Source organism: Dyadobacter frigoris, assembly GCF_005280585.1.
Classification (GTDB): domain Bacteria; phylum Bacteroidota; class Bacteroidia; order Cytophagales; family Spirosomataceae; genus Dyadobacter; species Dyadobacter frigoris.
In genome coordinates this window covers 230,686-288,356 of the sequence record NZ_SZVO01000003.1, presented here as the reverse complement: position 1 = coordinate 288,356, position 57,671 = coordinate 230,686, and the positions used below count along the sequence as shown (strand labels likewise).

Here is a 57,671-nt window from a genome sequence, read left to right as displayed (position 1 = left end):
GGCTGGCGTCACAGTGACAAGCCGGTTCTGCTTTGGTCGCCGGATTCCAAAAAGATTTTTACCTATCAGCAGGATGAAAGAAAAGTAGGCGATATGTTTCTGGTAACCACCAATGTAGGTCATCCAAAACTGGAAGCATGGAAATATCCATTGCCTGGCGACAGCGTTGTGGCCATGCTACATCGTGTGATTATCAATATTGAAACACCCAAAGTAGTACGTTTACAAATTCCTGCGGACGTGCATAGGTCAACTTCCGGTGACGATATCAGTCGCGGAGGTGTGCTAAATGACGCTTCATGGAGCCAGGACGGTTCTCAGCTTGTATTTATTTCTACATCCCGTGATCACAAAGAGGAAAAAGTAAGAATTGCTGATGCCGCTACCGGTTCAGTAAAAGAAATTTTTGAAGAAACATCCCCAACGCAGTTTGAATCAGGACAAAGAGGAATCAGCTGGCGGTTTTTGTCTGCAAGCAATGAAATTATCTGGTACTCTGAAAAGGATAACTGGGGGCATTTGTATTTGTACGACGCGACTTCCGGAAAGCTGAAAAACCAGATTACCAAAGGTGAATGGCTGGTTACGCAGCTGATAAAAGTGGATGAAAAAAGTCGTGCAATTTACTTTATGGCCAATGGCAAAGAATCCGGTAATCCATATTTCAGCCATTTTTACAAAATCGATTTTGATGGTTCGGGATTGACGTTGTTAACACCAGAAGCAGGTTTTCATACGGTATCCTTATCAACGTCGGAAAAGTTTTTCGTTGATACTTACTCACAGCCTGACGTTGCGCCGGTCACGGTTTTACGTAATTTGAGTGGAAAATTAGTTGCTGAACTGGAAAAAACAGATGTGAGCCGGTTGAAAACCATTGGCTGGAAAGCACCAATTCCTTTTTCTGTAAAAGCACATGATGGAAAAACAGATGTGTACGGATTGATGTATACGCCGACAAAACTGGATTCGACAAAAAAATATCCACTTGTAGATTATATTTATCCGGGTCCGCAAGGCGGCAGTGTTGGGTCTTGGGCATTTTCTGCATCGAGAAGAGACAATCAGGCTTTGGCAGAACTTGGATTTGTTGTCATTGAACTGGAAGGTACAAGCAATCCATTGCGGTCGAAAAGCTTCCATGATATGAATTATGGACAAATGGCCGAAAATACTTTACCGGATCAGGTTTCAGGAATTAAACAACTTGCCTCGAAATACAACTGGATCGATACCAGCCGGGTAGGTATGCACGGACATTCCGGAGGCGGGTTTGCCACGGCTTGTGCCATGTTTACTTATCCTGATTTTTTCAAAGTTGGAATTTCTGAATCTGGGAACCAGGATAACCGGAATTACGAGGACGACTGGGGTGAGCGTTACATCGGTTTACTGAAAACGGATGCAAAAGGTGTATCCAATTACGAAACTCAGGCTAATCAGGTTTATGCCAAAAACTTAAAAGGAAAACTGATGCTTGCGCACGGAATGATGGATGATAATGTTCCTCCATACAATACAATGCTGGTTATTGAAGCATTAGAGAAAGCAAATAATGATTATGACCTGATCATTTTCCCGAACAGCCGCCACGGTTATGCGAACTTTGGTCCCTATATGATGAGACGCCGCTGGGATTATTTCGTTCAACACTTGTTAGGTGCCAAACCCCCGAAAGAATATCAATTGCATAGTGTTACAGATCCAAGAAATTCGGTGAAGTAATAGTGGGAATTGTATTAGCAAAAAGAGGGAACAATCATTTTAGCGATTGTTCCCTCTTTTGCTAATAATGGACATGGAATTGAACCGTTGCATTATCTGGAATTTTTGGAATAAGTGCGAAAAAAGGAACTTTTATTTGACTAGGAAGCATTCCCGATTTCATCTGAATATCGTAATAAAGTACATTGTACTCGCAAAAGCTTTTTATAGTTTGTTTTAAAATCGCGTCCTCATTGGCTGCCCTATATCTACCTGCCAGCACTGTGTTTTTTGAAAAGTCAAATTTACCTCTGGTGTTTAAAAAATATTTATCCAACTGCTCCTCGGATTGTATCACCAGCGTAGCCAGCGAATCGTTGAGGGTCAGATTTTCGATAAATTTTAGCGTTGTTATATTTTGAAATTCTATAAAGCCATCCTGACATTGATAGACGTAAGCAGGCTCATTTTGTTTGCAGGAAGAGTCTGCCAAATTCAGTAGAAACAGTAAAAACAGGCTGCTGTATTTAATCAACACACGTTTAAGTTTCTTTGTCATAGCGTCTCAAAACTTTATCGTTCAATATCACAAATTACTGAAAAACGAGAAGACTTGTTAAAGAAAAAAATCAGTTTAGTCTAAATCCTCTGGATAATTTCCATTCGGAAATGCTTCCAAATATTGCCGTATTTGATCGTCATTAAGTTTTCGGTCTACTATTTCCTGTAATTGCTGAGGTGTAGCTTTATAAAGACCGGACCATCCACTTGGTGGGTCAATTGCGACACGAAGAAGCTCATATTTTTTATTATAATTGGCAAGATAACAGGGGCCAAAATCTGTGAAAGCACTAACTTGGTAAAATTCCCGATTCAGGAAATTTCTTATTAGTTGTTTGTTCAGTTCCTGAATTGCCTCAATGCTGCCATCTTTGCAATCCGTCAGTTTCATACCAATCCTATTGCTTACTGTTATTTTCCAGTAAGCTAACAAAACTAAAAGAGGGAAAGCTACCCATATCAGGAATGATTTAAATTTCATTGGTAATAGAAATTGTGAATTCGTTCAGATTGAAAATGTTTACAAGGTAAAGAAATCATTTTGCTGATAATATTACAAATCCTCCTTCCCCAACACAAGCTGATATTCAGTAAGCCCATAGTCATATTCTTCCCGGCTAAGAATTGTAGAAATCCAACGATCGTTTTTTACAGGATTTAGCTCGAAAACCAAGGTTTTAACTCCATCGGTCATTTTGAAAAACTTTATATTCTTAAAGGTATGACTTGGCGTCGGATTTAATCCGAAGTTGCCAAGATCTTCAAAAAGTTTTGTAGTGGCAAGGTGTGGAATGGTAACGACGCTGTCTATATCGACCATTTTGTCAATAGTTCTGTCGTAAGTAGGCACCGGGAATTGTGCAGACAAATCCAGATCTGTCTGGTTTTTTACATAATAATAAGAACCTCCAACAGGTTCAATAATAGGTTCAATAATAAGTTCATTCGTAGCAGAATCAGGATTTTTACACCCTGAAAATAACAGCGAGATGAAAATGACGAATATTCCTGTTTGGATCCGTTTCATTTAGATAGATTGTTTAAAGAGGATATAACATGGACACGGTTTTCTGGAATTTGGTTGTTATGGGTATAAAATCGGGGCTCAGTTTTTTTATATCTGCTACCAAATCAACAAATCTAAAATGGCAGCTACGCTTAAAGAATCGGAAGATGCGAATGAAAATCCATCAAACGAAAATCAGGTAATCCGTGGCGACAATACCGTTAAAGATCCGGACGAGTGGACTACGGGAAGCGAACCAATGACAGGCGCCCAGCATTCTTATTTAAAAACACTTTCTGATGAAGCAGAGGAGGAATTTGATGAGAAGTTAAGTAAGGCGGAAGCGTCAAAAAGAATTGATGAACTTCAACATAACGGGTAGAGGTTTAAGTAATTAATATTCTCTGTCAAAAATAACATGCTGTTAATCTCAGACATATTGTCCTTGATTGACAGCATGTTATGTGTTATTTCCAGTGCACTTATTTGCTTATATTTAATCTTTAAATGTTAATAAATATGAATTTTTTAATTTTTAAAATAGAGTCATTAATTTGATTATTAACATTTTATATGAAATCGGACGGGTAGCTTCTGTTATGTATTCACTTTTTTTAAATAATAAGAAAGTGAATATTCCTAACACCTTTACAGCCCGTTATTATGTCCGCATTTCGTTTACTCATACTGCTGGTTTCAATCTTTTTTATTGTTCCAAAACCTTTTAGCAGCGCTCAAAAAACCAAAACTGCTGTTACAGTTGATACCACGCATTTCGACAGAGATTATACCCTGGAAGCAACCATGCTTGGGTTTTTCGCGCCGGATGGTTCCCGTAACCCAACTTTAAAAGCAAATAAAGGAGATCGCGTCAGAATCAAAATCACCAATGGTGAGCTGATGACGCATGATATTTCCCTGGAAAAAATGGGGTTGAAAAGTAAGGTGATCATTGAAAAAGGAACCAGTACGAGTCTTGTTTTCAAAGCTTTGGAAAGTGATACTTATTTCTGCTCGGTTCCGGGTCATCGCGCGGCGGGAATGGTGGGGAGTTTTGAAGTTGTGGAGGGGGTAATTTCGGATAAAACAGTTGCCGGAAAGTTGCCGGTAAAAGATGGGCGGCCTCTAAACCTGAATTTTGAAACAGGTACCTTAAAAGACTGGGCGGCCACCGGCGATGCATTTGCGAATCCGCTTTTTTCCGAAGATCCGTCCCCAGTGCACGAGAAAGATATGCATATCGGCTATGAGGGGAAATATTTCCTGAGCAGCGGCGGAACAACAAATTATAAACTTACCGGCACTTTAACTTCGGTTCCTTTCAGGGTTACGCAGCCATTTGCAGCTTTCAGAGTTTCGGGCGGAGCCTTGCAGGATACGCGCGTGGAACTTGTGCTTGCGGGAACAGATAGCGTCATTTTTCATATTACAGGCCAGGGAAGAGCCACTTTACAGCCAGCAGTGGTTGATCTTCAATCTTATCTTAACAAAGAAATATTTATCCGTATAATCGATAATGAAACCGGGATTTCTCAGATTCCTTATATCCCTAATGACAAATGGGCTCATATTAACTTTGATGAATTCCTGCTGTATCCAAGCCGACCGGATTTCCCTAACGAGCTGAAACAAAAAGATATCATCATTTTGCCGCCACTGGATCCGGTACTCCACGCAGGACTTTCCGGAATAGAAGCGGCCAAAGTGATGACACCGCCCAAAGGTTTTAAAATCACACTGGCTGCCGCGGAACCTGATATTATCCGCCCGATCAGTTTTACCATCGATTCCCGAGGGAGACTTTGGGTGGTGGAAGGACACACATATCCCGTTCCTGCACCGGAAGGACAGGGGAGAGATCGTATTCTGATCTTCGAAGATACCGACGGTGACGGGACGCTTGACAAACGGAAAGTTTTTACGGAGGGATTAAATCTTGTCAGTGGTATTGAAGTGGGAATGGGCGGGGTATGGCTTGGTGCTGCACCCTATTTATTATTTATTCCGATTGATTCCAAAAATGACAAACCAGCCGGTCCGCCGCAAAAATTACTGGACGGCTGGGGAGTTGATGATACCCATGAAGTACTTAATAATCTAAGATGGGGACCGGACGGCTGGCTTTATGGCACACACGGTGTTTTTACCCGTTCCAATGTGGGAAAACCGGGTGCCTCTGATGCAGAACGTACCAAAATTAATGCGGGTGTTTGGCGATTTCATCCAACGTCTCACGAGTTTGAGGTTTTTGCAGAAGGGTCAAGTAATCCCTGGGGAATCGATTTTAATGATTACGGACATCCGTTTATCACGGTTTGTGTGATCCCGCATATGTATCACATTATTCAGGGAGCGCGGTACCAGCGTCAGGCGGGGAAACATTTCAATCCGTATACTTATGATGATATCAAAACCATTGCAGATCACGTGCACTGGGTAGGGGAACGCGGTCCGCACGCGGGAAATTTCCGTTCGGGATCGGCTGGTGGCGGCCATGCACATGCCGGAGCGATGATTTATTTGGGTGGAGATACCTGGCCGCAGGAATATCGCAACGAGATTTTCATGAACAATATCAATGGTGCAAAACTTAATATTGATCATCTGGAACGTAAAGGATCAGGGTATCTGGCGACGCACCGAAATGATTTTCTGTCTATGAACGATTCCTGGTCGCAGTGGCTGAATTTTAAATATGACCCAAGTGGTTCCGTTTTTGCCATCGACTGGTATGATAAAAACCAATGCCACAGCCCCAATCCGGACGTTCATAACAAAACGATGGGCAGGATTTTTAAAATTACCCATGAAAATGACAAGTGGGTAAAAGTGGATTTATCCAAAGCTTCGGATATGGAACTTGTTAATTATCAGCTTAATAAAAACGAGTGGTATGTAAGACAAGCCCGGGTGATTTTGCAGGAACGCGGCCCGAATAAAAAAGTGCATAAAGCTTTGAAAGAAATACTGGCGAAAAATCCCGATCCGACAAGAAAACTTCGTGCCCTTTGGACGCTTCACGTAACCAAGGGATTAACTGAAAAAGATCTTACAGATTTGTTGGCCAACGACAATGAATATGTAAGAAGCTGGGCAATTCAACTTTTGACGGAAAGCAAAAATGTTTCTCCCGAAACCCTGAAACGTTTTGTTGCTTTGGCGCAAAATGATAATTCTTCACTAGTTAGATTATATCTGACTTCTGCCATGCTCCGATTGGAACCTGCCCAGCGATGGGATGTTGTCGAAGCGCTTTCTCAAAAAATTGAGGACAAAGACGATCATAATCTGCCGCTGATGGTTTGGTATGCAGCCGAACCTTTGGCAGCAATTGATATGAAACGCGCCTTACAAATTGCTGAGAAGTCAAAACTTCCCAATATTTTGCCATACACCATTCAACGTGTTGCAGCGATTGGAACGGACGATTCCAAAAAGGTTTTGAAAGATTTGAATGAAAAGTTAGGACAATCCGGTTCACATGAAAATCATGCAAGCCAGATGCTGATCAGTAAGGTTTTGGAGAAATAACTGGTTTTTAAGAAATAAAATAAGTCAGGAAATATGAAAATCAGATACAGCGGAAAGTACCAGAATACTTTTGTCATAATACTTGTTTTAAGTCTTTGCGCGAATATTTCGTATGCGCAATCCAAAGTACCCGACACTTCAAAAGATTTCAAAAAGACAAAACTGACCGGAGATTTTATTTCAGAAGGTGCAGCCGTGGCAGATGTGAACAAGGATGGGAAAATGGATATCATTGCCGGTTATTACTGGTTTGAAGCGCCGACGTGGACACGACATGAAATGGCGCCTTCCCGTATTTTCGATCCTTTGACTGAATATAGCAATTCCTTTTTGAATCTGGGAATGGATGTAAATCTGGATGGCTGGGATGACGCTGTCATTGTGGATTTTCCTGGAAAACCTGGTTTTTGGTTTGAAAACCCACAAAATAAACCGGGCGTCTGGAAAAAACATATCATTGCGGACAGCGTGGGAATTACCAACGAATCACCAAATTTTGTAGATATTGACGGCGACGGCAGGCTTGATATTCTGTGTGGTGATAAGGTTAAAAAACAAATGATATGGCTTCAGGCACCTTTGAAACCAGGTGAAACGGAATGGAAACGTTTTGCGATCAGTAAGGAAAATGCTCCGGGAACGGAACCGTTTTCGCACGGAATTGGCTTTGGAGATGTCAATAAAGATGGCATTAATGATGTCACGGTAGCAGAAGGCTGGTTTGAAGGGAAAAAGGATCCGAAGGAGGGAAACTGGGTTTTTCATAATGCAAATCTCGGCGAACCTTGTTCGCATATGCAGATTATGGATGTGAATGGCGATGGGAAAAATGATGTCGTCAGTGCTTCAGCCCATTCCATGGGTGTGTGGTGGCATGAACAAATTACGGATGTAAAAGGCCGTTTGTATTTCGTTTCACATTTAATGAGCAAAACAACAGCCCAAACGCATTCTTCAATAATGGCAGATTTGAATGGCGACGGGCGAAAAGATTATATTACCGGAAAAAGATTTCTCGCGCATCACGGTCACGATCCGGGTGACAGCGATCCTCCAATTTTGTTATGGTTTGAGTTTAATTCTGCCAGGCAGCCTTATTATACCGAACATATTATTGACGATGATTCCGGTTCCGGATTAAATATTACGGTAAAAGATATGAATGGAGATAGCAAACCGGATATTGTTGTAGCAAATAAACATGGTGTTTATTTGTTTGAAAACAGGATGAAAAAATAATTCAAATTTAGGCTTGGAGGTAATTTGTTAGCTATCAATAATTTGTGGAATAATCAAATGAGATTTAAATCGGAGAATCAATTTCTTGCACTAGCTGAAAAAGGGAAAAATGAGTGGTGGAGATTTCTAATCTTCAGTATAGTCCTGATAAGCTTATTGTTCATGTCATATGTTATTATTGAAGCGGATGATCCATTTTTTGTTAATCAGACTGTTCTGGCAGGAAGTGTTTATGAAATTATAATTAATGGGTTACAGGAGGGGCTAGCATTTTTTCTGGTGCTGGCAGGAATATATTTTGCAATAAAAATAATTCACAAGCGTAATTTTTCAACGTTGAATTATGTTGATTTTTTTTCTAAAAATGAAGTTTTGGAAGGAATAGTAGTTTGGGGGACACTGGTTTTACTAGGTTCTTTAATAAATCAAGAAGATGACTGGAAATACTTTTTAGACAATAGAATCGATACTACTTTGGTTTATTTAATTCCGGTATCAATCGTTACAGTAGCGATACAATCGTACGCGGAAGAAGTTATTTTTAGAGGTTATCTGTTGCAAAGCTTTTCTTTGAGAATTAAGAATTATTACGTCCTCCTATTTTTGTGTTCGGCAATATTTGGGATTTTACATGTGGATTACGGTTTGGAAGCTGTATTAGGAGTGGCACTATTTGGGGCAATTTTTTGCATTATTGTACTTGAAAGGAAAAGCCTTGCGTTTGTAAGCGGAGTACACTTTATAAATAATTTCCTTGTTAGTTTTCTTTTATCCGGGGACGAAAAAAAAGTTATTGAGAAGGATTTTATGGACTTTGATTTTGTACCGATTGGAATAACGATTGTCCAGTTTATTTTGCTCTTGGTCTATATTAAGAAGTCAACAAAAAGTACTTATTACAACACTGAGCAGACGTTATGTTCCTGATTTGAAAAGAAAATAACAAAGCAGGCTGCCTCAACGATTTTTGGAGCAGCCTGCTTTGTTTTACGAAGGTAGTTACGCCTCAACCGAATTAATTTCCTGCACAATTTGTGAGAAAAGCTGGTACGATCGGATTCTTGCCTGATGGTCAAAGATATGAGACGTTGCCATGACTTCATCAACCTGTGTTTTTTCAAAAAATGCGGTTAGTTTCTTTTTTAGCTTTTCCGGGCCGCCAATGAATGAATAGGCAAGCATTTGATTTACGGCATGTTCTTCCTGGATATTCCAGATATCATCCATGCTGTCAACCGGAGGCTGCAAAAGTTTACGACTTCCACTCACTACACCCAAAAAGAATTGAAGAACTGACGTCGATAATTTTTCTGCTTCTGCATCCGTTTCGGCGGCTATAACATTGACACAAGCCATGACATACGGTTTGTCAAGATAGATGGAAGGCCTGAAATTTTTCCTGTACAAATCAATGGCTTCCAGAAAATAGGCCGGTGCAAAATGACTGGCAAAAGCATAAGGCAAGCCCATCGCAGCTGCTACCCGGGCACTATCTGTACTTGATCCTAAAATCCAGATCGGAACCTCTAATCCATCACCAGGAATTGCACGGATTTTGCCATTTTTATTATTTTTTGAGAAAAGAGTCTGAAGTGTTTCAATGTCATTCGGGAAATTGTGAACAGCATTGAAGTTTTCACCTCTTATCGCCCTTGCCGTAAGCTGATCTGTTCCCGGCGCGCGGCCCAAACCCAGATCAATTCTTCCGGGATATAAGGAAGCCAATGTTCCAAACTGTTCTGCAACTACGAGCGGCGCATGATTAGGCAACATTATCCCTCCTGAACCAACCCGGATTGTGGAAGTTCCCCCGGCAATATAACCTATAAGTACCGCCGTTGCAGAACTGGCAACACTGATCATATTATGATGTTCGGCCAGCCAATAGCGTGTATAACCAAGTTTCTCCGCTTCTTTTGCTAATTCCAGACTTGCTTTGAAAGTATCGACAGGCGTTTTTCCTTCGACAACTGTCGCAAGATCAAGCACGGAATAAGCTATGTTTTTTGATTCTTTTGTATCCATTTTTAAGCCTTTTTTATTATTGAAAAGTCTTTGGAAGACATTCATAACCGTTGTTTAAACAAATAGGTAATTAATTATTACTTGTTATAAAATCATGTTACAAATTACAGTAACAACAGAAAAACCGGGATAGTTGAATAATCGTTCCAAAATTATTTATCAATTTGAAAAATGCATAAATGTATGTTTAGCAGAGATAAAAGCTCAGCGAAATGAGAATACAAGACGAATACCAGGAACGGGTTGTTTGACCAAAGGCTGACTCATTTTGGGTTCAATGTGAAAGCTGATATCATCTGAAATATCAAACGTTTTCAAATGTGCAGCGACGTTGGCTTCAATAATAGCAAGTACATAAATCGCAGCTGTGACCACAACGGATGTTTCAAAATAGCGACGATAATCATCTTTTACTTTTTTGACCTGATTGATATTATAAAGCCTTGCCTCATCACGTTCACCGTTCAAAATTCCCCCTCTGTAAAAAACGGGCAACTGAGAATCTGCGTTAAGCCCGTCTTTTAACTGACCATAGGTTTTACTATCCGGATCGCTTAAATCATAAAATGAACGATAACCGGCAAGGAAATCCTGGTAACGGACTCTCCAATAAACAGCCGTCCAGGTTCCTCCCGCCAACGCAGCCAATACCAACGGAACCTTCCAGTAATCACGATTATAAATTTGTCCGCCGGCGGGGGAAATCGCAGCAAAAAGTGCCGCTTTTTTAGGGATAGGAACGAATTTTGTTTTGTTCTTTTTGGAAGAATCCGATCCCGATAAAACTCCCGGATGTAGAGAATCTTTATTTTCGATCGAAGTTTTCTTTGAAATACTGTCTTTCTTCCATTCCTGTGCGAACAGATGATTTGATGATAAAAAAATCATCCATAGCAAAACACACTTTTTCATCCCGGTTATTAAATTTTATTTTTAACTACTTTTAACATTTGAAATATTCCGTGCTTTTGACTTGGGTATTTTTCAACGTTTTTGCTAAAAGTAGCTGTCGTAATAATTTAAAATAGCCTGTTTTGTGGTTTTTAACTTAATTTATGAGATAGTTTGTATTTTTCTGACAAATCAAAAATATCAGGTGGAAAGGAAAATAATATGATTTTTACAGGAATATATTTTTGTTATTATGTCTCGTTCGTTAGGAGAATCCAAGCTGTTTCAGGAAAATCTCTCTGTAATTTCCCCCGATCGGGATTTCTATATTATTGATAAAAACCCTGTTCCCTTCAATATGATCAATCCTGGATTTGTTAATAATGAACGAACGGTGCACCCGAAGGAAATGCGATTTTGGCAAAAGGTCTTCAATCGCCGAAAAAGTTATAGCAGGTACTAACGTGTTTTGCGTCGTGACGATTTTCGTATTATTACCTTTGGCTTCTGCAAATAACAGATCCGGATAAAGGATTTTAAATATCTTTCCATCTGTTTTGATAAAAACAAAATCCTCGGTTTTTACATCATTACTTTCTGAATTGGACGGAAACTGCATCTGTAATTTTTCAGTGGCTTTATCAACCGCGATAATGAAACGTTCCAGCGAAAATGGTTTCAGCAGATAATCACAGGCAGAAAGGTCAAAAGCATCTAATGCATATTCTTTATAAGCCGTTGTAAAAATAACCTGCGGCGGATTTTTTAGCGTTTTCAAAAAAGAAATGCCGTCCATAATCGGCATATTGATATCCAGAAATAATATATCAACTTTTTGCTGATGCAATATTGCCTTCGCTTCCAACGCATTTCCACTGGCCGCTATGATGTTCAGATAAGGCAAATGCCCGCAGTAATTTTTTATGATATCTCTTGCAATAGGCTCGTCATCAACGATCAGGCAGTTGTATATAGTCATTGGCTGTTAGACGTTAGTTGTTGGCTTTTCGACAGTTCGTACTTTCAGGGTTATTTTATTTTTAGTCGTAAGTTGACGTTATACGTTATTTCATCTTCTTCAATGTTCAGTTCAGCTTCGTTTGGATATAACAGTTCAAGTCTTTTTTTGACATTTGCCAGTCCGAATCCGCTGTTTTTATTAATCGTTATTCCTTCTTCAACTGCTGCTTTATTGTGGGAATTTTTAATTGAAAACAGAATATAATTGCTCCACGTTTTCAGTGAAATATCAATAAATATATTTTCTTCCGCCGTGTTTTTGGAATGTTTGAAAGCATTTTCAATAAAAACAATCAAAAGCATCGGAGCGATTTTGATGTTTGTGCTGTCAATTTTTTCTATATCAGTTTTCAATAGTAACCTGTCGCCAATACGGATTTTTTCGAATTCAATATAATTATCAATGTAGGCCAGTTCCTCTTTTAACGGCACAAAACTCTGGTTGGATTCATAGACCGAATATCGCAGTAAATCAGATAAACGAAGCAATAGAGGCGGTATTTTCTCATGCTGGGTTATGGACAAACCGTACAAATTGTTCAGTGTATTAAATAAAAAGTGCGGGCTTAATTGTGACTGCAAAAGATGTAATTCACTTTGGCTGTTTGCCGCAGAAGTCTGTGCTTCCTTCAATTCGTTTTGGGACATGAATCGAATAAATTTTATCAGGATTCCCGTTAGTACGCTTACGGCTATAAAAGGAACCCAGTACATAAGCAGATTGAGCGCCGGGTGATTCTCAAAGGGGAAGTCGGCATGGTAAAAGATCCAGATTATATTAACGACGATCAGTATGAAAAGTGCGGTCACATGCAGGTTTGAAACCTTTTTGATTTCTGCCATTAATATCTCTGCACAATACCGCCCAAGAAAAACGCCTCCCAGAAAACAACCCGTTGCCGCTGCTGAAATTGCCTCGTCTTCATTCAAATGCATGGCATTTATGAATGCGTCAATAGCCAGAAAAATGGGCACAGATACAATAGCAGAGAGCACAAAATAAGCTCCGTTTCTAATCAGATCATTGCCGTCATTAACTTTTATATTTTTCATAATAATAGTGTTTGCCTCGGTTTAAAACTTCCGGCAAAACTGTCTTCATATATTTAATTCTTTCAAAAAAACTGGTGAAACGCCCTGAATTCATGACAGAAAGCTGATCTGAAAGTTCAAAATGTTTTGACACGTAAAAACCACATTCTGTCAGTGATTTGGGAAGTTACAACACAAATATTTCATGTGGCCAGCGGTGTATTCAATATTTGCTCATCACCATTGAAAAACACAAATTACTTAGCCATGAAAACGATAAACATATTACTCCTGATTCTTTTTTTGACAAATTTGGTACTGGCGCAGGCGACCGATAAAACCATTTCCGGAACCATAAAAGATACAAAAAACGAGGTGCTGCCGGGAACCACAGTCCGGTTATTAAGAACAACTGATTCAAGTATGGTAAAAGGTGAAATTACGGACGGAAACGGGAAATTTCAGTTTACTAATCTGGAAAACAATAGTTATATGCTTGCGATAACTGCTGTTGGTCAAAAGTCTTTTATGAGTGTGACACTTACGATCGACAGCGTACATCCTATGATTTCTCTGCCTGTAATTATTTTGCTTCCGGCCAAAAGTGTTGCGTTAAATGAGGTGACAGTTAAAGCAAGAAAACCTTTGATGGTTCAGGAAATCGATAAAACAACGATTAATGTGGAAGCCATGATCAGTAGTGCCACCAGTAATACACTGGAAGTTTTGGAAAAAACACCTGGGGTTTCTGTGAGCAGTAACGGAGATATAAGTCTGAATGGGAGAGGTGGTGTGCTGGTTTTGATTGATGGTCGGAGCACGTATATGTCCGGACAGGATTTGGCCGCTTATTTGAAATCTTTGCCTGGCGGGATGCTGGATAAAATAGAACTCATGGACAATCCGCCTGCAAAGTACGATGCCTCCGGAAATGCGATTATCAATATTCGTCTAAAGAAAAACAGGGCAGGAGGTTTTACAGGAAATATTTCTGCCGGGATCAGTATAGGCAGATACGTGAGGAGTAATGATGCGCTTAACCTGAACTACAATTACAAAAAGGTGAATTTGTTTGCTAATCTGGGTTATGGTTTTGAAAAAAATTATAGTCTGGATACATATGACCGACGATTTTATGACGTCTCTAATCAGCTCACTTCGACTGTCAGTCTGGTAAATAACCTGGTCAATAAAAATAACTTGCTGAATGCGAATTTTGGGATGGATTTTGCTGCGACTGCAAAAACTACTTTGGGTGTAATAGTAAACCTGAACGGAGGTACACGAAACGGTGATTTTAATTATAACAGTACAAATTTCAATGCCGATAGCCAGTTGAATGGCACGGGTTCCGGAAATACAGAAAGCACAGATAAGAGAACGAACACGGGGATCAACCTGAATTTGCTTCACAAACTTAACACAACAGGCAGGGAATTTTCTGCCGATGTTAACTATTTGAAATACAAAACAAATGCCCATCAGGTTTTAGAAAACTTCACTTTTCTGCCTTATGGGTTACTGAATAACAAAACCAGTTTTTTATACGAAATACCTTCTGATATCAACATTTATACTGCCAAGGCTGATTATGTTCATCCTTTCAAAAACAAGGCGAAAATGGAAGCCGGTTTCAAATCCAGCGTTGTTGATAATGATTTTGTATTTGATTATTACGATGTCAATGGAAATTCTCAAACGATTGATAACGGTAAATCCAATCATTTTAAATATAACGAAAATGTGAATGCTGCGTATCTGAATGGACAAAAAGCGTGGAAGCGATTCGGTGCGCAGTTGGGAGTAAGGGTTGAAAATACGCACGCCCGTGGCAGACAATTGGGCAATGAAGTGGTGGATGAAATGACTTTTACGAAAAATTATACAGGATTGTTCCCAAGCATTTTTTTGAATTACAAACTGGATGATAAAGGATCCAATACGTTTGGGATTATGGCTGTCCGAAGGATAAATCGTCCTAATTATCAATTACTTAATCCTTTTGTTTTCTTTAAAGACCAATATTCGTACAGCTCGGGAAATCCACGTCTGACGCCTCAGTATCAGGACCGGATCGAGTTGAAATATCAGCATAAACAATTTTTGAACATGGGATTGAGTTACAATCGTTTCTCAGACCTTATATTCCAGACAACCCAGGTGGTAGACAGTATTTTTACCAGCCGACCGGAAAATATTGCCAAAGGTTATATGCTGCTGTTGAATACTACCGTGTCTGTTTCTCCTGCGAAATGGTGGTATATGAACACAACGCTGCGGCTTTCTCATATAACAACGCAAGGGGCGGTTTATAATGAAAATCTGGATATTGCATTGAATATCGCCAGATTTGAAATGAATAATTACCTGACTTTAGGCAAAAACTGGACCGCTGAACTGGGAGGTTATTATGCCAGTCGCGATATAACCGGCCAGGCGGTAACGGGCGGAATGTACCGTGTTAATGCCTCGGTTCAGAAAAAGATATGGAACGGAAAAGGCAGTATCCGTATTTCGGCCGAAGATATTTTTCATTCCTGGGTTTATCACAACCGATCAGTAAGCCTGAAACAATCGGACTTTTTTCAAACGAGCAAAACAGATACACAACGTATCGGATTTGCATTCACTTATCGTTTTGGAAAAGATACTTTTGCCAGAAAACGCAGGTATAATAATAACGGAACGGATGATGAAAAAGAGCGGGTGAGTAATTAATTTTGTTGATTGTTATCCCATCACTAACCTGCTTACAAATGATTTCAATTATATTTTGTAAGCAGGTTTTATTTCTGTATTTTTATAGAGTGATCAGTCAGTCTTTGGAATGGATAAGGAAAAAGAAATATTAGCAGCGGCATTAAAGCTCTTTGTAGAATTTGGGTTTCATGGTACACCAACGAGTAAAATTGCAAAAGAAGCAGGTGTCGCAAACGGTACTTTGTTTCATTATTTTAAAACAAAGGAAGATTTGATTGTAGGGTTATATATCAGGATTAAAGAAAATCTCAACGGTTATCTGTTGTCCAAAGTTGATGATCAGAGTACTTTGGAAACAAGAATGAAGACAATTTATGAAGAATCGCTTCAATGGGCCTTGATTCATCGGGATGAGTTTTATTTCATTCAGCAATTTCATTTTTCACCTCATTTGGCAAAAGTTTCTGCGGAAGATATAGAAAAACAAACGAGATTGCATGTCGGCCTTTTAGGTGAAGGTGTGAAGAGTAAAATATTTAAATCACTACCGGTCGGCTTGATCGGCACGATATTAGGAAGTCAGCTTTATGGAGTTTACCAATATCTGGTCAGCAACGATTTATCCGCTTCAAAACAGAAACAAGTCATCGATGAAACCTTTGTTTTGCTTTGGGAAATGATTACAAATATCAAACAATAATATGGATACGACGAATAGTAAGGCCATAAGGGCGGTCATCACGGGAACTACCGGAATGGTAGGAGAAGGCGTTTTACACGAATGTTTGCTCCATCCTCAGGTGGAGGCTGTTTTGATTATAAACAGAAAACCAAGCGGAATAACGCATCCGAAAATCAAAGAAATTATCCATCAGGATTTCTTTGATCTTTCAGCGATTGAAAGCCAGCTTTCCGGTTATAACGCCTGTTTCTTTTGTTTGGGAGTTACTTCTGTTGGCATTTCCGAAGAAGTATATTACAAAATGACGTATACGCTCACTATACACGTTGCGGAAACTTTGAGCAAGATTAACAGCGATATGACTTTCTGTTATATTTCCGGCGGTGGTACTGATAGTTCCGAAAAAGGCCGGCTGGCTTGGGCGCGAATCAAAGGGAAAACTGAAAACGACTTGATGAAATTACCTTTTAAAGCCGTTTATGCCTTTCGTCCAGGATTTATTAAACCTACGAAAGGATTAAAATACACGCATAAATTCTATAAATACATTAGCTGGTTATTTCCAATTGGACGTGCAATTTACCAAACCGGCTTTTGTACAATGAAAGAGCTGGGTTTGGCAATGATTAATTCTGCAACAAAAGGTTATAGCAAGAAAATACTGGAAGGAACGGATATCATTGCGTTTGGTAAAGAGTAAAAGTTGATTGAAGTCATCAGTCGTTTAACAGCTCAAATTTACACAGATTTTTTTGGACTATTTGATGTAACCGATAGGTAGTATATTGGTAATTTTAGCGTATATATTTTTACTTCCAGCTTGATTTACTGTTTTAAGATATTGGAATTACTGTTTGAAATGAAAACATTTTCAGAACAGTAATTTCCTTAGTGCATCGGGTATTTTGTAAAAGGAAAAAAAGTAGAGCTGAAAGTAAAAAAAATATAAAAAGTACAAAATCTGTCTCCAGATCTGGCACTTTTTATAGATTTGATGAAGTGGATATATATTTAAAGCGATTCCGAAGTATGACTTTGGCTGCTCAATGAATCGGATGCGACGAACTGTGCAATCTGAAACTGACCTTGGATGAGACTGTTTTTTTGAGAATTTCCGTAGACAGGAAGTAATATTTTTTGGTTGTTAACTACCTGATTTTCAGAAGATTTTTCTCTGAGTTTTTGTTCGTCAAGGGCTTGCTGTTTTGCCTCTTTTTCAAACAGGCAAAGTACAAAAAGACATACAGCAATTATAAATGTAGATAATGATTTCATAGCTAAAATTTAATTTACAGTTGTAAACTAATACAAATCTAATACAAAGAGTCTTAATGATGGCAAAAGGTTGTAACGGAAATTGCAAAAATTATAAAAACTTATTAACCGGCCGGGAAAATATAAATATTTTAATTTTGTCAGAAGAATGAAATGATTGAAAATCTTTGACATTCTTCTGACAAAAATCGGAGTTATAAAGTTTGTAGAAACATCGTTTCACTGTTTCTGAATACCTCTGAACAATTGGCACAAGCCAGTTCTTTTTCCTGCGCATACCATCGGCAGGAATTTCTGATTGCACAATGTTGTACAGAAGTGCTGACCGGATTTTGGTGAAGCTGAATAACTTTTTGAATTAAACCGCATTTCCCATCTTCCCACTGATGGCATCCCTGTTGAATACATTTTCCCGAAAAACGAAAACGTTCTTCTGCCCGTCTGCCTTTTTGTGCTTCCTCTACGAAAGTTTTGTCAATCCTGATCGTATCGTTCAAATAAGTCACCTTCCCATTTTTGCCTACAATCCCAAATAGATCAGCACCTGGTTTGGCAACATAACTTGGGCAGTCCAGAGAATTTTCTGATAAATTGTCAGAATCCATTTCCAATCTGGATAATTCTGTTTCTTGCGTCATCCCACCATATTCCCCAGATAAATGGATGAAGGCCGCCAAAATCAAACGGGCCTTTTTTCTTTCCTACGCCGTATTCCTTCAGCGCATCCATATGCGCAAGCTCCTTCATTACAATTTCCTGAATTCCCTCGTTGATCCTTTTTTTCTGATCCTCACTCAGATGCAAACCTTCCAATGATACTAAAAACTGATTTTCTACTTTCTTTTCCATTGTTGTATTTATTTAAATTGTTGATAATTATTCAAAGATTTTCCGGATTGGAAACAATTGGACTTGATTATCTGACAGGAAGGAAACTTGTATTTCTTTATCCTAGGTATGAGTCGAATTATTGGGAGGAAATGGAAACAGAAAACAGTATTGAATACAAAAATTTCCTCACAAAAAGTTAGAAAGCAGGTAGTTTCACACTTTTCGTGAGGAATGATTTTAGCTGATGATGAGATTATTTTGTGTTAATGGGACTAAAATTAAAACCCTCTGTTTTGCCTAAACCTTCGGTAACTCACTTTCTCTATGTCATTGCACCTCCTTTTTGCAAAGAATCAGCAGGGATTGTCTTTTGATCTTTACAAAAAGCCGCAAGTCAGGCTCGGTAAACTATTGCCCAACAGGTATAAAATGGTAGAAAAATATTATATTGTATTCTGAAAACTATAAGCCCGATTACTTTGGGTATTAACTATCATAAGTACGCAATAACAATTTCACTGGCCAGATAACCATTTCTGGAACATTCCCCACCTTATTGAAACCTCATAAAACAGCCACCGAAGTTTTGGTTCAACAGAGGCTTAAACGCAACGTAGTATACATGGATGCGTTTAAGCCTCTGTTTGTTTGTTGCTACCGCTTACGCTACCGCTTACGCATGCTTTATTAGCAACAAATTTCTGAAAAATACCAATATATCTTAGGCAATAGTGGCATCGTCCAAATATAGAAAAGTGAAATTGAACTTATAATTATCATTGTATAAAATCTCTTTTTTCCCTGATGTTATATCTTCCTTTGTAATTGAAAATTCTTTTAGAAGTATATCGGGCAAAGAGTCTGTTTCTTTTAATTCGACTAAATCACCAATGTCAAACATTAATGTTTGTTTTCCAATGTAACCACTACTACCAAAAGATTTACTTTCACCAGTCTTGATATCGAAGACCCGTATTTTAACTTTATTTCTAATAATTTCGATAGTATCACTATCACCACCTGTTATTTGCTTTAGACAAACGACCTCTAAAAAAGAAAATACGGCTGTTAGGCTAATTTTATTAGATGTACTCGCTAATTGTAAACCTGTATCAGATGCTTTATCATAAAACTGATTACCTGAAGTACCTAATCCACCCCAATTTGTTTTGTTAAATGCATCTGTCTCAAAGCTTCCTGCTCCCTGCGGGGCATTTGTTCCAGAGCCGCTACCAAAAGATTGGTTAGCACTGTCATTATTTTGACTGCTTGAATTATCAGGTGTTTTTGTATTGTCCGTGTTACTGCTGATATTATTTTTCACACCTCTGTCGTCCATGTTTTTTGCATGGTTAATTTTTGCACCATCACCGGAAATACCTTGTACGCTACTTCCCCCACCAGCAGGTACGCCAGTTGCCGCACTAACGATACTTTTTGCAAGATCTGCTGCTATCTGAGCCATTGACACTGCTTTTTGTGCTTGAGTTTTCATATTAGCAGATGTTAATTGCCCAGATTCTGTTGCTGCCTGTAAAGTACCTTCCATACCCGCTTTCACCAAGCCCTGTGTACCGGCAAGCCCCGACATATCTCTAAACATATTTCCATTTGAAACAGCCGAAAGGATACTTCCTAAATCGCTACCTGTTGGTAGTGTTGTTGGGTTTACAATATTTAAAACTGGTGAGCTAAGGGGAGTTGCTTTTAAATCTTCCGCTTGTCCTCGAGTACTTGTCTGTATAGGTGCAATATCAGTTGGCAAAATTGGAATAGGGGAATCCTGCCAATTCCAGAATCTTGTTATGTCTAATTTTTCTGCTGAATTAGAACGCCCTAACACAGCTTCGGCAAATACGCCTCCTGTTGGAATTGGGACCAATCTTTCATTTGAAGTTTCACCTACTTTAATATTGTATTTATCAATTAAAGATAGCCATTCCTGAATATCGGTCGGTTGATTTTCAAATTCTCTAAGGTTTTCTATTCTATCAGTTGGCGCTTTTAATATCAAATAGTTGCCGACTACCTTAACAGGTTTAGGGTCAACTAATTCAAGCAATGTCCTATCGCCCCATTTGTATTGAGAGAATAAAATAGTTAGCGCAGCTGAATCAAGATTTTGATAAATAACTTTGCTGTAATAATCTGCGTTTTCTTTTAGGTGTTTTATGGTTTTTCGTTTTCTATCTTCTCTATCAGTGTTTAATTTTATCACATCATTTAAACCGATATCATTACCCAATGTAACTGGTACCGGAACATCAAAAACACTACCGTTACATGAGCAAGTTAGTATTACCGTTCCTTCCCTTTGTTTACTATCTTTTGTTTTCTCTATTTGAATACTGTCTATTTCTGAAAGTAATATTGGCTTTTCCATTACTACAGAAGGCATATTTAGAACGGAAATAAGATTGTCTCCCGTTTGTATATTATGGAGATTTATTTGCAGCGGTACAATGTCTTTGACAGTAACCCTTATAAGAAAAGTATTATCGGATAAATGCAGACTTTTATTGTCATTTGGCCGTAAGATTGATTTTCCAATTAATCTTGAAATGTTTGCAATAGTATCACTTTGCCATATAGGCTTTTGCATTGCTGATACATTCGATATCGATGGCGTGACTTTTTCACCAAAATCGGATTTGAAGGCATCTATTTTAGCGTTATCTGATTCACTTAAATTCAGATTTAGACTTTTAATGAACATCAAATTTGAATGGACTGGATTTGTAGCAACGCTACTAGCGACACTTGGGTTAAAAACAAAGAGGCTGTTGCTGTCAATAGTAGGTGTAAGGGTTACGGATGAAGTGTCGTCAATTAATAAATCAAAAGCAGTTGAATTTAATGCCCGTCTTGCCAACGTACTTCTATATCTTTCTAAAACAATTTCATCCTCAAAATCTATTATTTCCATTGGAAGAAACAGACATCTTTCTGCTTTATGAAGTTGTACAAGTGTTCTGTAAATTTGAATTACTTCATAATATTGAATTGTAAGAGCGTGCATATGATTATAATTTGCAACAACTCTGGTGCTCACCTGTTCGTGTTCAGATTGCGACACTTCTTTAACTACTGATGCCCTCCTGCTTCTTGCTGAATTTGAATGCTGCTCTGTTTTATCGTTAATATTTTTGCTCATGCTTGCTGCTATATCTCTATGCCCAACAGACCAGGATGAGGATTCGGCACTTGCATCCGTTGAGGCTGTTTGAACATTTCCGGAAGCACCCCCGCTAGCAAATAAACTGGTTAATAAACCCGTCTCAACAGACATTGAAGCTGACGCACTGGTCGAGGAAGATGAAGAACTACTTTTTGAACCTCCTTCCTGCATTTCGTTAGCGACTGCTTCCTGCACCTCCTGAGTTGCTAGGGAGTGAGTTGTTTGGTTATCCAATTTTTCTCTTTCATCAATTGCTTCTGTTTGCTTTCCGGTCGTTTTTCTATTCCAGTCAATTACCGCTACTCTTGTCACCTCACCAGGAGCAAGCCCCAAGCTGTGAACCATTTGTCCAAGTGTAATTCCTTGTGAATACCAAGATTGAGAGAAAGTTAGTATAGTACCAATGGCGGGTTGAGCAAATCGTCCCTTTTGGTCAATAGCTGCTTTTAGTGATAATGTTCCCCCTTTGCTTTTTATATCTATAATTGGAGTATCTACTTGTGGTGTTCCTTTCATTTCAAGCATGACTAACGTGTCGTAGTAAACCCTATGTGTTGGATATTCTCCAAATTTGGGTCTTAATTCTTCCGCTGTATCCTCAATTGAACCTAAATTTGTTCCCATTGAAGATGCCACAATTAAACGAGCAACTTCAGCGGGTTGCCAAAAAGCCAATTCCTTGATAGTTTTTATACCCAAAGATGTTTCAATAGCTGTCGCCGGTACAATCCCAACACCAACCAGATATTTTATATCAGCATCTCCAATTTTTTCGATTGGTATGTCGGTTGGAAAACTATTATCTAAAAAATTACCTGGAATTTTACCAATTCGATTAAATCCACCACCTGCCTGAGAATTCAGAAGTAGCTGACGAGCGTTTGCGAATACCCACGACGTGCCTAAATCAAAAACAGTTTTAATGTTAATGGCTTCAAGTGCAGCTTTCATTTCATCAGTAACTCCATTTAGAGATGAAATTTCTTGAGATAAGACTTCTGTCAGACTAAGATTTTCAGCTTTTGAACTCAAAATATCTGCAATACTGTTACTCGTTGTTATATTTTTCATAGTCGTATTTTTAAGAAAATGGAATTGGTAATTAATGCAATTTGCGTAGTATGGAAAAAGTGAAATTCTCCGGGACAGGGTAATTATCAACAATTATGTGGATGCATAACCGCCGCATTTCGAAATTGGAAGCCTTAGCGTTTTTGTCGGTCATGCGGGGAAAATATATGCCCATGGTGCAGGAAGCCAGGAATTCATATTGATCGGGTTTTCAGGTCGGATGTACTGAAAACCCGATATTTCGGCGTATGAATCATTGCAAATTTCTGAAAGAGAAAAAGGAGGATTTAGCTGTCGATACCAGGCGTTTGTTCTGATTATATCTCCCCAATGACAACATAGTCGCAGAAATATTTAAACGGATTGGCAACTCCATCCGGACTTGTAGCCGAGATAGTAATGATTGTCTCGGTTCCGCTGATATCTTTTTCAATACTCCAAATTACGATTACGTTTCCAGGACTGTCAATACTATAAATAGTGGCTGAAACCGTAGGTGGTTTTTTGAATTTCGGAAGCCTGAATTGAACTTCACGTACATGATCTATGCGATCATTCATAGGAACTACATCACTGCACAGCAGATGCGCCCGTCCAAGGTTGATTTTTGTTGACATGATGATAGGATTAAATAAAATGTATTGATTGTTAGTATGTTATGATTCGATAGATCGAATTTCGGAAGAAGATGGGAAAGGAGAAATCAACAATTATGTGGATGAACTACTGCACCATTCCGCTAATTCCTGCATGAAAAACTTTGCCGTTCTTGTCTGTCACGCAAGGAGAAGATTGGTCAATGGTTCGGGAAGTCAGGAATTCCCATTTTTTTGTTCCGGTTGATGCGTCAAAGGCATAAACTTTTTTGCCAATACCGATATAGACCAATGCATTCGCTACGACCACGCCTGAATAAATCAGGGTATTTTGTTCAGGCTCAATGATCCACTTTTTTTCTCCGGAGGCGGCGTCCAGTGCATAAAGTTTTGACTTGCCGCCAATGTAAACGATCCCGTTTGAAACGAGTGGAGATGAGTAGTACACCGTGCCTTCGTCTGTTGGATACTCCCATTTTTTAGTACCAGTTCCTGCATTAAGGGCAAGAATTTTTTTGGTCCCAGTTCCAAATAATCCGCTGCCAAAATAGACAAGGCCATTTGAGATAGTTGGAGAAGAGTTGACAAGACTGGCGTCGGGAAACTCCCAGTTTACTGCACCCGTTTTTATATCAAATGCACTAAAACCATGATATTCTGACCCAACATATAATTGACCATTTGAGATCGCTGGTGAAGATTCCGTAATAAAAGTGGTAGCAGCTTTCCACTTTGGATCACCTGTTAGAGCATCAAGTCCATAGATACCAACTTTACTACCGCCTCCACGGATACTGGCGTATACAATCCCGTCGACAACAGTAGGTGATGCTTGCCAGCTATATACTTCATCGTCCTGAAATTTCCATTTGACTACCCCGGTGGCTATATCAAGAGCGAAGAGATAATGTTCGCATCCATAGTATAACAAACCTTTTTCTATGGCGGGTGCTGCAAACGGCTGTAATAGACCGGGCGCTGAGTCCCATTTTTTAGTTCCCGTGGCAGCGTCCAGCGCATAAATTTTTTTATCCCAGCTTGCGAAATATACGATGCCGTCAACGACCGTTGGCGTACTTTGGATCGCATCTCCTGTTTTAAATTCCCACTTTTTAGCACCCGTCAAGGCATCAAGAGCATAGAAGATTCCATCAAGGTTTCCTATATAGACAGTTCCGTTATCTGCGATTTTAAGTGTAACAGTATAGGCCTGTGTGTTTCCGTCTTCGGAGGTTACTGTATAAACAACAGGTTTGGTAAAATCCTGAACAACGCCTGATGCAGGTGCAATCGTTGCTTTATCCGAAACAGTAATTACTGGTGCAAGTTTAGTAAGGTCGGTACCCGACGGAAGATCCGCTTTTATCGTTTTGGCAGACTCGTCAATAATCGCTGCTATGGCTGGATTTAAAGAATTCGTACTAAAAGAAATGATTGCTTTTGAAGAATTTTTGGTCGCCGGATCGGGATCATCATTGTTACAAGAAACGAGCGAGGATAGCATTAATAATGCTATCAAAGCATGAAAAATTTTGATTTTCGTTTTCATTGTTTTGAGATTTTGGAAGTGTAGAAAATTAGAAAGGAAATTGAGGAGACATGGGAATTCTGGCCGTCGGAAATACGGATTTCGTCGGAGGTTAAATTATGTGATTTAAAGAATCTGTTGATTGACAGATCAAATTTCGGAAGAAGTTTTAGAAGGGGAAATCAACAATTTTGGGGATGGAAGATAGGAGTAATTGAGGGTTTTTGTGATAATTATTAACCCATAAATCCGTGAGAATAAAGATTTAGGGATTAATTTTCGATGAAGATTTAAAAATACTCACGCCATATGCAATTAGCATTAATCCCATTGTTTCAATAATCATACGGCCTATGCTGATTTGATAAAACAGCGTAGGGAAATCATCAAATAACCGATCCGAGAAAAATAGAATTAGAATTGAAAATGTACTTATTGAAAAGAATCCCCAGACGACAAGGTTAAGTGCATCGTTACTCAAAGGGTTTTTTATTTTGCTGATGAAGTGTCGTTGAAAAAATAGTAAAGAAAGAATGATGATAAAAACACTATCAGAAAATGAACCGATTTTTTGTGCGTCCTTATAGCCTTCCCAAAAGAGGCTGTTGAGAATTTCCAGAGCAAAGAGAGAAATGGAGGTAATCAGTATAATTTTTCCAGCTCTTTCACCGTAAATTTGACTAAAAAATATACCTAAAAATAAAATCTCGTTTAAGTAATAAAATGGTGAAGTGAAAAATGTGTCGTGTATATCAAATCTGTCAAGATAGGGGACGAAAAAGTCTGGAAATGAATTAACAAGGCTGATGAAAGATACTTCGATAAGTGCTATCACAAAGGCAAAAATAGACCAGTAAAATAATGGTTTTAATAATCTGGAAACCGGTTTGCCAGAACACCGCACGAGGAAAGCGAATAAGATCACTCCTCGTGCGGCTAAAAGTATGTAGCCAAATTTTATTATCGTATGTCCAAAATCAGACTCTGTCATGTCGGTATCTTTACTTTTATTCCTTCGTCCCCTACGCCATCACTTCCGCCAAGAATCAAGAGGTAGGGTGGTGGGCCGGGACAGATATTTATCAATAAGAGATCAAAATCTCCCGATAAAAGTTTTTGCTCCAGAATATCTCTTAGCAGCACAAAACCTTTTTTGATTTTCGGACCCTTTTTATACTTTGAAATTCTGACAGTAAAAGAACCATTTGTCGTTTTTACAATACTTATTAGGATCCCGTCTGCAACAGGATCTGAATTAAGTTTATTAAAAATGAAAACCCTGGTTTTTTTTACCAGTATGCGATTGGCAGGATATCGAATGTTGTCATCTTTGGGAAAGTCCAATGAACTCAATATCCTCTTGGAATGCGTGTTGTCAGCCATAAGATTAAAGGTTAGTTATTTTTAAGATGGTCAATTTGAATCCGTAGTGAGAGGGAAATATTTAAAAAGTATGGTTCTTATCTCATCATAAGAATATACTGACAGATATTTTAATCCAACGTCAGGAAAATGAGTTAAAGAAATGTACAGTTCAGGGCTATTTTTTAATACCATAAAGCGGAAATCCACTTGTTGTAAATGCAATAAAAAATAATTTGGCTCAGAATGATCTACCTGAAAGTCCTGTAGCCTGAGGTCAGCTCCTTTTAGTTGATCAGCTTTTATTTGCCGCAGCGTAGGAAAGTAACTTTCCCGTATTCCTATAAAATGGTACGGGTTTTGAGCATGGTTTTCGAAGGAAATGAGCGTATCAAATTGCTGTTCACCTCCATAAAGTATTGGGATCAACGCTATTTCGTCACCTAATCTCTTGGCTAGAAAGTCCTGGAGAGATGGAAAAAAAGTCTGAATAACTTGCCGGGTGAATTTTTTTCTTTGAACCGTATATTGATCCTTATACACAACTCCATTTTTAAACAGATTTTTAACCAGGGATACGATCTCGTCAATGGATTTATAACCAACGGGTTGAGATGTTTCCAGGGGGATTGTAGCGGGACTATCAATAGTTAATGGTGCTTTAACGAAGTTGAAAACAATACTTACCGAATTTACGAAGCCCCGAAGAAAGTTTGCTGAATTCATGTAACTTAATTCAGCATAGTTTAGATAAGCCGTTACTCCTTTACGCAAACCACTTGTATCTTCAGAAAACGCACAAATATTTTTAGATTGAAAAGAAGCAAACGGATCATTTACTTTCAGCAGGTTTAAATTATAGCGTGATTCAGTTTTGGTAGCAACTACTGCATGAGGTACGTTGCCTAAAAGGCCCGGATATCTTAGGCGCAGGATAAATGAATTTTTGGAAGCAATTTTTTTTTTAATAAACTGAAATTGTGGCAATCCATCAAGCGTGATTTCATAACAAGAAATCTTGAACAAATTATTAAATATTATGGTAAAGTATGGAAGATTGTCAGGAATACGAGGATAGTTGTCTTTGGTAATACAAAAATTTGCAAGCATGCTTAATTCAGAAGCGTTTATTGGGGCTTCTCCAATCGCGCGAGGCCTTATTTCGTAGAAGGATTTTAAGATTTCCTTCTGTAATGGGACGGTATTATTTAAAGATATGTTTTTTGCCTCCTCAGGAGTGATCCATCTGGCGATCATTTCAATACAGGCTGCCCAACAAATTGTAGTGTGAATCTGCTGAACATTGAGAATATCAGGAGAATTACCCATGCTTTTAATGTTTTAAATTGTTCAAACCAACCGCCACTCCAACGCCTTCACAACAGCTTCCGGCGCGGAGTTAACATGTAGTTTTTCATAAATGTGATTTACGTGTGTTGCTACCGTGCTGAATGCAATGCCGCAGGTATCTGCGATCATTTTATAGCTCAGGCCTTTTACCATACAGCTCAAAATTTCTTTTTCGCGCTGGGTAAGTTCTACGTAGGTGTGTTCACTTTTAACAAACTGGTGCTGAAACATTTCCAGTACCCGGCGTGCTATGGACGGACTTAAATGTGAGCCTCCGGAATAAACTTCACGGATTGCCTGAACATAAATTTCGGGATCAGGACTTTTGATCAGGTATCCCGAAGCACCGGAACAAATGGATTGAAAAATTTTATCATCGTCTTCAAATACGGTTTGGATTAATACTTTTGTCTGAGGTGAATTTTTCTTTATTTCGGTCATTGCCTCTATACCAGAGCGCTGAGGCATTTGGATATCCATCAAAACCACATCAGGTTTATGTTTCTTTATAAGCGGCCACGCTTCTTTTGCATTTGGAAACGCCCCTGAAAACCAGATCCCTTCCGTCCCTGAGAGATATAGCGCAAGGCTTTCTCTAAGATTTTTATTATCCTCAAACAGCACAACTCGGATCATATTTAAACCTCGGGGAGGTATTTAAATGTACACGCTTACTACGCTTCAAAAGTCGTATGTTTTTTTTGCCTGAAAAATCAACAATATTATGGATATCAGACTCCTTTTCAGGGCTCAACAGACATTTTAATCCGGGTACCTTTTTCCTTTTCTGATTCAATAATTAAGGCAATATCCGAGTCCAAAGCTCTTTCTTTAAAGTTATGCAACCCGTTTCCTTCGTAGTTGGTATTCGTATCAAAACCCTTTCCATTATCTTCAATCAGTATTTTCAGGGTATCTTTCTGCCAGTCAATTGTAACGTTGACTTTCGTAGCTTCGGCGTGTTTTACAATATTGTTAATGGCTTCCTTATAGATCAGATAAACACTCTTTCGCTGATCCATTGTAAAATTTACTTTTTTGAGGTCTGCGTGGACGGTGAAATCAAAGGCGATATCCTTGCCTGCCAGAAGCTGGGAAGCAAAGGAATTCATTCGATCGAAAAGCTTGTAAATACTATCGTTTTTAGGGTTGATCGTCCAAACAGTATCCTGCATCAGTGTTACCGATTCTGTGGAATTTTCGATGATTTTTTCAAGGATCGGCAGCATGTTTGCAGGAGCATTTTTGCGTAAAATCTCTACGAAAATGGCAATACTGTTCAGGTTGGATCCGACTTCGTCATGCAAATCCGCAGCAATCTGATTTCTGACACTTTGCATCCTGAGTTTCTGCCGGAAATCATAGAGAAGAAATAAATAAATCCCGACACCAATCACGATCAACGCATATAGAAGAATTGCAGGAATGAACCATATTTCATTCCAAAAGGCCTTTTTCTTTATTATTTCAATTTTGGAATAAGAAGTTAGTTTCTTGTGTATCAGGCATTTGATTTCAAATTTGTAAGAGCCGCCGGTCAAATCCTGATACCTCGCCACCGGATATTGTGATGATATCCAGGAAGTTTCAAGTCCTTTCAATCGATACAAATACGAAGCAGAATCTCTTTTTTGAGAAGCAAATTCAAGGATTATATCATGCGCTCCGGCTGTCAGGGAAATAGGCTGTTTGGTAAATGAAATTTCCTTTCCATTCACCAATACTTTTTGAAGTCGCACTTGTGCAATACACAAAGTACAAGTGTGAAGAAACAGGATTACAAATATGTAGAATGAAGGGTGCACTGTTCTTTGGATTCGTGTGTGCCGTCCAAAGTAGTTTGTTTTAATCTGTTTAGCAACAGTGATTTAGTTAAAGGTATTTTGTTTTTTGAGAAGCAATTATGTATCTATAAGTTATTAAGCGTCAAAAGAATATTTCAATTTAGGGAACCGTGAAAGCAGTGGATAGGCAGTGTTTTTAATAAATAGCCTTGATTTGCAATAAAGTAAAAATAATATTATTTCAATTTAAAATATTATTCAACACTGATATTAAAATCACCATTCATGATTAGTTTGGCATCAATAGGTGTTTCACTTCCTGGAATTAGCAGCCCCTTAATCTTTACTGTTTTGCCTTTGCTCAATAGATCAAAAACGTGTCTGTCGGTTAATTTTTTACTCATTAACTCAAAAGGAATTTTAAAACCGCAAGCCTGGAAATTGCTGCATCCATAGGCTGTTTTTCCTTTTTTTAACAAATGTTCCTTGCATTTCGGACAAGTTAATGTTTCGATGGAAACTTCTTCTTTGGGTTCTTTCGGCTTAGGTTCTCTTTTAACTTTCTCTTCCTTTTCGACCGGTGCAGGAACATCCTGGGCGATACTGATCATACCGCCACGGTTGGATAAAACTTCCTTTGTCAAATCCACTACCATTTGGATTAATTCCTGCTTGAAAGTTTCCATTGAATATTCACCTTTTTCAATCAAACGCAGTTTTCGTTCCCAGTTTCCGGTTAGCTCAGCACTTTTCAAAAGTTCATTCTGAATGGTATCGATTAGATCAATTCCGGTTTGGGTAGCGAATAAATTCTTCTTTTTCTTTTCAATATATTTTCTTTTGAAAAGGGTTTCGATAATGTTGGCACGTGTGGATGGGCGACCTATTCCGTTGTCTTTCAGAATTTCCCTCATTTCTTCATCTTCCACCTGCTTTCCCGCGGTTTCCATTGCGCGGAGCAAAGTGGCTTCTGTAAAAGCTTTGGGAGGAGAAGTTTTTCCATGGTGGATCCTTGGTTCATGCGGTCCACTTTCACCAACGACAAAGTCTGGCATAATCCTTTCTTCGTCGGCGGCTTCTTTTCTGGCGGAGGCGTCATTGGCATACACTTCCCGCCAGCCCGGTTCGAGAATTTGTTTACCGGTCGCCTTGAATTCCACCTGCCCGACTTTCCCCATAACGGTTGTATTAGCTACCTTACATTCCGGATAGAAAGCGGCAATAAATCTTCTGACAATGAGGTCATAAATCCGTTTTTCATCCTGGCTGACGTGGTTTGGAAATACGCCTGTGGGGATAATGGCGTGGTGATCCGTTACCTTTTTATCATCAAAAACGGTTTTGGATTTTGGGATTGGTTGTTGCAAAAGCACCGCCGTCAGATTAGCGTAAGGTTTTAAATCCTGTAAAATCCCGGCGATTTTCGGATGCAGATCTTCCGACAGATACGTGGTATCAACCCTCGGATAAGTGACGAACTTTTTCTCGTAAAGATTCTGGATGTGTTTTAAAGTATCCTCCGCCGAATAACCATATTTTTTGTTTCCCTCAACCTGCAAAGAAGTCAGGTCGAAAAGCCGCGGATTTCCTTCCTTGCCTTCTTTTCTTTCAAAAGAAGTAATTTCAAAAGGATGTTCGCCTAAATAAATAAGCCCTTTTTCTGCCTTTTCAAGTTTTTTAATCCTGTCAATGGTAGCCGTAAATTCCGTTTCCCGGTAAATCGTTTTTAATTCCCAATACTCTTCGGATACAAAAGCATTGATCTCTTTCTGACGCTGAACGATAACAGCCAAAGTTGGCGTTTGAACTCTTCCAATAGACAAAACAACTTTCCCCTGACCAAATTTTTTCGTAAAAAGCCGGGTTGCATTCATTCCCAACAGCCAGTCGCCGATGGCTCTTGCGCTTCCTGCTGCATACAAATTATTATACTGGTCGCTCTCTTTCAATTTTTCAAAACCTTCCCGGATTGCTTGTTCGGTCAGGGAAGAGATCCATAAACGTTTTACCGGAACTGCGCATTTGGCTTTCAATAAAACCCAACGTTGAATAAGTTCCCCTTCCTGGCCTGCATCACCGCAATTGATCACTTCCTCACAATTTTTGATCAGATATTCAATCACGCCAAACTGTTTGAGTGCGCCGGGATTGTCAATAAGTTTGATGCCGAAATTGGCAGGAATCATCGGGAGATCTTCCAAACGCCATGATTTCCAGCGTTCGTGATAGTCGTGAGGTTCTTTTAAAGTACAAAAATGTCCGAAGGTCCAGGTTACCTGGTAGCCGTTTCCTTCCCAATAACCATCTTTTCGCTGCTTCGCTCCGAGTACTTCGGCAATATCTTTCGCTACACTTGGCTTTTCAGCAATGCAAACTTTCATATTTTGAGGTCAGATTTCCTTATTTAAAACCGGCAATCTGCGGAATTCTGATTTTTACTGTTGATAAATTTTCGGATTGCAAAGGTCGGGAATTTTTGGGAATTATTATTTCTCAAATTGAATCCAGTTCGGCCAGATTCACTTTTAATTCTTCTGTATTTGCATCAGGCAACTTTTTGAAAATTGATTTTGCCAAAATAAACATTGACAAAACGACAAAGGCAAAACCTGCAACCAGCAAACCCGATTTGAACAAGCCATATTTCTCAAAATTTCGGACCATTAACGATAGCCCAAACAAAAAGCCAATGCTCATGCTGATTTTCCAAACATTGTCCATCACGATCTTAAACCTTTCCTGCAATGCTATAATTTTCTGTAAACTTTCACGAAGATTACTTTTTGTTAAAGTGATTTTTTGAATGTTATGGATTTCCTGAAATATGATTTTAAGTGCTGCGAAAACCAGTGATATATACAAAATTGTAGGAATGAATTCATAAACATGAAAATAATCAAACGGATTTCCTGCAAGAATTGCCGCAAAAAGAATCAACAGTCCGATAAAAAAGTATGAAGTTCTTTTAAGCCTGTTCTGAATTTTAGTTATTGTACTTTTTGATTGTTCCTTCATCATTGAAAAAACCATTTGCTCAGTCAATTTTTGTGTCGCGGAGAATTTTTCATCCAGCGTTTTCCAGTTCATTTTTAATTCATCTAAATTCATGACTGACAAGGATTTAATTTTGGAATGATTTAATTAATTTTTCAAGTTTTACTTTAATCCGGTTGAGTTTTACACCGACATTTGATTTGCTAATGCCCAGTATTACAGCCATTTCATCGTAGCTGTTATTATCCAGATACAGCAAAACCAGAGCTTTTTCAATTGGGGATAATTGATCGATTGCCTTGTAAAGTGGTGCAGTTTCGATAATGAAATCATCCGTTTCGGAAAAATCGGGCAGGGGATAAGGGAGGTTGGAAAAGGAGATGGGCGGCTGCCTCGTTTTCTCTTTTCGGTAATTGGAAATGGCAGTATTCATTCCAATCCTGTACATCCAGGTGCTTACATTGGCCTCATGCTTAAAGGCAGGAAAAGCCTTCCATAGCTGCAGTACAATTTCCTGAAACAAATCCTGACGGTCTTCTTCATTTTGACAATAGACTTTACAGATTTTGAAAATAATCCCACGATGTTGATTCAGAAGACTGACAAATTCTTTTTCCATACTTTGTTGGACTTGTGTTTGAATAATTAGTCGCGGGAATGATTACAATATTACATGAGTTAGTAATTTTTTATATCGTAAGAGCCATAGAAGGTTTAATAACAATAACTTAACCATAACGAAACGCCAGGAAAATACTGGTTAGCGATTTTTGTATAACCAATCCGAAACGTCATGCTGCGCAGAAGCTTACTGAAAAACATGGGATTACTGGCAAGCGGATTTTCCTTGCCGGTATTGTCAAAAGGAGAATCACTGGTCGCGACTTCTCCAAAACGCGCCTTACGCATCGCTCACCTCACGGATATTCACATTCAGCCACATATTCTGGCGGCGCATGGATTGACAAAATGTTTGCACGAGCTTCAAAATCTGGAAATAAAACCAGATCTGATTTTTAATGGCGGTGATGTTGTGATGGGTTCACGTAATGTTACAAAAGATAAATCGGATAAGGAATGGGCGCTTTATCAAAAAGTCCTGCAAAACGAAAATTCCCTGCCGGTTTTCACCTGCGTAGGAAATCACGATATATGGTGTAAGGATCAATCGATTTCAGCATTTGAAGGCGGGAAAACCAGGGCAATGGATCAGCTGCAATTGGCAAAACCTTATTACAGTTTTGACCAGAATGGCTGGCATTTTATAGTTTTGGATAGTGTGCAGTTAAAGCCGGATGGCTCTCCATACACCGCAATGTTGGGAGAGGAACAAATGGATTGGCTGGAAAAGGATTTAAGAAAGACTTCCGGGAATATACCGATTTTGGTCGTTTCTCACATTCCAATTCTGTCGGCCTGTGTTTTTTTGGATGGAGAAAATGTGAAAGATGGAAGCTGGCATGTTCCTGGAAGCTGGATGCATACCGACTGTGCAGCACTGGTTAAATTATTTCACAAGCATAAAAATATCAAACTGGCCATCAGCGGGCATATTCATTTGCTGGATCAGGTTGTATATAATGGTATAACGTACTGCTGCAATGGAGCCGTTTGTGGAGATTACTGGTTTGGAAAAACACAGGAAACGAAAGCGGGTTATGCGGTCATTGATCTGTTTTCGGATGGATCTTTTACAAATAATTATCATACGTATCGTTGGAGTTGATGCTAATACCGATTTGCAATCGGGGCGGGCAAGCACAAAAAAATCCCAGCCTTTAGAGCTGGGATTTTTAAATATCTTCTGAAAGGACTTACAACAAAACACCAAGTGCTTCTTTTGAAAAACCTACAAGTTCTTCTGTTTTGTCTTCCTTAATTTTTTCAACCCAATGCGGATCAGCCAAAAGCGGACGTCCAACGCCCACAAGATCGAAATCACCTCTGTCGAAGCGGCGCAGCAATTCGTCCAATGAGCTGGGCTGAGAACTTTCTCCTGCAAAAGCAGCCAGGAATTCTCCCGTCAAACCTACTGAACCCACCGTAATTGTAGGTTTTCCAGTGATTTTTTTCGCCCAGCCTGCAAAGTTAAGATCGGACCCTTCAAATTCCGGTTCCCAGAAACGACGTTGAGAACAATGGAAAATATCTACACCGGCCTCTGATAATGGAAGCAACCATGATTCCATTTCTTCCGGTGTTTTTGCCAGTTTGTAGTTGTAGTCAGCTGGTTTAAATTGAGAAAGACGAAGAATAATCGCGAAATCTTCACCAACCTGTTTTCTTACTTCTTTAATCACATCAACTGCAAAACGGGTGCGTTCTGCCAATGTTTTTCCGCCGTATTCGTCTGTCCGGTTATTGGTATCTTCCCAGAAAAACTGATCAATTAGATATCCGTGTGCACCATGAATTTCAACACAATCAAAACCAAGATTTTTCGCATCGGCTGCAGCGCGGCCAAAAGCAAGAATGGTATCAGCAATATCAGCTTCGGTCATGGCAACACCATTTTTAAGATTCGGACTGTTAAATTCCGAAGGTCCTTCAAAAGGTACCGATGGCGTCCATCCTGAATGATGGTTGGCCATTACACCCATGTGCCAGATTTGTGGACCCATACTTCCGCCTTCAGCGTGTACACCATCAATTACATTTTTCCAGCCAGCCAATGCTTCTTCACCATAAAAATGAGGAATGTTGGCATCATTGGAAGAGGAAGGACGATCAATTACAGTTCCTTCGGAAAGGATCAATCCAACTTGTCCGGCCGCTCTTCTGCTATAATAAGATGCAACATCGGCAGTTGGAATTCCATTTGGCGAAAAAGAACGCGTCATTGGAGCCATCACAATGCGGTTTTTAATGTTTAATGACTTCAAGCTGAAAGGCTTGAAAAGTTGTTCAGAACTCATATTTTTTCGATTTACGATAATGTTATATTTCAGATCCGATCAATTTGCTCAAAGCGGCGAAAGCTTCCTCATTTCTTTTGTAATAAGTCCACTGTCCAGTACGCGTTGCTTCAATCAAACCCGCACGTTTCAAAATGGTTAAGTACTCTGAAATCGTTGATTGTGTCAATCCCGATTTTTCCTGAATACTTCCCACGCAAACGCCCGCACAGTTCTGGTGTTCAGCCGAAAAATGCAGTTCAGGGTTTTTAAGCCAGTTAAGAATTTCCAGTCTGGACTTGTTTGAAAGCGCTTTGAATATTTCTACCTGATCCATGATGCAAAGTTATATCGGAAAATCCCGATATCCCAATAAGTCGATAAGTATTTATTAAAGTATTTCGATTAATAGATTTTCCTGATTCGAATCTAAGACATTTTTTTAAGTTAATTCTGATTTTTGATCTGAAATCGAAGGTCAGCAATACCGCTCAATCATATTTTTAAAATTTTTTAAAAATATTTTTAATTTTTTTTCTCCTAACAATTGCCTTAACTATAATAGCCATAGAATATTCTGATTTTGATATCAAATATGCAATGATCAATGGTTTTAATTAAACATGAAAACGAAGCTAAAACTATTTATATCAAACACAGAAGAACATCGCACAACCAAGGGAGCCACGAATAGGTCATTTAGATTAAATTTATTGGATTAGTACAATTATTAATAATTCGGGTACTTTTATTTTTAAGGTAGTTTTAATGCGTACAGCCGAATTTAATTTTGTTATAATATGCATTGAACGCATTGTATCAGAATATTGTATTATATTTGTGCATGATTTAACAGTCACACAATCAAAATAAAATAAATAGATACAACAATGAAAAATACAAAAAATATCTTGGCTGCTGCAATGATTGCAATGACCATCACGACTTATGCTAATGCAACTTCGACTATCGTAGTTAACGAAGACAAAGCAACTGTTTCAACCATTGGTAAGGCTTTACCAGAATCTGTTCCAACTTTGGAAACACCAGCTCCACAAAAAGCAATTGTTACCAAAAACGACAACTACACGGCACCACAAAAAGCTAATATCGTTGAGCTTAAATTGAAAAGCGATTCAAAAAAGTAATTTTGGGTACGGCCTTCGGAGGGAAGGTTAGGAATTTTAGACGGGAGAAAAAAGGGGGATATATGTCTTCCTTTTTTTTGGTTTAAACGGTAGTGCTTCGGCGATCGGCTTTTGGCTTGTCAGATTTTTGAAATTAATGAGTTTTCGGCGTTGATACCAGATTCAGAATGAAATGGATTTCCAAATTTTCAGTTTTAAAACGGTATAACCAGTTGTCGTTATTGCTTTTATAGGCTGACCAATAATCCACTGAAACTATGGCCGGATATTTTCTTCCTATCTCATTTTTGTTTCTTGTTGCCTTCATTATATCTCCCGAAGCGAAACAGAAAAATCTTTTTAACGGCAAAAATTTTGACGGATGGGAAGGTGATACCGTGAAAACGTGGCGTGTGGAAAACGGAACAATCGTTGGAGGATCTTTAACGGAAAAAGTTCCGCATAACTTTTTTCTGTGTACTAAACGGACTTATGCCAATTTTGATCTGAAAGTTAAATTCAAACTGACAGGAACTGAAGGGTTTATTAATACCGGTGTTCAATTCAGAAGCAAACGTGCTGAAAAACCAGATTATGAAATGGTGGGTTACCAGGCCGATTTGGGTGACGGATACTGGGCCAGTTTATATGACGAATCGCGTAGGAACAAAACCCTGATTGCTCCGGATTCGATGTTGATCAAAAAAATACTAAAACGCGGTGACTGGAATCAGTACGAGGTAAAATGTGAAAACCGCCATATCCGCATTCTGTTGAACGGAACAGAAACCGTAGATTATACTGAGCCGGATCAGTCCATACCGCAAAGCGGACTGATTGGTTTGCAAATTCATGGCGGCGGGAAAGCGCAAGTCGCTTATAAAGATTTAGTTATAGAGGAACTTTAATTTACTTTTATTTTACTTTTTTGAATTTCAGTTCAACTCTTGTCATTTGCGGATAGTTATAGGCTGTGCTTTGCGTTTTCATACTGAACGAATCTTTGAAAACATCTTTTGGATCAATCGTCCATTCTCCACCTTTTGCCGCCGCTGATTCGGCTGAAAAAACGGTAATATTTTTTTCGTTCGTTTTCCAGTTTAAAGTCATCGGGTTTGTTTCGCCCTTGAAATAACCTGTAAAAGTGCCGTCATTATTAAACCGCACGTTTTCCATATACCTTTCAAAACTCGGTCCGCCAAATTGCTGAACCAGTTTTCCATCTTTAAAAACCGGTGCATCATTAGCATCGATTTCACTAATGATCCATTTGTCTGTACCGATTAATCTTTCCGTTGCTTCCTTCGGATCACCGGCAGCATTGTTGCAGCTGGTATATATAATGATAAAGGAAAAGAGAGACAGAACCGCAATTATTTTGTTGATACGCATTTGCAAATTTGTTTTGTTTTTCGGCAATACATAGATAAAGTAAAAATCCTGAAATTTTCTGATCAGCCGGTTAAATTTAAATCAGATACCTCGCTCCCGGGTTGATCTTGTAATTTTTGTATTATTTAAAGGTATCATTTAATCATCTTAATAGCCTTCTCTCGCTAACAATTTCTTAATATTTCCGGCCCATTTTTAACATTTGGCACATGTTCAAACATGTACATTTGCATCGTTTTAAATATGGTTAGAAATGATAATTCCTCAAATAAATTCAGAAGTGCAAAAGTAAAATCCTCCTTTCATAAGGGCAAGACACCATTCAAAAGCTATGTCCGGCAACCCTGGACTCTACTCACTTAAAATCTGAAATAATAATTTTCGTCCCGCAAAATGTGGGCCGGGAAAGTATTGCCTAACATTTTCAATAAAACGTTTTATGAACAAAATCTTACAAAACTTTACATGTCAGCTCAAATGGTGGATCGGTGCATTGGCGCTGTTTTCGTCATTTTCTGCATTTGCCCAATCATCCCAAATGAAAGGGAGCATTCAGGATGAAAAAGGACAGCCGCTGATCGGCGTTTCCATCATTCTGAAAGAATCTGCCAATGCTGAAACGCGTGGTACAACCTCTGATATCGACGGGAATTTCGTATTCAATAACCTACGTGAAGGAACGGGTTACGATTTGACGTTCAGTTATATCGGTTATGAAAAACAGGTGGTAAACGGATTTTTGATCCGCCCGGCAACGGATAATAAACTGGATGTGAAACTGAATCCGTCTTCTGCAAATCTTGAAGAGGTGGTTGTGACAGCTTTGGGTGTCAAAAAAGAAGTGAAACGTATTGGTTATGCGGTTCAGGAAGTGAAAGGGGAGGATTTGGTAAAAGCCAGAGATTCAAACCCGATCACAGGTTTGACAGGTAAAGTTGCCGGACTTTCAGTAGCCATGAACCCGGAATTACTTGGTTCGCCTTCCTTATTACTAAGAGGAAACCAGATTTCCCTTTATGTAGTTGACGGTATTACTAAGAGGAAACCAGATTTCCCTTTATGTAGTTGACGGTGTGCCCATCAGCTCGGATACCTGGAATATAAGTCCTGATGATATTGAAACTTACACGGTTTTGAAAGGGCCTGCGGCCGCTGCATTATATGGTAGCCGTGCGCAATACGGTGCGATTTTGATCACCACTAAAAAGGCTGGAAAAAAGAAAGGTTTTACGGTTGAATTTAATTCTACAAATTCCGTTGATAAAGGATTTATCGCCGTTCCGCATACACAGCACGAATACGGTGGCGGTATGTATGGACAGTATGCTTTTGCTGATGGTTTTGGCGGCGGTTTGCAAGATGCTCAGTATCAGCTTTGGGGACCAAAATTCAGAGGTCAGCTGCTTCCGCAATATGATGGAGCATACACACCGGATCAGACTTACACGACCACTTTTGGTGATCTTACTTACAAAGGTCACATCAAACCTGAACCTTATGTAAACCGTGGTTATGTGGATGGGAAAAGTAATCTTGACCGTTTTTTACGAGCCGGATTTCAAACAACTAACAATATTAACTTATCAGCTTCAGGTGATAAATATGCTTTGCGTTTTTCTTTGTCACATTCCAATCAAAAAGGAATTGTGCCGAATACAGGCGTACGTGTTTTGAATTTCAATACAACGGCTTCTTACCAGTTAAGCAAACGTCTGACTTTTAATGCCAACGTCAATTTCAACAAAACATATTCAGACAACGTGCCGGATGTAACGTACGGGCCAAACAGTTTGATCTACAATTTATCGGTTTGGACAGGTGATGAATGGAATGTTGATGCGCCTGATATTCGTGGAAAATGGCAGCCAGGCCAGAAAAACGTGAAAATCGTTTTCCCGGAACACGTACATTACAATAACCCTTGGATGATGGTGGAAGACTGGAAACGCGGTCATGATAAAACGGATATAAACGGATATATGTCGCTGAATTACAAGCTTGACGAACATTTGAACGTTACCGGCCGCTCGCAGATCACAACTTATTCGCTGTTCCGTTCTGAAAAAATGCCATGGGGTGCATTTACCTATGCAAGAACTTTGGGACAGGGTGATTACCGTGAAGACAGACGTAATATGTTTGAAAATAATACAGACGTTCAGGTTAATTACAATTATAATATTGGCCGTCTGATCAATCTATCCGGTTTGGTAGGAGGTAGTCTTCGTAACTTTAATTACAATTCCAACTTCACGTCGACGGATTACCTTGTTATTCCAAATGTCTACAACTTCAACAACAGTTTGAACCAGTTGATGACGAATAATTTCAATTCAAAAATGCGAGTGATCAGCTCTTACGCTTCTTTGGATGCCTCGATTGGAAAATATGCAACCATTTCGGCAACAGGTCGGGTAGACAAGTCGTCTGCTTTGCCAAACGGTAGCAATGTATATTTTTATCCAAGCGTTTCAGGAGCTTCCGTGATCTCGGATTATGTGAAAATTCCTGAAATTATTTCCTTCCTGAAAGTTCGCGGATCTTTCGCAACGGTTCACGGAGATGCAACGGCGACACAAATTGGTGCAACGCCTTTCAATGTTTACACCACTTTGTCAGGATCAACAGCAGGAACTTTGACAACCGCTTTTTCTCAATATGGCAATAATTATTTGAGCCCATACGGTGGTCCGGATTATTCTCTGCAGGCTGTTTATTCAACAAGCAAACCTTATAATAATGTAACAGCGGCGAATTCTTCGGGAAGTATTTATGATCCTAATATCAAAACGTTCAACAGAAAAACCTTTGAAGAAGGAATTGATATGCGTTTTCTTGCCAACCGTTTAGGATTAAGTGCTACGGTGTTCCAATATATCGACGGACCGAGAATTTTGGCTAACGCCATTTCACCTTCAACAGGTTATGCTTCCTATTATATCAATGCGCTGAAAACGAAAAAAGATGGTGTTGAGATTTCTTTAACAGGTACGCCGATTAAAAATGAAAAATTCTCATGGGATGTGATGGCAAACTGGTCGACGTTCAAAGAAGTTTACAGCGAATTACCTCCGGGACAAAGCAACTATAACACATTCTTCAAAAAAGGCGATCGTACGGATAAATTGTATTCAACTGGTTTTGTAAAAGCGCCGGATGGACAAATCGTTTATGACGCGGGTGGAAAACCTTTAAAAAATCCGATCAACCAGTTTTTGGGTTATATGAACGCCGATTATATGTGGTCGATCAATAACAGATTTAAGTACAAAAACATGACCATGAGCTTCCAGTTTGACGGAAGCGTTGGTGGAATTATTTCAAACCGTCTTTATTCTTTGACGATGCAGGGCGGTGCCAACGCAGCAACAGTTCAAGGAGCTCTCGGAAAATCAAGATTGGATGATGATACGAACGCAGGTGTAAGTAATTACAAAGGAACTTACGTGGGTGACGGTGTGCAGGTTTCAAATGAAGTGGCTATTAAATACGATAACCTTGGAAATGTAACCAACTACTCGGATCTGAAATTTGCTAAAAATACAGCAACGAGTACCGTACAAACCTGGGCGACGCAGTATTACGGCCAAATTCAGGAAGGTATGTTAACGAGTAAAACGTATGCGAAACTTCGTGAAGTGGTGATCGGATATAATCTGCCGAAAAGCTGGCTGCAAGGTACCTTTATTGATAAAGTTTCGGTGTCGGTTCTGGGACGTAATCTGTTGTATTTCTACAAAGGTAATAAGTATAAGGGAATTGATGTAGAGCAATTTAACTCTGCAAGTGCCGCTTCCGGTCTGCAAACACCAACGACACGCCGCTACGGAGTGAACTTAAACATTGTGTTCTAAAAAAGATTTTAAAATGAAAAGATATATAAAGCAAATAGTAACTCTGGCATTGCTGGTGTCGCTGGGAACGAGCTGTCAGGATAGTTTTGATGACTTGTACCTGAACCCAAACAAACCTACGGATGTACCTGCATCCCTTTTATTCAATCAGGTTTTGAATACAATGCTTGAATCGCCGGGCGGACAACTTGACCGTACGAATCAGTATCAATTGCAGAATAATTCCTATTTCGGGAACAATCAATACAATTTTGGAGCGGGAAGTCAATTGTACGGTACGTTGACTAACGTTGTGAATATGGAAAAACAGGCGACGGTTTCCGGTGCTGCTGACCTCAATCCATATCATGCGTTGGGTAAGTTTTTCAGGGCGTATTATTTTACAAAAATGAGCCTTGAAACAGGAGATATTCCGATGTCCGAAGCTTTGCAGGGAGCAACGGCTTTAATGCCAAAATATGATTCGCAGAAAACTGTTTTCCAAAACAGTCTTACCATGCTGGAAGAAGCAAATGCGGATCTTACCCAGTTAATCGCGAAAAACGACGTGACTTTGACAGGAGATATGTACTTCTCAAATAGTCTGGCAGCCTGGCAAAAAGTGGTGAATACTTTCCGTCTGCGTTTGCTAATTCACCTTAGCAAAAAGGCAACGACCGATGCAGATTTGAATCTTGCACAACAATTTGCCATGATCATCAATGATCCGGTTAAATATCCGATCATGCTCACAAGTGCTAATGAGTTGAAATATACCTGGCTGAATCCGACCAATCGCTATCCTTTGAACAAGGAAACTTTTGCAAACGGAGCTTTGAACAACAGCACGTCAACCTATGTAAGTTTGTTAACCGACCGCAAAGATCCGCGCGTTTTTATTACTACTGATCCGGCTCCTGGTTTGGTTACAGCTGGTGGTAGTCCTGTTGATTTTTCGTCTTTCAAAGGTGGCGATATCGGATTGGATATGGGCGCTTTGGCAAGCCAGAATGGTGGTGGTGTTTTAAGTTATATCAACCGGTACCGTTATTATTCAGGATACACAGGTGAAACAACGGCAATTATTGGTTTTACAGAAATGTGCTTCAATATCGCGGAAGCCATTAACCGTGGATGGATTACAAAAGGACCTTTGGGAGATGCTGAAGCATATTATAATGCCGGTATCAAAGCGTCGATGAGTTTCTACTCCATTCCAGCCAAAGGTACAATGACTGTTTATTCTCTTCCGTTGGGCGTTCCTGTTGCCGGTCCATATATTTCTTCAACAGTGAACGTTGACTACGATGCGTATTACGCTCAGTCAACAGTTAAATATGCCGGAAATAATGAAGCCGGTTTGAAACAGATTTTAGAACAAAAATACATCGCCTTTTATTTAAACAGCGGTTTGGAAGCTTATTTCAACTGGCGCAGAACCGGTGTTCCTGTTTTCAAAACGGGTGTTGGTACAGGAAATAACGGCAAAATCGCTTTACGTTATAAATACCAGGCCGCAGAACAATCCGCCAATACTACGAATTATAACGCTGCCATTACACAATACAATAATGTGGATGACGTGAACGGGACCATGTGGTTATTGAAATAAAAAATTCCCGCAGATCTTGCCTGATGGTAAGGTCTGCGGGATTACTATTTAAGATTAAAAAAACATGAAAAATAAAACACTTCTTCTGGGCGTTTTGTCGGTTTTTACGTTTTCAATAAGCGCTAAGTCAAACAATTTTCCGGCAGATTCCCTGCATCGTGGCGTTACTGCGCACCGGGGAAATTCTATCAAATATCCTGAAAACACATTACAGGCTTTCCAAAGCGGAGTGGATTTGGGTGTGGATTGGGTTGAACTTGATATTTATAAATCAAAGGATGGTAAAATTGTCGTCCTGCATGATCCGACTACGAAAAGAGTGGGCGATATCGATCTCACAATCGCCAATTCAACGTATGAAGAATTGAAAAAAGTGGATATCGCCACCGATTTTCGTACGAGAAATGGAAAGACATTAGCCGAATGTCCGGCAGAACATATGCCGCTTTTGGAAGATGCCGTAAAACTGATTATGAAACAAAAACAGACACATTTGTCTATTCAGCCCAAAGCAGATTGTGTTGCAGAAGCAATTGAGATTGTAAGAAAACTGAAAGCTGAAAACATGGTAGGTTTCAATGACGGAAGTTTAAAATACATGTCTGATGTTAAGAGGATCGCACCGAGAATTCCCGTTTTCTGGGACAGACTTCCAACTACAAATGTGGATGAAGATATTAAAATAGCCAAAGAAAAAGGATTTGAAACGCTGGTGATTCATTTCAAAGGAATTACGGAAGAAACGGTTCAAAAAGTGAAATCTGCCGGACTTTATATTGGTTCATGGACTGTTAATGACCGTGAAACTTTGGAGAAATTACTAAAAGCTGGGGTTGAACGTATTTACACAGATGATCCGGCATTGTTGATTTCAATTAAGAATAATTCGGTGAAGTAGGTGCAGAGCACCAAAATACTTGCGGTCCGCCGCGCGGTAGCAATAAATAGCATATTCTATTCTCCAAAGGTGCGGAGCATCGTAATATTTGTAGGGATACAAAATATCCAAATCCGGATCAAAGGTGCAGCGCACCGAAATATTATTGCTGATCAACTAATTTTTCTTAAATAAAATACTATTCAAAATTATCGAAATGAAACACATAATATTAACATTACTTACCGGAACCATACTTTCCACAACCGCATTTGCCCAACAAAAACTGGACGTTCAGGCACATCGCGGAGGTATGGCTTTATACCCTGAAAATACCGTAACGTCAATGCTTAACGCAGTGAAACTTGGTGCAAAAACACTAGAACTTGACTGCGTCATTTCAGCTGACGGAAAAGTGGTCGTTTCCCATGACGCCTATATGTCGTCCGATTCATGCTAAAACCGGATGGTTCGCAAATTTCAAAAAGTGAAGAAAAAAGTCTGGCACTTTATAAAATGCCTTATGACAGCATCAGAAAATTCGATGGTGGAACCAAGCCACATCAACGTTTTCCTGAGCAAAAGAAAATGAAAACATACAAACCGTTGCTTTCAGATTTAATTGACAGCGTAGAAGTTTATGTAAAGAAAAATAAACTGAAACCTGTTTATTACAACATGGAAACGAAAATCTCCCCTCAGGGAGATGGTGTTTACAATCCTGCTCCGGACGTTTTTGTTTCGTTGGTTATGGATGTGATCAAAAAGAAGAAAATTGAAAACCGTACAACAATCCAGTCTTTTGATCCGCGTACTTTGCAGATTTTACACAAAGAAAATGCAAAAGTAAAACTTGCTTTTTTGTTGATGAATAAAGATAGCTTTGATGATAATATCACCAAACTTGGTTTCAAGCCTGATATTTACAGTCCGTATTACACGCTCGTGAATGAGGAATTGGTGAAAAAGGCGCATGAGAATAAAGTGCTGGTTTTACCGTGGACAGTTGATGAAGAAAAAGACATGTCTCAGTTGGCAGCTTACGGCGTGGACGGAATTATTACAAATCAGCCCGACCGCATGATCAAGCTTTTTGGAAGTTATCAGACAAAATAGAGGAAATATTCAAAATAGTAGATGGAAAAATTTTGCTCCGCCAGTATGCTTTAAACGTGTACTGGCTTTTTTTATATTTATCAGGCACAATTTTAATGTTATCACTGAAAATGTTGTTACCAAGTTTTAGAAATCTGTCAATAAAATAATTCCCATGAAAGCAATCTGGAACCACGAAGTAATTGCCGAAAGTGACGAGACCATAGTTGTCGAAAATAATCATTATTTTCCCTTACAATCTGTCAATAAAGAATATCTGATTGAGTCCGCGACACACACAACCTGCCCATGGAAAGGCGAAGCGTCCTATTATACGTTGGAAGTTGGCGGCACATCAAATCCTGATGCCGCCTGGTATTATCCTGAACCAAAAGAAGCTGCCCAAAATATTAAAAATTACATCGCCTTTTGGAAAGGTGTTAAAATAGAAGCCTGAACCACACTATGAAATACGACGCAATTGTAATCGGCTCCGGCCAGGCAGGTACGCCACTTTCGAAAAAGCTTGCCGCAGCAGGAATGAAAACTGCTTTGATTGAAAAAAGATGGGTAGGTGGAACCTGTGTAAATGACGGATGCTCGCCTACAAAAGCGATGATTTCTTCTGCAAAACTTGCGTGGTCGGTTGCTAATAGTGAGAAACTTGGTATCCATGTTGGCGGATATACCGTTGATCTGCATGAAATTCTGGAACGCAAAAACGAAATTGTTCTAAGAATGCGAGGTAATTCCGAAAAGGGAATTCTCGAAACTGAAAATCTTGATCTGATTTACGGAACCGCGACTTTTACAGGAGAAAAAGAAATTACTGTAAAGTTAAATACCGGTGAAACTCAGGTTTTGTCAGCCGATAAGTTTTTTCTGAATGTTGGTGAACAACCTTCTATTCCTGAGATTGAAGGAATAGAAAAAATTGAATACCTTACTTCCACCAGTATCATGGAATTACAGGAAATTCCTGAACATCTGGTGATTATTGGCAGTGGTTACATCGCACTGGAATTCGGACAAATGTATCGTCGTTTTGGTAGCAAAGTAACAATTCTGGAACAATCAGAGCGGATTTTGCATCGTGAGGATGAAGATATTGCGGATGAAATTGTAAGGATTTTCAAAGAAGAGGATATTGAAATCATTACTGATTGCAGAGTCGAATTAATTAAGAAGGAAGGCGATAATATTGCGCTCTTTTTAGGAGTTGATGAAACTGCGAAAAATATTTCCTGTTCGCATGTGTTAGTTGCTGCGGGAAGAAAACCAAATACTGCTGACCTGAGTCTGGATATTACTGGTGTTGAAATGAATGAAAAAGGTTACATCAAGGTTAACGATAAGCTGGAAACATCTAAAGAGGGCATTTATGCTTTGGGAGATGTGAAAGGCGGAGCAGCCTTTACACATATCGCGTATGACGACTACCGGATTATTCAAAAAAATGTAATCGAAAAAGGAAACGCATCCATAAAAGATCGCCTTGTCCCGTATTGCATGTTCATCGATCCGCAACTTGGACGCGTAGGTATGACTGAGCAGGAAGCCAAGGAAAGTGGTAAGAAAATAATTGTTGCTACGATTCCAAATACAAGTGTTGCCAGATCCATTGAAACTGCCGACACCCGGGGCATGATGAAAGCGGTAATAGATGCTGATTCAGGGAAAATCCTGGGTGTATCGGTATTGGCCGCGGAAGGTGGAGAAGTGGTTACAATTCTTCAAATGGCTATGATTGGCGGCGTTACGTATGAACAAATAAAAAATGGTGTTTTTGCACATCCAACTTATGCTGAATCGCTTAACAATTTGTTTATGACTTTGGATAAGTGATTTTTTAATGAATTCATTATCAGTACAAAATTTATTTTTAAAAAATGATAAACTGATACAAAACAGCCCTGATGATCATTGCCCAAAATATCAGTAAAGATTTCAACGGTATTCACGCAGTAAAAAATATTTCCTTTGAGGTAAAGGAAGGCCGGACTATGGTCTTTTTGGGAACCAGCGGATGCGGAAAAACCACGACGCTGAAAATGCTGAATAGGTTAATCGAGCCTTCGTCTGGAAAAATAACGATCAATGGGCAGGATATTTTTTCTTCCAAACCGGAAATTCTAAGACGGAGTATCGGTTATGTTTCTCAAAATAACGGTCTTTTTCCTCATTATACTGTTGCTGAAAATATAGCGGTTGTACCTAATCTCCTTGGTTGGGACAAAAATGAAATTAATGAAAGATCAGATGCTTTATTGAAACAACTGAAACTACCGGTTGAAGAATATGCCAATAAATATCCCGATGAGCTGAGCGGCGGACAAAAACAAAGAGTAGCCATTGCGCGGGCGCTTGTTTCTGATCCGCCGGTTTTATTGATGGATGAACCTTTTGGGGCGCTTGATCCGATAACGAGAGCCGGAATCCGGAAAGAATTTCGGGAATTACCCGAATTGAAAAGTAAGACGATTGTTTTGGTAACCCATGATGTGCAGGAAGCTTTTGAGCTGGGGGACCAGATTTGTCTGATGGATAATGGCATTATTGTGCAAACAGGTACGCCTTATGAGTTGATATTCAATCCAACAAACGATTTTTCCAAAAGTTTTTTCAATCATCAAAGATTGCAGCTTGAATTAAGTGCGCTTAAATTCAGGAATATCTGGAATGACCTGGCTGATGCTGAAAATGCTTCGGCAGCGTCATTAGACAGCAGCCAAAGTTTGTGGGAAGGAATGGAATTATTGTCTGAAATGAATGAGGAAAAGCTGATTGTAAAAGATGAAGAAAGTAATTCATTAAAAGAAATAACCATACAGACAATTCAGTCTGTTTATCTTGAAATCAAAAGAAAGCGATGACAGAGCAGCAGAATCTCTGGCAGTTTATGATGCAGCAATCTGATAAATTGCTGTCTCAAACCGTTACGCATATTGGCCTGACCTGCATTTCACTTTTAATAGCTGTCGCGGTGGGCTTACCGCTGGGAATTTGGATTTCGGAAAAGAAAAAAGCGGCCTGGGTTGTGTTAGGTGTTGCCGGAATTTTGCAAACAATTCCAAGTATTGCATTGCTGGGTTTTATGATTCCGCTTTTGGGAATTGGCGCTTTTCCCGCCATTGCAGCCCTTTTTCTTTACGCTTTGTTGCCAATAATCCGAAATACTTATACCGGAATTACCAGTGTCGATCAGGGAATTACCGAATCTGCGCGTGGAATGGGAATGAACAAATGGCAGATTCTATTCAATGTAGAATTGCCTCTGGCGATGCCGGTAATTCTTGCCGGGATCAGAACTGCGACCGTTATTAATGTAGGCGTTGCTACATTGGCGGCCTATATCGCAGCGGGAGGTTTGGGCGAATTTATTTTTGGAGGTATTGCTTTAAATAATACCAACATGATTTTAGCGGGTGCCATTCCATCGGCATTATTGGCTATTATTCTGGATTTTCTGCTTTCATTATTTCAAAAAGCAAAATTGAAAACGATGCGGAAAGTATCAGTTGTTCTCCCCGTAATATTGTTGGTATGCTCTTCATTTTACATTATTCCACGTGCTCAGGTTAAAATACTGGCCGGATTTACTCCGGAATTTATGGGCCGGGAAGATGGATATCTTGGACTGAGATCCAAATACAAACTGGATATCCCGACCGTCGTGATCAGTGACGCGGTGATGTATAAAGCTGCGTTTGAAAATAAACTCGATGTGATCAGCGGTTATAGTACCGATGGAAGATTGAAAGCTTACGATCTGGTGACTTTGCGAGACGACAAGGCAATTTTCCCGCCTTATTATGCAGCACCGTTAGTCCGGCAGGATATTCTGGGGAAATATCCGGAATTACAGCCTGCGCTTGATATTCTTTCTGGTGTAATTAATGATTCCATTATGACGGAATTAAACTATAAGGTCGATTATTTAAAACAGTTGCCGGAAAAAGTTGCGCTGGATTTTATGTTGGAAAAAGGTTTGTACAAAAAACCGCAAAATGCTAACAATGAGCACGTAATAAGATTAGGGTCAAAGATTTTTGCCGAACAATACATCCTGATCAACATATATAAAATGTTGATTGAAGGAAATACTAAATTGAAAGTTGTAACCAGAACCGGCCTTGGTGGAACGAAAATCTGCTTTGATGCATTAACAAATAATGAGATCGACATGTACCCCGAATATACCGGAACGGGCTTACTTGTAATCCTCAAACCTGACAAAAAAACGCTCGATGGAATGATTGACAGCCGGGATAAGGTTTTCAATTTTGTTCAAAAAGAATTCTCAAATCAATATAAATTAAGCTGGCTAAAACCGATTGGTTTCAATAACGCCTATGCGCTGATGATGCGCAGAAGTCAGGCACAATCATTGAATATACAGACTATTACAGATTTAAAACTTTATTTGTCTAATGAAAACCACCAGCATTAGGGAAAGATATAATGTCGTCAGAAAGTATACTGAACAGCTTTGTCAACCTCTTGAAACCGAAGATTATGTACCGCAGCCAGTTCCTTTCGTAAGTCCGCCCAAGTGGCATCTGGCGCATTCTACATGGTTTTTTGAAACCTTTATTCTAAAAAATAACCATCCTGACTACCGCGTTTTTGACGAAACTTTCAACTATTTATTCAACAGTTATTACAACAATGTAGGCGATCGCGTACTGCGAACCGATAGGGGAAATATTACACGGCCAAAAGTTTCCTATGTGTATGCATACCGCCAATATGTGGATGAGCACATGAATAAATTGCTGGAAACACTGAATGACCAAAAGTCGTTGATACTTATGGAACTTGGTCTTCATCACGAGCAGCAGCATCAGGAATTACTGGTTACGGACATCAAATATATTCTAGGTCATAATCCTACTTTTCCGGTTTATAAACAAGGACATAATCTGGTTAATGATATTAATTCAGAAACTGGTTTTGCTCATGTAACCGAAGGCGTTTATGAAATTGGACATACCGGTGAAGGTTTCAGTTTTGATAATGAACTGGGTCGTCATAAAGTTTATTTACAGGATTTTGAAATTAGTAAGTCTCTGGTTACCAATGAAGAGTATATTGAATTTATTGAGGCGGGAGGTTATCAGGATTTCAATTTATGGCTGGATGAAGGCTGGTCGTGGGTGAATGAAAATGCCATAAACTCGCCAATGTACTGGCATAAAATAAATGGGGAATGGTTTTACTTTACTCTGGGAGGTTTGCAGAAATTGAATCCAAAAGCAATCCTTTCCCACGTAAGCTTTTTCGAAGCATGGGCTTATGCGCAATGGAAAGAAATGCGTCTGCCAACGGAATTTGAGTGGGAAATAGCTGCTGGCCAATTCTCCTGGGGAAAACGATGGGAATGGACGAACAGCTCCTATCTTGCCTACCCGAATTTCACCAAAGCAAAAGGTGCGGTAGGAGAATACAATGGCAAATTCATGATCAACTGCATGGTTTTGAGAGGCGCTTCGGTAGCCACATCACCAGACCATAGCAGAAAAACATATCGAAACTTTTTTCACACCAACGAACGCTGGCAGTATACCGGAATTCGATTGGTGAAATAGCTTTCGGCTTTCGGCAGTGGGCTCATGATCCGGTTTTGAAAGCTGATAGCCGACAGCCCCAACATCAACTTACTTAAATATGGAAACCACTACAACCAGCGCTACTTCTACTTTTGAACAGGATATTGACGAAGGACTTAGTGCTCCTCTGAAAAATATTTCATCGAAATATTTCTATGATGATCTGGGCAGTGTGATTTTTCAGGATATTATGAAAATGCCTGAATATTATCCTACGCCTTGCGAGTTCGAGATTTTATCTCTTCAGGGAGAAAGTATTATCGAGAAACTGAATTTTGATGAGCCGTTTAATATCATTGAATTTGGTGCCGGTGATGGTATTAAAACGCGCCAGCTGCTTAAAAAACTGATTGAAAATCAGGTAGATTTTACTTACGTTCCAATTGATATTTCACAAAAAGCGATTGACGAACTGGAAGCAAATATGCTTGGATATCTGCCGGGATTAAAAATCAGATCGCTCGTTGGTAACTATTTTTCAATGATTGAGGAACTGTCCGAGATGGAACAGCCGGGATTATTTCTGTTTTTGGGAAGCAACATTGGTAATTATCAGGAGCAGGAAGCCAATGACCTTTTGGAACAATTTAATAACTATATGAAAAGCGGAGACAAGATTTTGACTGGTTTTGATCTTCAAAAAAATCCGGCAACGATCCGAAATGCTTATGACGATAGTCAGGGAATTACAAAGGCTTTCAATATGAATCTGTTACAGAGGATGAACCGCGAGTTAGGAGCAAATTTCAAAAAGGAATTCTTCGATTTTTATTCGCACTACAATCCGGTTAATGGTGAAGTGCGCAGTTATCTGGTCAGTTTGAAACAACAGGAAGTATATATTTCCAAAATTGATAAAAGTTATTCATTCCGGCAAAATGAATTGATATGGACAGAGTTGTCTAAAAAATATACGATCGCTGAAATCGAAAGCCTTGCCAGCAATAATGGCTTCGAGCTGATTGAACATTTTCTGGACTGCAAACATTATTTTACGGATAGTTTGTGGACAAAATAGTTTTAAATTTACGTTAATAACAAATCTGGCTTTGCTTAAATAGTGAAGCCTTATTCATTGTATATGTTGTCGATATCATCGATTTTTCCAAATCTGCTAACAGATTTGCTAACTTTGTTGTTACCTGTTTATGAGTTGCCAAGAACCTTTCTGTAAACCAAATCCTAAATACAATTGTCATGGAAGTCGCTATTAACGAAGTTACGGTTGAAGACCTGAAATCGATTGAAATTTTAAAGGAAGTTCCTGATTGTCAGTTGCAATGGTATATTGATGAAAGTGAACACAGAATTTTTAAAGAGGGTGATGTTTTTGCAAAAGCCAACGATCCTGTCCTTTATACGCACATCATTCTTCGCGGACGAATTGAACTCTATCGTTTGCAAAACAACAATAAATCTAAAATAGCCGATCTTGTTGCTGGCAATATAACGGGGATTTTACCTTTTTCGAGGGCGAAGGTCATGCCTGCCAGTGCCGTTTGTCTGGAAGAAACGGAGCTTTTGTCACTTCCGAGAGAGAAGATGCGTGAGCTGATCCAGACGCACTACGAACTGACGCAGGTACTTGTCCATGTGATGGCTTCACGGATCAGGGAATTTACGGAATTGGAGCAGCAGAATGAGAAAATGATGGCGCTCGGAAAACTTTCTGCCGGTCTGGCGCATGAGTTGAACAATCCGGCAGCCGCAATCGTAAGAGGGTCGGTTTCTCTTGAAAAGCATTTACAATGCCTTCCTGATGCTTTCAAACAGTTGATTTCCATTCGCCTCGATACGGAAGATATTAATAAAGTGAATGACAAAATCCATAAAGCGCTGGATAATAAAGCGCGTCCGGTTTTGACTATGATGGAGCGGGCGGATAAGGAAGATGAAATTACGGAATGGCTTGATGACCAGCCCGGAATTAAAAATGTCTATGACATGGCTGAAAATTTTGTTGAATTCGGGCTTTCGATTGAAGACCTGGAAGAAATTAAAAGCCATATCCCGGATGGAAAATTGTCTCCATTATTAATATGGATCAATAATAGTTTTACTACCGAGCGGATGGTTTCGGAGATTGGGATCGCTTCCAAAAGGATTTCTGATCTGGTAAATTCAGTTAAAACTTTTACCCATATGGATGGGGGAGGTGATAAGGTATTTGCTGATATCCGGACAGGTATCAAGAATACGATGACGATGCTTAATTATAAAATTAAAAAAGCAAATGTTACTGTCACGGAGGATTTTGACGATAATCTGCCACCTGTAAAAGCGATGATCGGAGAGCTAAACCAGGTTTGGACCAACATCATTGACAACGCAACAGACGCATTAGAAAATACAGAAAATCCGCAGTTGATATTAAAAACAAGACAGGATAGGGAATTTGTTTGTGTGTCTGTTATTGATAACGGACCTGGAATTCCTGATGATGTTAAGTCGAAAATTTTCGATCCGTTTTTTACAACAAAAAAAATCGGACAAGGCACCGGATTAGGATTGGATGTTGTTTCCAGAATCGTAAAACAACACAAAGGTACAATAAGCGTGACGTCAGAACCTGGCAGGACTGAGTTCATCGTTTGCTTTCCAATTAATGCATAATAGACCTTAACCTTCACCAAGTAAACTACATAATATGGGGTTGCCAATTATTTTTTCAATTGATGATGATGCGCAGGTTTTAAGGGCCATCACCCGCGACCTGAAAACAAAGTACCGCGACACCTATCGTGTCCTGAGTACGGATTCAGTCAAAGAGGCGCTGGAAAGTTTGATGGATCTTCAAAACAAAGGAGAAGAAGTAGCGATTTTTATTTCTGATCAGCGTATGCCAGAAATGCAGGGCGTTGATTTTTTACAAAAAGCAAAAAAGATATTTCCGGATGCAAAACGTGTTTTATTAACCGCCTATTCCGATACCGATGCTGCCATAAAAGCGATCAATGATGTTCAGCTGGATTATTATCTGATGAAACCATGGGATCCTCCGGAAGAAAAATTATATCCCGCAATAGATGATTTGCTAAATGACTGGCAAGCTGATTATCGCCCTGATTTTAAGGGGATAAAAGTTATCGGTTACCAGTTTTCACCAAAATCCCACCAGATCAAAGATTTCCTTTACGGGAATTTGATTCCCTATACCTGGATGGATATTGAAACCAGCGAACAGGGAAAGTTGATCTGTTCAACCAATCATTTTGAAACAGCCGATTTTCCGGTTGTGATTTTAGAAGACGGATCTTTGATGAAAAATCCAAAGGTTCTCGACATTGCTAGTAAAATTGGATTGAATGCTACGGTTAAGCAGCAGATCTATGATGTGATCATTATCGGCGCTGGCCCGGCAGGATTAGCGGCTTCGGTTTATGGTGCTTCGGAAGGATTGAGTACACTGTTGATCGAACGAAAAGCACCAGGCGGACAAGCAGGAACAAGTTCAAGAATTGAGAATTATCTTGGTTTTCCTTCAGGACTTAGTGGTGCAGATCTGACGCGCAGAGCGGTAACACAGGCGACGAGATTTGGAACGGAAATTCTTTCTCCCCAGTCGGTTAAGGAAATTAAAGTAAAAGATAAGTACAAAACGATCGTACTCGAAGACGATACGGAAATTACGGCAAAGGCGGTTGTGATAACCACAGGTGTAGATTATCGAAAGCTGGAAACACAGGGAATTGAGGATTTTACAGGTAAAGGAGTTTACTACGGTGCAGCTAATACGGAAGCAACTTCTTGTGGAAATAAAGAAGTTTATATTTTAGGAGGAGGAAATTCGGCCGGACAAGCGGCTATGTACCTTTCCAAATTCGCAAATCACGTTTATGTGATTGTCCGCAGGACGGATCTGAGTTCTTCCATGTCGCAGTATCTGATTGACCAGATTTCAACCACGGAAAATATAACGATTCTGGGTTGCACAGAAATTTTGGAAGCTTGTGGAGAAAATCATTTGCAAGGTTTGAAACTGGTTGATTTAAATACCAATGCGCAACGTTCCGCAGCAGCCGACGCATTATTTATTTTCATTGGAGCGAAGCCTTACACAGATTGGGTCGGTTTGGAAATTATCAAAAATAGCAAAGGTTTTATTGAAACCGGTCGCGAAATGAATAATTACAAAGATTTCAAACGGGTCTGGAAAGTGGATAGAGATCCCTACTTGCTGGAAACGAGTTCCCCGGGGATTTTTGCAGCGGGAGACGTACGCGCAGGTGCCATGAACAGGGTAACTTCCGCCGTTGGAGAAGGTTCTATGTCAATCAATATGGTTCATCAATATTTAAGCGAAATATAAATGGCAGATGGAATTTGCAGCCACATCAATGCGATCACTGAGATCAAAACGGCTAAGAAACGCGAATGCGAAGAATGTGTAAAACATGGCGGCAGATGGGTTCATTTGCGTACCTGCCAGACTTGTGGCGTCACTTTATGTTGTGACGATTCGCCTTCGCAGCATATGACAAAACATTTTCATGCAACGCAGCATCCGGTGGTTATTTCATCAGAACCAGGGGAGAAATGGATGTGGTGTTATGTTGATGATTCTTTTGTGGAATATGATTAAGTGATAAATTAATTGAAAAGGGAAACCCAATTCAGGTGGATTTTTATGATCCGTTTGATTTGGGTTTTTTATTGCGGTGCTCTGCACCTTTTAATCTGGGTTTAGGGTGTGTTGATTGCTACAATTATTTCGATGCTCTGCACCTTTTGATCTGGGCTTTGGGTGTGTTGATTGCTACAATTATTTCGGTGCTCTGCAACTTTTCATAGTTGCGAGTGAAGGTGCGGAGCACTGCAATACTTGTAGAAAAAACACAAGCTCTATTTTCGTAAGGTGCAGCGCACCGCAATATTTAACTCGGCTATTCTATTAAATATCTTATAACAATTCCAATAAATCACTTTTGGACAACGATTTCAAAATCGAAACATCCGTTTTCACCAGATCATTGGCTAAATTCCTTTTTGAATCCTGCATTTTCATGATTTTTTCTTCAATTGTATCCGGACAAATCAACCGAACTGCAACCACATTTTTCTTTTGCCCAATACGATAACTCCTATCAATAGCCTGATTTTCAACGGCCGGATTCCACCATGGATCAACCAGATATACATAATCCGCTTCTGTCAAATTCAATCCAATACCACCAGCTTTCAAACTAATCAAAAAGACACGAACACCGTCATTATTCTGAAACGATTCCACTTTTTCAGAACGGTTTCTGGTTTGTCCTGTTAAGTATTCGAAAGAAATATTTCGGGCTACCAATTCTTTCTTTATCAAATCCAGCATTTTTACAAATTGTGAAAAAACCAGGATCTTGTGCTGTGGTGCTTTACTCTCGATTTGCTCAATCAAAACCTCGATTTTAGCAGAAGAATCGCCATAATATTCTTCATCATTAATCAGTGCGGGAGAATCACAGATTTGGCGAAGTTTTGTCAATCCTGCCAGAATATTCAGGCTTTCCCTTGGTAAATCTCTTTCTTTATGTGTAAGCAAAAAGTGTCTGAATTCGTCGGAATATGAATCGTAAACTTTGCGTTGTTCCGCACCCATTTCACAATAAATAACCATCTCCGTTTTGTCGGGAAGTTCTGTTGCAACTTGTTGCTTCGTTCGTCTCAGAATAAACGGATTTACTTTTTTCTGCAATTCCCTGGCGCGTTTGCTATCTTCAAAACGGTCAATCGGAATAGCATAGTGATTTTTAAACTGAATTTTGCTGCCCAATAATCCCGGACATGCGAAAGAAAGCTGACCGTATAAATCAAAAGTATTATTCTCAATTGGCGTACCTGTCAGCACAATTTTATTTCTAGATTGAAGCAAACGAGAAGCTTTATAACGCTGTGACTCAGGATTTTTTATAGCTTGCGATTCATCAAGAAAAATATAATTAAAACGGTAATCCTTCAAAAAATTAATGTCAGAAAGCAGTGTTCCATAAGAAGTCAGAATGATCTCATAATCGTCAAAATCCTGATGATCTTTAACGCGATTAGAACCGTAGACCGTATGGATTTTTATCGACGGAGCAAATTTTTCGACTTCTGCCTGCCAGTTAAAAATCAGGGAAGTTGGTACAACAATCAGGTTTGTATTCTGATGCCCTTTATTTCTTTGGGATAGAATAAATGCGATGATCTGGACCGTTTTCCCTAATCCCATATCATCAGCAAGGCAGCCGCCAAATCCAAATTCATCCAGGAAATTCAGCCAGTTTAAACCATCTTTCTGGTATTCACGAAGAGAAGTTTTTAACTCCTTTGGTACTTCGATTGGTTTAATTGATTCAAAATCAGAAAATTTAGAAGTGTACAGCAGCAGTTCATTTTTAACAGGTTGGCTCAATACTTCATCTTCGTATAATTCCAGAATGCTGGTGAAATTAATTTTTGGTGTCCGGATCATCTCTCCGGCAATTTCTCCTGCTTGGAAATATTTCGCAAATTTTTCAATCCATTCTTCCGGCAAAATCCCCAGTGTTCCATCACCAAGTTCAACAAACTTGCTCTTATTTCGGATGGATTTAGAAAGATGTTTCAGTGTAGCGATTTCCTTCCCAAATTTCACCTGAATACTGGTATTAAACCAATCCGTTCCGCTGTTTATCGTTAATGAGACAGTTGCTTTGTTTTGGTTTAATTTATTATTGGACAGTTCGTTAAATCCTAAAACTGTAATATTTTGATTAGTCCATTCCTCAAAGGCATCCAAAAACCAGCCTTCATCCAGAAATCTTTCTTTGCTGAGATAAAAATGATCGGGACCAAGCTGATCGTAAAAATCCGGATGTTGTCTTAACAATGTCGAAGTAAACTGCACTTCCAGTTCGTCATCCCGT

51 protein-coding genes (2 of these 51 only partly in view) are annotated in these 57,671 nt (G+C 39.3%); 26 read left to right on the top strand and 25 right to left on the bottom strand.

Annotated features, from left to right (window positions below):
- Positions 1 to 1,725, top strand: the 3' portion of a protein-coding gene (locus FDK13_RS08285; protein ID WP_137339519.1) for a S9 family peptidase. It extends 603 nt beyond the left edge of the window; 1,725 of the gene's 2,328 nt are visible here — the last part of the coding sequence; its start codon lies off the left edge, out of view; the stop codon is at positions 1,723 to 1,725.
- 61 nt (positions 1,726 to 1,786) lie between these two features.
- On the opposite strand, the gene FDK13_RS08280 is transcribed toward FDK13_RS08285, so the two are convergent.
- The 3 genes from FDK13_RS08280 to FDK13_RS08270 all read right to left on the bottom strand — a co-directional run bounded on the left by FDK13_RS08280 (position 1,787) and on the right by FDK13_RS08270 (position 3,292).
- The gene (locus FDK13_RS08280) at positions 1,787 to 2,263 is read right to left on the bottom strand and encodes a hypothetical protein (protein WP_137339518.1); all 477 of its coding nucleotides are present in this window, start codon (positions 2,261 to 2,263) and stop codon (positions 1,787 to 1,789) included.
- 75 nt (positions 2,264 to 2,338) lie between these two features.
- The gene (locus FDK13_RS08275; protein ID WP_137339517.1) at positions 2,339 to 2,746 is read right to left on the bottom strand and encodes a hypothetical protein; all 408 of its coding nucleotides are present in this window, start codon (positions 2,744 to 2,746) and stop codon (positions 2,339 to 2,341) included.
- A gap of 72 nt (positions 2,747 to 2,818) precedes the next feature.
- Entirely contained in the window at positions 2,819 to 3,292 is a 474-nt protein-coding gene (locus tag FDK13_RS08270) for a hypothetical protein (protein WP_137339516.1), read from the bottom strand.
- A gap of 118 nt (positions 3,293 to 3,410) precedes the next feature.
- Here FDK13_RS08270 and FDK13_RS08265 point away from each other — a divergent pair, with 118 nt between their 5' ends.
- The 4 genes from FDK13_RS08265 to FDK13_RS08250 all read left to right on the top strand — a co-directional run bounded on the left by FDK13_RS08265 (position 3,411) and on the right by FDK13_RS08250 (position 8,968).
- Positions 3,411 to 3,653 carry a DUF3072 domain-containing protein gene (locus FDK13_RS08265; protein WP_137339515.1) on the top strand — a complete coding sequence of 81 codons (243 nt, stop codon included), beginning with the start codon at positions 3,411 to 3,413 and terminating at the stop codon, positions 3,651 to 3,653.
- A gap of 281 nt (positions 3,654 to 3,934) precedes the next feature.
- Positions 3,935 to 6,802 (top strand): PVC-type heme-binding CxxCH protein, encoded by a 2,868-nt coding sequence (locus tag FDK13_RS08260; protein ID WP_137339514.1) that lies wholly within the window; start codon positions 3,935 to 3,937, stop codon positions 6,800 to 6,802.
- 33 nt (positions 6,803 to 6,835) lie between these two features.
- The gene (locus tag FDK13_RS08255) at positions 6,836 to 8,041 is read left to right on the top strand and encodes an FG-GAP repeat domain-containing protein (RefSeq protein WP_137339513.1); all 1,206 of its coding nucleotides are present in this window, start codon (positions 6,836 to 6,838) and stop codon (positions 8,039 to 8,041) included.
- A gap of 162 nt (positions 8,042 to 8,203) precedes the next feature.
- Positions 8,204 to 8,968 carry a CPBP family intramembrane glutamic endopeptidase gene (locus FDK13_RS08250; RefSeq protein WP_170982746.1) on the top strand — a complete coding sequence of 255 codons (765 nt, stop codon included), beginning with the start codon at positions 8,204 to 8,206 and terminating at the stop codon, positions 8,966 to 8,968.
- Positions 8,969 to 9,040: 72 nt separating this feature from the next.
- Here the strand turns inward: FDK13_RS08250 and FDK13_RS08245 are convergent, their stop codons facing one another.
- The 4 genes from FDK13_RS08245 to FDK13_RS08230 all read right to left on the bottom strand — a co-directional run bounded on the left by FDK13_RS08245 (position 9,041) and on the right by FDK13_RS08230 (position 13,030).
- Positions 9,041 to 10,066: an LLM class flavin-dependent oxidoreductase gene (locus FDK13_RS08245; RefSeq protein ID WP_137339511.1), complete on the bottom strand. Its 1,026-nt coding sequence runs from the start codon at positions 10,064 to 10,066 to the stop codon at positions 9,041 to 9,043.
- A gap of 204 nt (positions 10,067 to 10,270) precedes the next feature.
- Positions 10,271 to 10,978: a DUF5683 domain-containing protein gene (locus FDK13_RS08240; RefSeq protein WP_137339510.1), complete on the bottom strand. Its 708-nt coding sequence runs from the start codon at positions 10,976 to 10,978 to the stop codon at positions 10,271 to 10,273.
- Positions 10,979 to 11,222: 244 nt separating this feature from the next.
- Positions 11,223 to 11,936, bottom strand: a complete 714-nt coding sequence (locus tag FDK13_RS08235) for a LytR/AlgR family response regulator transcription factor (RefSeq protein ID WP_137339509.1) — start codon at positions 11,934 to 11,936, stop codon at positions 11,223 to 11,225.
- 50 nt (positions 11,937 to 11,986) lie between these two features.
- Entirely contained in the window at positions 11,987 to 13,030 is a 1,044-nt protein-coding gene (locus tag FDK13_RS08230; protein ID WP_137339508.1) for a sensor histidine kinase, read from the bottom strand.
- A gap of 246 nt (positions 13,031 to 13,276) precedes the next feature.
- Between FDK13_RS08230 and FDK13_RS08225 the strand changes: the two genes are divergently transcribed.
- The 3 genes from FDK13_RS08225 to FDK13_RS08215 all read left to right on the top strand — a co-directional run bounded on the left by FDK13_RS08225 (position 13,277) and on the right by FDK13_RS08215 (position 17,091).
- Positions 13,277 to 15,727, top strand: coding sequence for a TonB-dependent receptor (locus FDK13_RS08225; RefSeq protein ID WP_137339507.1), 2,451 nt, complete (start codon positions 13,277 to 13,279; stop codon positions 15,725 to 15,727).
- Between the two features lie 109 nt (positions 15,728 to 15,836).
- Positions 15,837 to 16,409, top strand: coding sequence for a TetR/AcrR family transcriptional regulator (locus tag FDK13_RS08220; RefSeq protein ID WP_137339506.1), 573 nt, complete (start codon positions 15,837 to 15,839; stop codon positions 16,407 to 16,409).
- Between the two features lies 1 nt (position 16,410).
- Complete coding sequence (locus tag FDK13_RS08215; protein WP_137339505.1) at positions 16,411 to 17,091, top strand: Rossmann-fold NAD(P)-binding domain-containing protein; 681 nt, start codon at positions 16,411 to 16,413, stop codon at positions 17,089 to 17,091.
- A 311-nt stretch (positions 17,092 to 17,402) separates the two neighbouring features.
- On the opposite strand, the gene FDK13_RS08210 is transcribed toward FDK13_RS08215, so the two are convergent.
- The 14 genes from FDK13_RS08210 to FDK13_RS08145 all read right to left on the bottom strand — a co-directional run bounded on the left by FDK13_RS08210 (position 17,403) and on the right by FDK13_RS08145 (position 32,979).
- A complete protein-coding gene (locus FDK13_RS08210) occupies positions 17,403 to 17,666 on the bottom strand; it encodes a hypothetical protein (protein ID WP_137339504.1) in 264 nt (87 codons plus the stop codon).
- A 194-nt stretch (positions 17,667 to 17,860) separates the two neighbouring features.
- Positions 17,861 to 18,271 carry a hypothetical protein gene (locus tag FDK13_RS08205; RefSeq protein WP_137339503.1) on the bottom strand — a complete coding sequence of 137 codons (411 nt, stop codon included), beginning with the start codon at positions 18,269 to 18,271 and terminating at the stop codon, positions 17,861 to 17,863.
- Complete coding sequence (locus tag FDK13_RS08200; RefSeq protein ID WP_137339502.1) at positions 18,261 to 18,515, bottom strand: hypothetical protein; 255 nt, start codon at positions 18,513 to 18,515, stop codon at positions 18,261 to 18,263. The genes FDK13_RS08205 and FDK13_RS08200 overlap by 11 nt, the downstream gene beginning before the upstream one ends.
- A gap of 703 nt (positions 18,516 to 19,218) precedes the next feature.
- Complete coding sequence (locus FDK13_RS08195) at positions 19,219 to 22,746, bottom strand: hypothetical protein (RefSeq protein ID WP_137339501.1); 3,528 nt, start codon at positions 22,744 to 22,746, stop codon at positions 19,219 to 19,221.
- Between the two features lie 317 nt (positions 22,747 to 23,063).
- Positions 23,064 to 23,363 (bottom strand): hypothetical protein, encoded by a 300-nt coding sequence (locus FDK13_RS08190; protein ID WP_137339500.1) that lies wholly within the window; start codon positions 23,361 to 23,363, stop codon positions 23,064 to 23,066.
- A 106-nt stretch (positions 23,364 to 23,469) separates the two neighbouring features.
- A complete protein-coding gene (locus tag FDK13_RS08185; protein ID WP_137339499.1) occupies positions 23,470 to 24,891 on the bottom strand; it encodes an outer membrane protein assembly factor BamB in 1,422 nt (473 codons plus the stop codon).
- A 244-nt stretch (positions 24,892 to 25,135) separates the two neighbouring features.
- Complete coding sequence (locus FDK13_RS08180) at positions 25,136 to 25,861, bottom strand: hypothetical protein (RefSeq protein ID WP_137339498.1); 726 nt, start codon at positions 25,859 to 25,861, stop codon at positions 25,136 to 25,138.
- Complete coding sequence (locus FDK13_RS08175) at positions 25,858 to 26,253, bottom strand: hypothetical protein (RefSeq protein ID WP_137339497.1); 396 nt, start codon at positions 26,251 to 26,253, stop codon at positions 25,858 to 25,860. The genes FDK13_RS08180 and FDK13_RS08175 overlap by 4 nt, the downstream gene beginning before the upstream one ends.
- Before the next feature lie 30 nt (positions 26,254 to 26,283).
- Entirely contained in the window at positions 26,284 to 27,561 is a 1,278-nt protein-coding gene (locus FDK13_RS08170; RefSeq protein WP_137339496.1) for a papain-like cysteine protease family protein, read from the bottom strand.
- A 21-nt stretch (positions 27,562 to 27,582) separates the two neighbouring features.
- The gene (locus tag FDK13_RS08165) at positions 27,583 to 28,218 is read right to left on the bottom strand and encodes a response regulator (RefSeq protein WP_137339495.1); all 636 of its coding nucleotides are present in this window, start codon (positions 28,216 to 28,218) and stop codon (positions 27,583 to 27,585) included.
- Between the two features lie 107 nt (positions 28,219 to 28,325).
- Positions 28,326 to 29,300, bottom strand: a complete 975-nt coding sequence (locus FDK13_RS08160) for a sensor histidine kinase (RefSeq protein WP_137339494.1) — start codon at positions 29,298 to 29,300, stop codon at positions 28,326 to 28,328.
- A gap of 320 nt (positions 29,301 to 29,620) precedes the next feature.
- Positions 29,621 to 31,747, bottom strand: coding sequence for a type IA DNA topoisomerase (locus tag FDK13_RS08155; protein WP_137339493.1), 2,127 nt, complete (start codon positions 31,745 to 31,747; stop codon positions 29,621 to 29,623).
- A gap of 112 nt (positions 31,748 to 31,859) precedes the next feature.
- On the bottom strand, positions 31,860 to 32,474 hold the full coding sequence (locus tag FDK13_RS08150; RefSeq protein ID WP_137339492.1) for a hypothetical protein: 615 nt from the start codon (positions 32,472 to 32,474) through the stop codon (positions 31,860 to 31,862).
- A gap of 13 nt (positions 32,475 to 32,487) precedes the next feature.
- Positions 32,488 to 32,979 carry an RNA polymerase sigma factor gene (locus FDK13_RS08145; protein WP_137339491.1) on the bottom strand — a complete coding sequence of 164 codons (492 nt, stop codon included), beginning with the start codon at positions 32,977 to 32,979 and terminating at the stop codon, positions 32,488 to 32,490.
- Between the two features lie 174 nt (positions 32,980 to 33,153).
- Between FDK13_RS08145 and FDK13_RS08140 the strand changes: the two genes are divergently transcribed.
- Positions 33,154 to 34,086: a metallophosphoesterase family protein gene (locus FDK13_RS08140; RefSeq protein ID WP_137339490.1), complete on the top strand. Its 933-nt coding sequence runs from the start codon at positions 33,154 to 33,156 to the stop codon at positions 34,084 to 34,086.
- Positions 34,087 to 34,174: 88 nt separating this feature from the next.
- On the opposite strand, the gene FDK13_RS08135 is transcribed toward FDK13_RS08140, so the two are convergent.
- The gene (locus FDK13_RS08135; RefSeq protein WP_137339489.1) at positions 34,175 to 35,275 is read right to left on the bottom strand and encodes an NADH:flavin oxidoreductase; all 1,101 of its coding nucleotides are present in this window, start codon (positions 35,273 to 35,275) and stop codon (positions 34,175 to 34,177) included.
- A gap of 22 nt (positions 35,276 to 35,297) precedes the next feature.
- On the bottom strand, positions 35,298 to 35,591 hold the full coding sequence (locus FDK13_RS08130) for an ArsR/SmtB family transcription factor (RefSeq protein ID WP_137339488.1): 294 nt from the start codon (positions 35,589 to 35,591) through the stop codon (positions 35,298 to 35,300).
- Between the two features lie 553 nt (positions 35,592 to 36,144).
- Between FDK13_RS08130 and FDK13_RS08125 the strand changes: the two genes are divergently transcribed.
- Complete coding sequence (locus FDK13_RS08125; protein WP_170982745.1) at positions 36,145 to 36,402, top strand: hypothetical protein; 258 nt, start codon at positions 36,145 to 36,147, stop codon at positions 36,400 to 36,402.
- A 257-nt stretch (positions 36,403 to 36,659) separates the two neighbouring features.
- Positions 36,660 to 37,289, top strand: a complete 630-nt coding sequence (locus FDK13_RS08120; protein WP_137339487.1) for a 3-keto-disaccharide hydrolase — start codon at positions 36,660 to 36,662, stop codon at positions 37,287 to 37,289.
- A 7-nt stretch (positions 37,290 to 37,296) separates the two neighbouring features.
- On the opposite strand, the gene FDK13_RS08115 is transcribed toward FDK13_RS08120, so the two are convergent.
- A complete protein-coding gene (locus tag FDK13_RS08115) occupies positions 37,297 to 37,773 on the bottom strand; it encodes a hypothetical protein (protein ID WP_137339486.1) in 477 nt (158 codons plus the stop codon).
- Positions 37,774 to 38,212: 439 nt separating this feature from the next.
- Here FDK13_RS08115 and FDK13_RS08110 point away from each other — a divergent pair, with 439 nt between their 5' ends.
- From FDK13_RS08110 to FDK13_RS08045, 15 genes are all read left to right on the top strand, one after another.
- On the top strand, positions 38,213 to 38,842 hold the full coding sequence (locus FDK13_RS08110; RefSeq protein WP_137339485.1) for a carboxypeptidase-like regulatory domain-containing protein: 630 nt from the start codon (positions 38,213 to 38,215) through the stop codon (positions 38,840 to 38,842).
- On the top strand, positions 38,796 to 41,627 hold the full coding sequence (locus tag FDK13_RS08105) for a TonB-dependent receptor plug domain-containing protein (protein ID WP_137339484.1): 2,832 nt from the start codon (positions 38,796 to 38,798) through the stop codon (positions 41,625 to 41,627). Before FDK13_RS08110 ends, FDK13_RS08105 begins: the two co-directional genes overlap by 47 nt.
- 13 nt (positions 41,628 to 41,640) lie before the next feature.
- Positions 41,641 to 43,218 (top strand): SusD/RagB family nutrient-binding outer membrane lipoprotein, encoded by a 1,578-nt coding sequence (locus tag FDK13_RS08100; protein ID WP_137339483.1) that lies wholly within the window; start codon positions 41,641 to 41,643, stop codon positions 43,216 to 43,218.
- Positions 43,219 to 43,282: 64 nt separating this feature from the next.
- Entirely contained in the window at positions 43,283 to 44,116 is an 834-nt protein-coding gene (locus FDK13_RS08095; protein WP_137339482.1) for a glycerophosphodiester phosphodiesterase, read from the top strand.
- Positions 44,117 to 44,312: 196 nt separating this feature from the next.
- Positions 44,313 to 44,555, top strand: coding sequence for a glycerophosphodiester phosphodiesterase family protein (locus tag FDK13_RS36395; RefSeq protein WP_262711812.1), 243 nt, complete (start codon positions 44,313 to 44,315; stop codon positions 44,553 to 44,555).
- Positions 44,549 to 45,211, top strand: a complete 663-nt coding sequence (locus FDK13_RS08090; protein WP_262711811.1) for a glycerophosphodiester phosphodiesterase family protein — start codon at positions 44,549 to 44,551, stop codon at positions 45,209 to 45,211. The genes FDK13_RS36395 and FDK13_RS08090 overlap by 7 nt, the downstream gene beginning before the upstream one ends.
- Positions 45,212 to 45,365: 154 nt before the next feature.
- The gene (locus tag FDK13_RS08085; protein ID WP_220417338.1) at positions 45,366 to 45,647 is read left to right on the top strand and encodes a DUF427 domain-containing protein; all 282 of its coding nucleotides are present in this window, start codon (positions 45,366 to 45,368) and stop codon (positions 45,645 to 45,647) included.
- Positions 45,648 to 45,655: 8 nt separating this feature from the next.
- Positions 45,656 to 47,035: a mercuric reductase gene (locus FDK13_RS08080; protein WP_137339480.1), complete on the top strand. Its 1,380-nt coding sequence runs from the start codon at positions 45,656 to 45,658 to the stop codon at positions 47,033 to 47,035.
- A 71-nt stretch (positions 47,036 to 47,106) separates the two neighbouring features.
- Positions 47,107 to 48,063 carry an ABC transporter ATP-binding protein gene (locus FDK13_RS08075; protein WP_137339479.1) on the top strand — a complete coding sequence of 319 codons (957 nt, stop codon included), beginning with the start codon at positions 47,107 to 47,109 and terminating at the stop codon, positions 48,061 to 48,063.
- A complete protein-coding gene (locus tag FDK13_RS08070; protein WP_137339478.1) occupies positions 48,060 to 49,640 on the top strand; it encodes an ABC transporter permease/substrate-binding protein in 1,581 nt (526 codons plus the stop codon). The genes FDK13_RS08075 and FDK13_RS08070 overlap by 4 nt, the downstream gene beginning before the upstream one ends.
- A complete protein-coding gene (gene egtB / locus FDK13_RS08065) occupies positions 49,621 to 50,778 on the top strand; it encodes an ergothioneine biosynthesis protein EgtB (protein WP_137339477.1) in 1,158 nt (385 codons plus the stop codon). Before FDK13_RS08070 ends, egtB begins: the two co-directional genes overlap by 20 nt.
- 79 nt (positions 50,779 to 50,857) lie before the next feature.
- Positions 50,858 to 51,817, top strand: a complete 960-nt coding sequence (locus tag FDK13_RS08060) for an L-histidine N(alpha)-methyltransferase (protein WP_137339476.1) — start codon at positions 50,858 to 50,860, stop codon at positions 51,815 to 51,817.
- Between the two features lie 179 nt (positions 51,818 to 51,996).
- On the top strand, positions 51,997 to 53,412 hold the full coding sequence (locus FDK13_RS08055; protein ID WP_229215954.1) for an ATP-binding protein: 1,416 nt from the start codon (positions 51,997 to 51,999) through the stop codon (positions 53,410 to 53,412).
- A 34-nt stretch (positions 53,413 to 53,446) separates the two neighbouring features.
- Complete coding sequence (locus FDK13_RS08050) at positions 53,447 to 55,108, top strand: response regulator (protein ID WP_137339475.1); 1,662 nt, start codon at positions 53,447 to 53,449, stop codon at positions 55,106 to 55,108.
- Complete coding sequence (locus FDK13_RS08045; protein ID WP_137339474.1) at positions 55,109 to 55,381, top strand: UBP-type zinc finger domain-containing protein; 273 nt, start codon at positions 55,109 to 55,111, stop codon at positions 55,379 to 55,381.
- Positions 55,382 to 55,699: 318 nt separating this feature from the next.
- Here the strand turns inward: FDK13_RS08045 and FDK13_RS08040 are convergent, their stop codons facing one another.
- Positions 55,700 to 57,671 carry the 3' portion of a DEAD/DEAH box helicase gene (locus FDK13_RS08040; RefSeq protein ID WP_137339473.1) on the bottom strand. It continues 1,424 nt past the right edge of the window, so 1,972 of the gene's 3,396 nt are visible here — the last part of the coding sequence; its start codon lies off the right edge, out of view; it ends in the stop codon at positions 55,700 to 55,702.

What these genes read in the sequence shown, in the direction of transcription:
- FDK13_RS08165 (WP_137339495.1), bottom strand. Translation starts at nt 28,218, where the DNA reads ATGATCCGAGTTGTGCTGTTTGAGGATAATAAAAATCTTAGAGAAAGC.
- FDK13_RS08270 (WP_137339516.1), bottom strand. Translation starts at nt 3,292, where the DNA reads ATGAAACGGATCCAAACAGGAATATTCGTCATTTTCATCTCGCTGTTA.
- FDK13_RS08185 (WP_137339499.1), bottom strand. Translation starts at nt 24,891, where the DNA reads ATGAAAACGAAAATCAAAATTTTTCATGCTTTGATAGCATTATTAATG.
- FDK13_RS08180 (WP_137339498.1), bottom strand. Translation starts at nt 25,861, where the DNA reads ATGACAGAGTCTGATTTTGGACATACGATAATAAAATTTGGCTACATA.
- FDK13_RS08245 (WP_137339511.1), bottom strand. Translation starts at nt 10,066, where the DNA reads ATGGATACAAAAGAATCAAAAAACATAGCTTATTCCGTGCTTGATCTT.
- FDK13_RS08070 (WP_137339478.1), top strand. Translation starts at nt 48,060, where the DNA reads ATGACAGAGCAGCAGAATCTCTGGCAGTTTATGATGCAGCAATCTGAT.
- FDK13_RS08215 (WP_137339505.1), top strand. Translation starts at nt 16,411, where the DNA reads ATGGATACGACGAATAGTAAGGCCATAAGGGCGGTCATCACGGGAACT.
- FDK13_RS08205 (WP_137339503.1), bottom strand. Translation starts at nt 18,271, where the DNA reads ATGGATTCTGACAATTTATCAGAAAATTCTCTGGACTGCCCAAGTTAT.
- FDK13_RS08195 (WP_137339501.1), bottom strand. Translation starts at nt 22,746, where the DNA reads ATGAAAAATATAACAACGAGTAACAGTATTGCAGATATTTTGAGTTCA.
- FDK13_RS08135 (WP_137339489.1), bottom strand. Translation starts at nt 35,275, where the DNA reads ATGAGTTCTGAACAACTTTTCAAGCCTTTCAGCTTGAAGTCATTAAAC.
- FDK13_RS08210 (WP_137339504.1), bottom strand. Translation starts at nt 17,666, where the DNA reads ATGAAATCATTATCTACATTTATAATTGCTGTATGTCTTTTTGTACTT.
- FDK13_RS08145 (WP_137339491.1), bottom strand. Translation starts at nt 32,979, where the DNA reads ATGGAAAAAGAATTTGTCAGTCTTCTGAATCAACATCGTGGGATTATT.
- FDK13_RS08115 (WP_137339486.1), bottom strand. Translation starts at nt 37,773, where the DNA reads ATGCGTATCAACAAAATAATTGCGGTTCTGTCTCTCTTTTCCTTTATC.
- FDK13_RS08230 (WP_137339508.1), bottom strand. Translation starts at nt 13,030, where the DNA reads ATGAAAAATATAAAAGTTAATGACGGCAATGATCTGATTAGAAACGGA.
- FDK13_RS08235 (WP_137339509.1), bottom strand. Translation starts at nt 11,936, where the DNA reads ATGACTATATACAACTGCCTGATCGTTGATGACGAGCCTATTGCAAGA.
- FDK13_RS08150 (WP_137339492.1), bottom strand. Translation starts at nt 32,474, where the DNA reads ATGAATTTAGATGAATTAAAAATGAACTGGAAAACGCTGGATGAAAAA.
- FDK13_RS08050 (WP_137339475.1), top strand. Translation starts at nt 53,447, where the DNA reads ATGGGGTTGCCAATTATTTTTTCAATTGATGATGATGCGCAGGTTTTA.
- FDK13_RS08260 (WP_137339514.1), top strand. Translation starts at nt 3,935, where the DNA reads ATGTCCGCATTTCGTTTACTCATACTGCTGGTTTCAATCTTTTTTATT.
- FDK13_RS08100 (WP_137339483.1), top strand. Translation starts at nt 41,641, where the DNA reads ATGAAAAGATATATAAAGCAAATAGTAACTCTGGCATTGCTGGTGTCG.
- FDK13_RS08140 (WP_137339490.1), top strand. Translation starts at nt 33,154, where the DNA reads ATGCTGCGCAGAAGCTTACTGAAAAACATGGGATTACTGGCAAGCGGA.
- FDK13_RS08265 (WP_137339515.1), top strand. Translation starts at nt 3,411, where the DNA reads ATGGCAGCTACGCTTAAAGAATCGGAAGATGCGAATGAAAATCCATCA.
- FDK13_RS08240 (WP_137339510.1), bottom strand. Translation starts at nt 10,978, where the DNA reads ATGAAAAAGTGTGTTTTGCTATGGATGATTTTTTTATCATCAAATCAT.
- FDK13_RS08110 (WP_137339485.1), top strand. Translation starts at nt 38,213, where the DNA reads ATGAACAAAATCTTACAAAACTTTACATGTCAGCTCAAATGGTGGATC.
- FDK13_RS08060 (WP_137339476.1), top strand. Translation starts at nt 50,858, where the DNA reads ATGGAAACCACTACAACCAGCGCTACTTCTACTTTTGAACAGGATATT.
- FDK13_RS08275 (WP_137339517.1), bottom strand. Translation starts at nt 2,746, where the DNA reads ATGAAATTTAAATCATTCCTGATATGGGTAGCTTTCCCTCTTTTAGTT.
- FDK13_RS08190 (WP_137339500.1), bottom strand. Translation starts at nt 23,363, where the DNA reads ATGTCAACAAAAATCAACCTTGGACGGGCGCATCTGCTGTGCAGTGAT.
- FDK13_RS08170 (WP_137339496.1), bottom strand. Translation starts at nt 27,561, where the DNA reads ATGGGTAATTCTCCTGATATTCTCAATGTTCAGCAGATTCACACTACA.
- FDK13_RS08085 (WP_220417338.1), top strand. Translation starts at nt 45,366, where the DNA reads ATGAAAGCAATCTGGAACCACGAAGTAATTGCCGAAAGTGACGAGACC.
- FDK13_RS08055 (WP_229215954.1), top strand. Translation starts at nt 51,997, where the DNA reads ATGGAAGTCGCTATTAACGAAGTTACGGTTGAAGACCTGAAATCGATT.
- FDK13_RS08095 (WP_137339482.1), top strand. Translation starts at nt 43,283, where the DNA reads ATGAAAAATAAAACACTTCTTCTGGGCGTTTTGTCGGTTTTTACGTTT.
- FDK13_RS08250 (WP_170982746.1), top strand. Translation starts at nt 8,204, where the DNA reads ATGTCATATGTTATTATTGAAGCGGATGATCCATTTTTTGTTAATCAG.
- FDK13_RS08200 (WP_137339502.1), bottom strand. Translation starts at nt 18,515, where the DNA reads ATGGAAAAGAAAGTAGAAAATCAGTTTTTAGTATCATTGGAAGGTTTG.
- FDK13_RS08045 (WP_137339474.1), top strand. Translation starts at nt 55,109, where the DNA reads ATGGCAGATGGAATTTGCAGCCACATCAATGCGATCACTGAGATCAAA.
- FDK13_RS08220 (WP_137339506.1), top strand. Translation starts at nt 15,837, where the DNA reads ATGGATAAGGAAAAAGAAATATTAGCAGCGGCATTAAAGCTCTTTGTA.
- FDK13_RS08080 (WP_137339480.1), top strand. Translation starts at nt 45,656, where the DNA reads ATGAAATACGACGCAATTGTAATCGGCTCCGGCCAGGCAGGTACGCCA.
- FDK13_RS08280 (WP_137339518.1), bottom strand. Translation starts at nt 2,263, where the DNA reads ATGACAAAGAAACTTAAACGTGTGTTGATTAAATACAGCAGCCTGTTT.
- FDK13_RS08255 (WP_137339513.1), top strand. Translation starts at nt 6,836, where the DNA reads ATGAAAATCAGATACAGCGGAAAGTACCAGAATACTTTTGTCATAATA.
- FDK13_RS08155 (WP_137339493.1), bottom strand. Translation starts at nt 31,747, where the DNA reads ATGAAAGTTTGCATTGCTGAAAAGCCAAGTGTAGCGAAAGATATTGCC.
- FDK13_RS08120 (WP_137339487.1), top strand. Translation starts at nt 36,660, where the DNA reads ATGGCCGGATATTTTCTTCCTATCTCATTTTTGTTTCTTGTTGCCTTC.
- FDK13_RS36395 (WP_262711812.1), top strand. Translation starts at nt 44,313, where the DNA reads ATGAAACACATAATATTAACATTACTTACCGGAACCATACTTTCCACA.
- FDK13_RS08225 (WP_137339507.1), top strand. Translation starts at nt 13,277, where the DNA reads ATGAAAACGATAAACATATTACTCCTGATTCTTTTTTTGACAAATTTG.
- FDK13_RS08175 (WP_137339497.1), bottom strand. Translation starts at nt 26,253, where the DNA reads ATGGCTGACAACACGCATTCCAAGAGGATATTGAGTTCATTGGACTTT.
- FDK13_RS08125 (WP_170982745.1), top strand. Translation starts at nt 36,145, where the DNA reads ATGAAAAATACAAAAAATATCTTGGCTGCTGCAATGATTGCAATGACC.
- FDK13_RS08075 (WP_137339479.1), top strand. Translation starts at nt 47,107, where the DNA reads ATGATCATTGCCCAAAATATCAGTAAAGATTTCAACGGTATTCACGCA.
- FDK13_RS08090 (WP_262711811.1), top strand. Translation starts at nt 44,549, where the DNA reads ATGCTAAAACCGGATGGTTCGCAAATTTCAAAAAGTGAAGAAAAAAGT.
- egtB (WP_137339477.1), top strand. Translation starts at nt 49,621, where the DNA reads ATGAAAACCACCAGCATTAGGGAAAGATATAATGTCGTCAGAAAGTAT.
- FDK13_RS08130 (WP_137339488.1), bottom strand. Translation starts at nt 35,591, where the DNA reads ATGGATCAGGTAGAAATATTCAAAGCGCTTTCAAACAAGTCCAGACTG.